Genomic DNA, 57,671 nt, shown 5'->3' with positions numbered 1-57,671 from the left:
TTGGCGCGCCCGGATTTGTCCTGCGCCGCCATCGAGATGACGTGATTGTTGGTGACGATGTAGCCGTTGCCGTCGATGACCACGCCGGAACCGAGGGCGCCGTTGTCGCCGACGGTCTCGCGGATCGAGACGACCGAGGGCAGCACCGCGTCGGCCACCTTGGCGACCTGGCTGTGCGGTTTGTCGGTGTTGCTCTCCTGCTGCAGCGCGATCTTGCGCGAGGTCAGCGCGCCGGTGTTCTCGGCGGTGAACCGGCCGACGAGACCGCCGAGCACGCCGATGATCAATGCGGCCACACCCAGGATCGCCAGGGCCTTGGGCGCGACCTTGCCGCCGAACAGCACCTCGCGGGCGCCGAGTTTGACGCCCGGCGGCAGCGGCTGCGGGGCGGGGGTGTGGATGGCGGGATCGCCGAGCCGGGCCGCGGCCGCGGGATCGCGCCACGGATCGACCGGGGCGCTCGGATCGGGCGTGTCGGCCCCGGCCTCGGGATCGCGCTGGAGGAGTTCGTCGGAACCCGGGGGCCGTCCGAAGGCCTCGGCGAGCACCGCGTCCGGCGGGCGATTGACCAATTCGGGAGCATCGTGGCGGGGCGCGGGCGCGGCCTGGGTATGCGATGCGAAAGATCCGGCCTGCCCCTCGGGGCGGCGGAAAGCGCGGGCGGTGTGTTTATCGATATCCGGGCGGTACACCGGGCGCGGCCCCAGCACGGGCGCGTCCGACGGCCTCAGGTTCCCCCTGGCCGCCGAATCCGATGAAGCGGACGGCGTCGATTCGGTGGTCACGTTCGCAAACTCTACTTGCGCCACCATCCCGTCCACCGCCTGCTCTCGAATCCCATTTCTCGATTCGAGGAGGAAGCGAAACGGAACGAATCCGCCCGCAGGCCGAGGAAACTCGCGCCACGCGACATATCGTCGGTGCTACTACCGGTGAGGTCGGCCAACGGAATTCGGCTCAGCGTGTCCTGCAGGTCCGTCGGCGCGGAAATCTGCATCTGTGCCGCCCGGCGCAATGCCACCCGGGCCTGCTGCTGCGCCTCGACCTCGGCGGCGCATTCGGGGCAGCGGGACAGATGTTCGGCCGCGCGCAGATAGGCGTTCATTCTCAGCTCGCCGTCGACATACGCGACGACGGCCTCATTGGCCAGGTGTTCGGTGGGGGCGAATCGACCCTCGCCGGTCATACGGATGCACACCCTTCCGACGGACTGCAGCTTCGCCGGGCACGGCCGCGGCGCTGCACCGCTGTTTACCCGACTTTCTCCTCAGCGGCGAACCGCTGCTGAGAACCATTATGCGCAAGGTATTCCCGCAACGCCTGACGGCCGCGGTGGATACGGCTGCGCACGGTACCCAACTTCACCCCGAGGGTAGCGCCGATCTCCTCGTAGGACAGACCCTCGATATCGCACAGCACGACGGCCGCGCGGAATTCCGGCGCCAGCGCGTCGAGCGCCCGCTGCAGGTCCGGATCCAGCCGGGCATCGTGATAGACCTGCTCGGGTCCGGGACCTTCGGACGGCACCCGGTCGTAGTCCTCGGGCAGCGCCTCCATCCGGATGCGGTTGCGCCGGCGAACCATGTCCAGGAACAGATTCGTGGTGATCCGGTGCAGCCAGCCCTCGAACGTGCCGGGCTGGTAGTTCTGCAACGAGCGGAAGACCCGGATGAACGTCTCCTGGGTGAGGTCCTCCGCGTCCTGCGGGTCACCCGTCAGGCGGTAGGCCAGCCGATACACCCGGTCGGCGTGCTCGCGGACCAGTTCGTCCCAGGAAGGCATCATGGTGCGGTCGCCGGTGGCGTCGAAGGCGGCGGTGCCGCTCAGCGCATCGTCGTCCGCGGCATCGACCGCTACGGCTTCGGTATCGTCGAAGTCGGCGCCGTTCAGGACGTCGGCCCCGGCTTCGGTACGGGCATCGACTTCGGTACGGACATCGCTACGAGCGGCACCGGGCAACTCGTAGTCGGCCGAGACGCCGATCGGCAGACTCGACTCGGGCAGGGTGGCGTACTCGCGCGCCGCATCGACCTTGTGGATGGGGTGACCTCCTACTCGGGACCGTGGCAGGCGCACGACGACTGGTGGTCGTCGCGTACCGGGTACAACCGCGAACCTGAGTCCGGTGTTCCCGGGCGCCGTCCGACGGTCGGCCGGCCCTTGCTTGGTCATTACTCTGGCGGTTCCCGATGTGCCGGTGGTATGGGGAGGCTGAGGGACACCTGAGAAAAACACCGGCCGTCGTCGCGCCCCCGGACTGCCACGCCGTTAGCCTCATATTCGTGAGCCACATCCCAGCGGCATCGGCCCTGCAGCGCAACCTCGCCTACGTGGAGGAATCCGTGGTCGAGGACGAGATCCTCATCGCGGCGCGGGAGCGGGCCACCGAACTGGGCGCCGCGCCGGTGCCGCCGTCGGTGGGAGCGCTGCTCAGCATGTACGCCCAGTTGCTCGGCGCGCGGGCGGTGGTCGAGGTCGGCACCGGCGCCGGCATCAGCGGCCTGTGGCTGCTCGACGGCATGCGCGAGGACGGCACGCTGACCACGATCGACTCCGAGCCGGAACATCAGCGCGCGGCCAAGGACGCCTTCCGCGCGGCCGATATCGCCCCCGCGCGCACCCGGCTGATCAACGGCCGTGCTCTGGACGTGCTGCCCCGGCTCGCCGACGGCGCCTACGACCTGGTGTTCATCGATGCGGCGCCGCTCGAACATCCGCAGTACGTCGAGCAGGCCGTACGTTTGCTGCGCGAGGGTGGGGCGGTGCTGATGTACAACGCGCTGCTGGGTGGGCGGGTGCCAGATCCGGCGCAGCGCGACGCCGCGACCCAGGCGGTGCGGGCGGCGACGCGGGCCGTGGCCGAGGATCCGGACCTGACCAGCGTGCTGATCCCGGTCGGCGACGGCCTGCTCTGCGCCTCGCGCGGCTGATCACCGCTCGCGATCACCCGGCGGCTCGATCCCGCCGGCCCGAAATTAACTCGCAGGACGCTGCCTACCTGCGCATTCGATCGCCGAAATTCACTGTGTGCCGAGTCTTGCGTGCGGATTGAACGAGTGTTTAGTATATTGAACATGTGTTTAAGGGAGCAGCCGTACCGGAAGGATCCGCCTCGGATCTGAGCACGCCCGCCCGGATCCGGGACGCGGCGATCGTCGTCTTCGGAGAAGAGGGATTCGGGGTCGGGGTGCGGGCCATCGCCAAGGCGGCGGGGGTTTCGCCCGGACTCGTCAATCACCACTTCGGTTCCAAGGACGGCCTGCGCGAGGCGTGTGACGAGCACGTACGTGCCGTCATTCGTACCGCGAAGACGGAATACGTCCAGCAGCCCTCGCCGACTTCGACCCTGAAGGCCCTCGCCGAGATCGAGGAGTTCGCGCCCTACACCGCATATCTGATGCGCAGCTTCCAGGCCGGCGGAACGCTGATGACCTCGCTGTTCGATCAGATGCGCGCGGATGTGGAGTCCTATCTCGAGGTTGGCATCGCGGCCGGCACGTTGCGCCGGCCCAGGGACGTATCGGCGACGGCGAATTATCTGGCGGTGCAGAACGGCGGGGGATTCTTCTTCTACCTGCAGCTCTACGCCGCCCGCCACGAAGGAAAGCTCGACTTTCGACAAGCGTTGCGCGAGTACGCCGACCAGATGGTGCTGCCGGCCATCGAGGCCAACACCCACGGCTTGTTCACCGATTCCTCGGTGCTCGACTCGTTGCTCGCCGAAATGTGAACCCATATCTCACAAGGAGATTCGATGTCATCGGCAATCGAGGTCCGGAAGCTGCACAAGCATTTCGGATCGGTACGCGCCCTGGACGGCCTCGACCTCGAGGTCGCCGAGGGCGAGGTGCACGGCTTCCTCGGGCCCAACGGGGCCGGCAAGTCGACCACCATCCGCATTCTGCTCGGCATCCTGGCACGCACCTCGGGGCAGGCGCGGGTGCTCGGGCGCGACCCGTGGACCGATGCGGTCGACCTGCACCGCGATATCGCCTACGTCCCCGGCGATGTCACGCTCTGGCCGTCGCTGTCGGGCGGGGAGACGATCGATCTGCTGGGGCGGATGCGCGGCGGAATCGATACCGGGCGCCGCGCCGAGATGATCGAGCGCTTCGAACTCGATCCGCGCAAGAAGGCCCGCACCTACTCCAAGGGCAACCGGCAGAAGGTCGCGCTCGTGTCCGCCTTCTCCTCGAACGCGCGCCTGCTGCTGCTCGACGAACCGACCTCGGGCCTGGATCCGTTGATGGAACAGGTTTTTCGCGACTGTGCCCGGGAGGCGGCCGAGCGTGGCGCCACCGTGCTGCTGTCGAGCCACATCCTCTCCGAGGTGGAGGCGCTGTGTGATCGGGTCACGATCATCCGCGCCGGCAAGACCGTGGAGAGCGGCACCCTGGCCGAGATGCGTCATCTCAGCCGCACGGCGATCACGGCCGAACTCGTCGGCGACCCGGGCGATATCGGCGCCATCGCGGGCGTCGAGGACGTCACGATCGAGGACCACACGCTGCGCTGCCAGGTCGACAGCGAACATCTCGGGGAACTGATCCGCGTGCTCGGCGACGCGGGCGTGCGCAGCCTGGTCAGTCAGCCGCCGACGCTGGAAGAGCTGTTCCTGCGCCACTATTCGCTCGACGGCGACGCGCCGGACGAAGCCCGCCGGTCCGCACACACTGCCGCGCGGGACGAGCAGGCATTGAGCGAGGCGACGAAATGACCACCGCCACCCTCGACCGCCCGCACCGCGGAGTTGTCGAATCCTTCACTCGCGCTGCGGATTTCACCGGCACCGGCCAGCTGCTGCGGCTGTACCTGCGGCGGGACCGGATCGTCCTGCCGCTGTGGGTGCTGTTGTTCTCGGCGCCACTGGGCAGCGTCTACTTCTCCAGCGTGAAGAATCTGTACTCGTCACCGGCGGATCTGCAGAATTTCGCGCACACCATCCTGTCCAGCCCGGCGCAGCTGGCGCTGTACGGCCCGATCTACAACACCAGTCTCGGTGCGGCCGGAGCGTGGAAACCGGGAGCGTTCTACACCCTGATCGGCATCGCCACCATCCTCACCGTCATCCGGCACACCCGTGCCGAGGAGGAGACCGGACGCGAGGAGCTACTCGCCTCGACCCGGATGGGCCGCTTCGCCGCCCTGACCGCCACGCTGGTGCTGACCTGTGCCGCCTGCGTGACGGTCGGAATCGTCGCGACGTTGAGCATCGCCTCGTCGGGAGTGCCGTTCGACGGCTCGCTGGCCTTCGGCGCGGCGCTGGCCGCTTCGGGCATCGTCTTCGCGGCGGTGGCCGCGGTCGCCGCGCAGCTGAGCGCGAGCGCGCGCCTGGCCCGCGGCATCGCCCTGGCGGTACTCGCGGTGACCTTCACCCTGCGCGCCATCGGTGACGCGCGCGCCGGAGACGGTCCTGCCGACATCCTGACCTGGTTGTCCCCGCAGGGCTGGTCGCTGCAGGTCCGTCCCTTCGCGGGAGATCGCTGGTGGGTGCTGCTGCTGCACGCGGTGACCACCGTGGTGTTGATCGCGGTCGCCTATACGCTGCTGCGGCGGCGCGACCTGGGGGCCGGACTGATCGCCGACCGGCCCGGTCCCCCCGCGGGATCGGCCCTGTTGAGCGGGCCGTTCGGGCTGGCCTGGCGGTTGCAGCGCGGCACCCTGGTGGCGTGGACGGTCGGGCTCGCGCTCTACGGTCTGATCATCGGCAGCGTGGTCCACGGCATCGGCGACGAGATCGGCTCCAGCCAGACCGTTCGCGACATCATCGCCCGGCTCGGCGGTTCGCAAGGGGTGGAACAGGCCTTCCTCAACACCGCCTTCTCGATGGTCGGACTGGGCGCGGCGGCCTTCTCGATCTCGGCCGCGCTGCGCATGTACGCGGAGGAGAGCGACGATCGCGCCGAAACCGTGCTCACCGGCGCCGTCGGCCGAATCCGCTGGGCCGCAAGTCATCTGATCTTCGCCTTCGGCGGTCCGGTGGTGGCGCTGTTCGTCTCCGGAGTGATCGGTGGCGTGGCCTACGGGATCGCCGCATCGGATGTGGGCGCCAAGTTCCCGGAGGCGCTCGGCGCGGCGATGATCCAGATTCCCGCGGTGTGGGTGTTCACCGCGATCACGGTGCTGCTGTTCGGGCTGCTGCCGCGCTGGACGCCGGTGGCGTGGGGAGTGTTCACCGCAGGCGTGGCGATCTATCTGCTCGGCTCGATCTCCGGTATGCCGCAATGGGTTCTGGACCTCAACCCCTACGGTCATCTGCCGAAACTGCCGGCGGAGGATTTCCGCGCGGTGCCGGTGATCGTGCTGCTGGTGCTCGCGGCGGTGATCACCGCGGTCGGACTCGTGGGCTGGCGCCGACGCGATCTGCGCTGACCGCAGGGTATTTCGCCGCTCGGTCGCTCCCGTTCCGGAGCGCCGGGCGGCCTTTCCCGTGGCCGGGATCACCCAGCAGCCGATACCATTGGCACAGTGGGTAATTCGGCGGTACCGGGAGGCGGGGAGTGTACGAGCGCGGAATCCTGATCGAGGTCGCGCCGCGCGGGTGGCTGGTCCTGGCACTCGTCAGCCTCGGCGCGGCGGTCTTCGTGGCACTGCTGGTGATGTTGCTGGTCAGTGACGACAAATTCGACGATCCGGCGAGATATCCCAGAGTGCCGCACGGCACCTGCGCACCGTTCTGCTACACACCGGAGAGTCCGGGTGTCACCGAACCGGCTCCGCCGCCGCAGTATCCGATGCCGGGCCGCTGAGGCGGCGTTTCGGCGTAGAAGTTGGCGGGTCAGACCCAGACGCCCTTGCCGACGGTGACCACGCCGCCGTTGCTCACCGCGAACCGCTCGCGGTCGCGGTCCAGATCGACGCCGATGATCTCGCCCTCGCCGACCATCACGTTCTTGTCGAGGATCGCGCGCCGCACGACCGCGCCGCGGCCGATCCGGACCCCGGGCATCAGCACACTGCCCTCCACGGTCGCCCCGTCCTCGATGAACACGTTCGAGCTCAGCACCGAATTGCGCACCGTCGCCGCGGACAGGATGCTGCCCGCCCCCACGATCGATTCCTGGGCCAGCCCGCCCTGCGCGAATTTCGCCGGCGCCAGATTCTCCGCCGTGCCGCGGATGGGCCAGTGCTTGTTGTAGAGATTGAAGATCGGATGCACCGAGACCAGGTCCATATGCGCCGCGTAGAAGGCGTCGATGGTGCCGACGTCGCGCCAGTAGCCGCGGTCGCGGTCGGTTGAGCCGGGAACGTCGTTGCGCGCGAAGTCGTAGACACCGGCCTGCCCCTGGGAGACCAGCGCCGGAATGATGTCGCCACCCATGTCGTGATCGGAATCGACATCGTCGGCATCGGCGCGAATCGCGTCGACCAGCACCTTGGTGGTGAAGACGTAATTGCCCATCGAGGCGAAGGTCATATTCGGATCGTCGGGGGTGCCGGGCGGATGGACCGGCTTCTCCAGAAATTGCGTGATGCGGCCCGATTCGTCGGAATCGATACAGCCGAAAGCACCCGCCTCACTGCGTGGCACCCGGATTCCGGCCACGGTCACCCCCGCACCGGAATCGATGTGGTGGGCGACCATTTGTTCCGGATCCATCCGATAGACGTGGTCGGCGCCGAACACCACGATGTAGTCGGGGTCCTCGTCGTAGATCAGATTCAGCGATTGCATGATCGCGTCGGCACTGCCGGTGTACCAGCGCGGTCCCAGCCGCTGCTGGGCCGGGACCGGAGTGATGTATTCGCCGCCGAACCCGGACAACCGCCAGGTCTGGGAGATGTGCCGGTCCAGAGAATGCGATTTGTACTGGGTCAGCACACAGATGCGCAGATAACCGGCGTTGACGAGATTGGAGAGGACGAAATCGATCAGGCGGTAGGCGCCCCCGAACGGGACCGCCGGCTTGGCGCGGTCCTTGGTGAGGGGAAAGAGTCGTTTGCCCTCACCACCGGCTAGCACTACTCCGAGTACGTGCGGCTGGCTCCTCACGGAATTCAACCTACCGTCCCAGGCCACGGCGTGTCCGATGCCGGTTCACTCCGGCGTGGCCGGGCAGGTGTGGTGAGGCGAGGGCGCACCGATTAGGTTGGACCGGTGAGTTTCGCGGATGGCGACCGCGAGCCGATATCGATTGCCGGCCCCGACCTGCTCCGGGTCGCGATGTTGACCCGCGAATATCCCCCCGAGGTGTACGGCGGGGCAGGCGTGCATGTGACCGAACTGGTCCCGCAATTGCGCCGGCTGTGCGAGGTGACCGTGCACTGTATGGGCGCCGACCGCGCCGACGCGGTGGTGCACCAGCCCGACCCGATGCTGTACGCGGCCAATTCCGCCCTGCAGATGATGTCGGCGCAGCTGCGGATGGCCGATGCCGTCGGCGCCGTCGACGTGGTCCACTCCCACACCTGGTACACCGGGCTGGGCGGGCATCTGGCGGCGAGCCTGTACGGCATCCCGCATGTGCTGACCGCGCATTCGCTGGAGCCACGCCGGCCGTGGAAGGCCGAACAGCTGGGCGGCGGCTACCGGTTGTCGTCGTGGTCGGAACGGACGGCGATGGAGAATGCCGATGCGGTGATCGCGGTCAGCGAGGGTATGCGCCGCGACGTCCTCGACGCCTACCCGACCGTCGACCCCGCGCGAGTACACGTCGTGCACAACGGGATCGACACCCGGGCCTGGTTTCCGGGCGGTCCGGTGCCCGAGGCCCGCGATGTGCTAGCGGAACTGGGAGTGCGCGACGATGCGCCGATCGCGGCGTTCGTCGGCCGCATCACCCGGCAGAAGGGAGTCGCTCACCTCCTCGCCGCGGCCCGCGACATCGATCCCGGGATTCAGCTGGTGCTCTGCGCCGGCGCCCCGGATACCCCACAGTTGGAGGCCGAGGCGGCCGCGGCGGTGCGCGAACTCGCCGCGACGCGCGGCGGGGTGTTCTGGGTCCGCGATATGTTGCCGACCGAGCAGGTCCGCCAGATCCTTTCCGCCGCAAGCGTTTTCATCTGCCCCTCCGTGTACGAGCCGCTCGGGATCGTGAATCTGGAGGCGATGGCCTGCGGCACCGCGGTGGTCGCCTCGGATGTCGGCGGAATTCCGGAGGTGGTCGTCGACGGGCAGACCGGGCGGCTGGCCCATTACGACCCGCAGGCGCCCCGCGACTTCGAACGAGACCTCGCCGACCTGGTCAACGACCTCGCCGGTGACGCCGAGACCGCGGCGCGATTCGGGGCGGCCGGGCGGGCGCGCGCGACGGCCGAATTCAGCTGGGCGAAGGTCGCCGCCCGCACCACCGATCTCTACGACCGCATCCGCAAGGGCTGACGGCCGGGCAGGCACCGGTCGGCGGGCCGCAGTGCCCACGAGGTGACGGTCAGCAGGGTCATGGCGCTCAGCACCGCCACTTCCGCGCGCGCGTAGCCGGTGATCAGATGCGACGCGATGGCACCCGTGTAGACGAAAAACGTTCCGGCATAAGCCCATTCCTTGCACAGTGGGAGCCGGGGAGCGGCCAGCACGATCGCGGCCGGGAGCTTCCACGCGCCGAGCAACACCAGGAAATAGCGCGGATATCCGAGATGAGTGACCACATCGGTCACGAACGGGATGCGGGCGAGATCCCAGACGCCACCCACCCCGGCCTCGGCGACGATGGCGACGGTCGCGACCCGATAACCGACGGTGCGGTAACGGCCGACGGGCGCCGGTTCGCGGCGGAAGAAGCGTCCCGTGGGGCGGGTCGACGTGGCCGTACGGACCGGCTGAGAGCGGGAAAGACTGCGCATGGCTGCCTCCTGGCTGATTATGGTGAGTTGTCGCACTTGATATGGCCGCACTTGATATGGCGTAGCGCGTGGCGAGGATGTGACCGGCGTGAGCGAGCGCGAACAGGCCCTGCAACGGCTGCACGACCAGCGGCCGCGACTGCGGGCGCTCGCACACCACATCCTCGGCTCGGCGGTCGATGCGGAGGACGCCGTTCAGGAGACCTGGCTGCGCGTGCATCGCAGCCCGCCCCGCGCGGTCGGCGATATCGATGCCTGGCTCACCACGGCCGTGGCGCATACCTGCCTGGATCTATTGCGCGCCAAGCGGTCTCGGCCGGAGTATCCGAGCGGTACCCAGCTGCCGGACCCGCTGCTCGTGGCTGATCACCGCTCGGGACCGGAAGAGCAAGCGCTGCTGACGGATTCGGTGAGCCTGGCGATGCAGAGGGTGCTGTCACAGCTGGACCCGGCCGAACGTGTCGCCTTCGTCCTGCACGACATCTTCGCGGTGCCGTTCGATCACATCGCCGCCCTGTTGGATCGAACCCCCGCCGCCGCACGGCAATCGGCGAGCCGCGCGCGGCGTCGGTTGCGGGCCGCGCCGATGCCCGAAGGGGATCTGGGTGACCAGCGCGCGGTGGTGGACGCGTTCTTCGCGGCCGCCCGTGGTGGCGACTTCGAGGCTCTGGTGGCGCAGTTGGCCCCGGAGATCGTGCTGCGCGCCGACGCCGGTGCGGGAGGCGGCTGGGAGATCCACGGCCCGCGGGACACGGCCGGTCGTGCACTGCTGTTCGCCCGGCCCTCCTCGGATGTGCGGCCGGTGCTGGTGAACGGCGCCGCCGGTGCGCTGATCAGGTTCGACGGACAGCCCGGGGTGCTGATCGCCTTCACGGTGACGAACGGACGCATCGCGGAGATCTACGTCTATGCCGACCGGGAGCGGGTGGCGGCTTTCTTCCGGTGAGGGCATGTGGGTCGCCGATGGGCCGCTGTTTCCGGAAGTCAGCCGCTGACCACCGTAGCTAGCGGGTGGTCGATCACACTGTCGGCCGACCGGTCGGACATCCGGTGGATCTCGTCGGCGAGAACGATCAGCGCTGGTAGACCGTGACCGTGACCGAGGCGGTGACCGGCATCGTCTCCGGGAGGGCGGCGATCAGATCGCTGCGGGATTCGGCGGCGTGGTGCGCGGACGGGCCCATACCGACCACATTCGCGATCGACGTGTGGTCCAGGGTCATGTCGTACTCCACCGTGACGCTTCCGGTGCAACGGAAATCGGCGGACAGGGCGTCGGTCAGGCGCGCGTCCTTGTCCGTCTGCACGCCCACCATGCCGAGCGGAGCGATGAGTTCGCCCAGGTGGCGTGAGGTGGGGGTGACCACGACGAAGGTGCCGCCGGGGCGCAGCACCCGCGCGACCTCGGCCGGGTTGCGCGGCGCGAAGACACACAGCACCCGGTCCAGCGCGTGGTCCCGGATCGGCAGCCCACGCCACACGTCGGCGAGTATCGAGGCCGCACGCGAATGGGCGCGAGCGGCCCGGCGCGCCGCCGGTTTCGAGACGTCGAGTGCGATGCCGTGCGCGGCGGGCGCCGCCTGGAGCCCGGCCGCCAGGTAGTAGCCGGTGCCGGCGCCGATTTCGAGAATCGTGCCGGTCGGCGCGCCGTCCGCCACGGCCTCGGCCGTCGCGCGCGCGATCGGGTCGAAATGGCCCGCGCTCTGGAACCGGGCCCGGGCGTCCAGCATGTCCGCGGTATCGCCGGTCATCTTGGTCGCGGCGCCGGTCAGCAGGCTGACGTAGCCCTGTTTGGCGAGATCGAAGCTGTGGCCGGACTCGCACACCAGGCGCCGATCCCGGAGCACGACGCCCGCCCGGCATTCGGGGCAGGCCACCGCGGATGCGATCGCCGCCAGGGGCGTGGCGTGGACTGTGGGCGTCCTCGGCGTGCGGCCGGGGATCGCTTCGCGCGCCTCGTGGTCCGGACCGTTCATGTGATCCAGCGGGCGGATACGGCCGCCCGGTCGGGGTAGCCGCCGCGACGGGCGCAGATCCGGCCGGTGACCCGGCCGGATCTGCGCGCGCGGGTTCGCGCCGGCAATTTCATCACCGGTGTATTTCGTTGGGTCGAGCGGCTAGCTGGTCACCGCGGTGAGCTCTTTACCGAGAGCTGCCGCTTCCTCCGGCGTGAGCTCGACGACCAAACGCCCGCCACCCTCGAGTGGAACCCGCATGACGATTCCACGCCCTTCCTTGGTTGCCTCGAGGGGACCGTCCCCGGTGCGGGGCTTCATGGCCGCCATCCTCTGCTCCCTCCAGATCCGCGCGGTCTGCTGCGCACTTCTCGGAACTAATGTGTTGTCACCAACAGGCAGCCGCCGGACACGACAGGCATGTCCGGTGGGCTGCACCACGCCTATTCTTCCTTATCAGCGAACCGGCCGGGTACCTGAGTTCGAAAACCGACCGGCGTGGCGCGTGATCAACGCCGCAGATCGACCCAGCAATCGGCCAGATGGTCATCGACCATTCCGGTCGCCTGCATCAATGCGTAGGCCGTGGTCGGCCCCACGAACCGGAACCCGCGCTTCTTGAGTTCTCTTGCGAGAGCTACGGATTCGGGTGTGACGGCGGGCACGTCGGACAGCGCGCGCGGACGCGGGCGAACCGGCGGCGCGAACGACCAGAGCAGCTCGTCCAGCCCAGGGCTCAGGTCCCGCGCAACCCGGGCATTGGCGACACACGCGAGGATTTTGGCGCGATTGCGCACGATGCCTGGATCGGCCAGCAGCCGTTCCACGTCGTCGTCCCCGAATTCGGCCACCCGGTCGATGGTGAATCCGGCGAACGCCGCCCGGAACGCCGGCCGCTTGCGCAGGATCGTGATCCACGACAGCCCCGACTGGAATGCCTCGAGGCACATCCGCTCGAACAGCGCGTCGTCCCCGTGCAGCGGCCGGCCCCACTCGGTGTCGTGATAATCCCGGTAGAGCTGCGACGACTGCGACCAGCCGCACCGCACCTTCCCGTCGTCCACTACCGCCGCGACGCTCATCGAAGTCCTCCGGCGGATGCGGGGGGATCGCCCGGCAACGGCGGTGGCGCCCACCCCGTCGCGGATGCCTCCGTCGCCGGGACGAATCCGGTGTTCTGTTCCGGTCCCGGGGCGGCGATGTAACCGGTGGTTCCGGCCGCTTTCGGTTCGGTCGTGGGCTCCGAGCCGGGCCGGTGTTCGGGCGCCGAACCGGTCGGCGCCACGGCGTCACCCCCTGCAGCAGTCTGCGGGGTGGTCCCGTGCTGGACCGATCCCGGAGCCGGTACCGCGGCCTGCGCGGTGGCATCGGTCGGTGAAGTGACGCCACTGGGCGGTGAAACGACACTGCCGAGAGTGTTGTGGGTCTGGCCGATCCTGCCCGGCTCACCGACGGTGGACTCGGTGGGCGTGGCAGTGCCGGGGCCCGGGACGGTCGGGGTGGTGCCGGTGGCCGGTGCGTATCCGCTCGCCGAATAGCCGGCCACCGGGAAGGTGGTGCCGGTCGGCGTCCCCGGCCCGATGGGGAGGTTGCCGAAACCTCCGCTGATGGCGACGCCGGGCCCGGCGGTGAGGCCCGCTTCGGGAGTGAGGCCCGCCCCGGAAGCGAAGCCCGGCCCGGGACCGAAACCGGTGCCGAAGCCATCGACCGGACCGATGGACGTCGGACCGGTCGGTCCACCGAGGGCCGGGTTACCTGAATCGGCCAGACCGCCGAGAGCGGTGTTGTCCGGACCCGCCGGAGCGCCGAACGCGGGGTTACCCGGACCGGCCGACGCCGGCCCGCCCAGGCCGTTGAGAGTCGCGCCGGTGGGACCGCCCAAGGGAGCGCCGCCGACAGTCGGGGTGCTCGGTCCAGCCGAAGCCGGCCCACCGAGGCTGGTGGGACTCATGCCGCCGGGACCGCCGAAGGGGGCGCCGAGCGCCGGGGTGCCCGGTCCGGCCGAAGTCGGCCCGACTATGCCGTGGGGAGTCGCGCTGCCGGGACCGGCGAAGGGGGCGGCGCCGAAGAAGGTTCCGGTGCTGAAGTTGGTGGTCGTGCCGTTGGCGGCGGCCGGGGGAGTGTCCGTGGGCGGCAGCGTGCTTCCCGTATTCGGTTGCGCCGCTGAGGTTTCCGGTTCTCCGGCGGCGGACGGAGTGGCGACGCGGTTGCGCTCGAGCTGGAGTTCCAGCTCGTCGATCCGTGCGGCCAATCGGCTCAGCGCCCAGTCGACCTCGCCCGCCTTGTACCCCCGGAAGACCTGCTGGAATCGCAACGCGCGCACATCCGAGCCGCGAATCCCCGCGGCGGGCAGCACCGTCACCGTCGTGCCCTCCGGCAGCGGACCCAATTCCTCCCCGCGCCCGAACACCGCACTGGCCACCAGGAACAGCAACGCGGCCACCAAGCCGACGATGAGCACGTACAACAGCAGCGTGAGCATAGGTCGAGCTTAGGTGGCGACACCGACAGCGAGCCCGGCAGCTGTGGCGAGTCGGTGTGATCAACTTCGAGGAATCGCTGTTCGTCGCGCAGCACGTGGTCGGGCGCGGCCAGTGCGTCCGCGGCCGCCTCGATCGTCTCGACCTGCGCCCGATCGAGGTGAATCATCGCCGAGCGGACCGCGGGCCCCCAGATCCCGCACCGCCGCGCTCACATTGCTGTGCCGCATGCGCAGTCGACGGGCCGATTCGGTCCCCGTGGTGCCCGGGGTGGTGAGCACGTGCATTGGGGTGAGGACACGGCCCGGCCGATGGCGGTGATGATGGGTTCGCAACCCGCTGAGCGAGTGCGGTGGCGGGCTCGCCTACAGGTGCCGGGTGGTGTCGATGCCCAGCGACATGCCCGCCAGCCCGCGGCGGCGCACCGCCAACTTGTCGGCGATGCCCTGAAGCGCTTGTGCCGCAGGGTTTTCCGGGTCGCTCAGGACGATCGGGGTGCCTTCGTCGCCGGCCTCGCGCAGTTCCTGGGTGATCGGGATCTGGCCGAGCATCGGCACCTCGGCGCCGACCGCGCGGGTGAGCCGGTCGGCGACGGCCTGGCCGCCGCCCGAACCGTAGAGCTCCATGCGGGAACCGTCGGGCAGATCCAGCCACGACATGTTCTCTACGACACCGGCGATGCGCTGCCGAGTCTGCAGGGCGATGGCGCCGGCCCGTTCGGCGACCTCGGCGGCGGCCGGCTGCGGCGTGGTCACGACCAGGATCTCCGCGTTCGGAATGAGCTGGGCGATGGAGATCGCGACGTCACCGGTGCCGGGCGGCAGGTCCAGCAGCAGCACGTCCAGGTCACCCCAGAACACGTCGGCCAGGAACTGCTGCAGCGCGCGGTGCAGCATCGGGCCGCGCCACACCACCGGGGTATTGCCCTGGGTGAACATGGCGATCGAGATGACCTTCACGTCGTGCGCGACCGGCGGCATGATCATCCGCTCCACCTGGGTGGGCCGCTGGTCGGTGCCGAGCATGCGCGGTACGGAATGGCCGTAGATGTCGGCGTCCAGCACGCCGACCGACAGACCGCGCGCGGCGAGCGCGGCCGCGAGATTGACGGTGACGCTCGACTTTCCGACGCCGCCCTTACCGGAGGCGACCGCGTACACGCGGGTCAGCGACCCCGGCTGGGCGAACGGGATCACCGGGTCGGCGGAGTCGCCGCGCAGCTGCTTGCGCAGTTCGGTGCGCTGCTCGTCGCTCATCACATCGAGGTCGACGGTCACGGCACCGACGCCGGCCACATCGGCCACCGCCTTGGTGACCATCTCGGTGAGCTTGGTGCGCAGCGGGCAGGCCGCGGTCGTCAGATAGATCTCGACGTGGACACTGCTGTCGTCGCGGACCGAGACGCTCTTGACCATGCCGAGTTCGGTGATCGGCTTGCGGATCTCCGGGTCGTCCACCTTCGCGAGCGCGCCCCGCACATCCGTTTCCGTAACCACTGGCATAGCGCTGAGTCTAGCGACCGTGGCGACGGAGCCGTTCGGGGCAGCCTGGCCGGCTACCGTCCGGCTCAGATTCGCGGCAGCTGGCTGGGCTTGGGCGCCACACCCGTCCGGTACGCGACCTCCCACGCCATCACGTTGGCGACGTAGGCCATCGAGTTGTTGTAACGCATGATCGCCTTGGACTGCTGCGACAGATCCGACATGTCCAGTCCGCCCGAGCAGAGGTAGTTGCCGGCGGTCAGGGCGGCGTCGAACAGGTTCTGCGGATCGGCGATGCCGTCGCCGTCGCCGTCCCCGGCGTATTTGCGCCACGTCTCGGGCAGGAACTGCATCGGGCCGACCGCGCGGGTGAAACCGTGCATACCGCCGTCGAGATCGTCACCGGTCGCGTGCACGACGTTGTTGCCTGCCAGGCTCCCGTCGAGGACGGGCCCGTAGATCGGATCGAGCGCGACGCCCTTGGAATCGGCCTTGCCGTAGGCGTGGTGCGACTCGACCTGTCCGATACCGGCCAGCACCGACCACGGCATATGGCAATCCGGCTGCTCCTGGGCCAGAACGCGTTCCGCGTTCTGGTAGGCCGCGTAGGCGATGCCCGGCAGACCGTTGGGCCCCGGCGGCAGATCCGCGGCGACCCGGCCTTCCGGCTGCGCAACGGTTTTCACGATCGGCGGGCCGGGATGCTTTGCGGCGCGCATCATTTCGTCCGGCGCGGCCTGCTGGTCCACGGCCTGCTGAGCATCCGGGGTGTGTTGCGGCAGCGCCACAGCGGTGAATTCGCCGGTGTTGACCTCGGCGGCGGAGGCGCCGACAGCCACGAGTCCCGCGGGGACGAGGCCGGTCAGAGCGATAACGGATCCGCGCCGGACAGGGGTGGCCGGCTGCTTACGGTGACGTCCCACGATGTGGTGACCCTCCAATGCTCGCTGTGAGCTTTTCGTGACACAACGAGATCAGATTACCGCATCCGAGACCTTTTCGTTACTGCTTCGTGACCGCCTGTCCCGTTTACGCCGAAACCCCCGCCTCAGCGGGGGTTTCGGGTCGAACGAAGGTGTCGGGCGACTACTACGGCGCCGGCGGCGGACCCGGCAGGACCGGCAGCGGGACGACGATTCCGAACGGCAGCGTGATCCCCGGCTGCTGTGTCGGGCTCGGCGGCGCGGCGGGTGCGGGCGCCGCCGCCTCCGGGCCGGGTTCCGGTGTCTTGGACGGCGTTTGCGACTGCTGCTCGGGTGCGGCCGGTGCCGGTGCGCCGTTCGGCTGTGCGGGTGCGCCGGGCTGGGTGCCGGGCGCGGGCTGGCCCTGCGGTTGCGTACACGCCGGTGCGGCCGGCTTCGGTGCGTTCGGATCGGCCGGGGCCGCATTCGGATTCGCGGGCGCGTTCGGATCGGCGGGCTTGCCCTCGGCGGCCTGCGGATCGACCGGGCGCACCGGGTCACCCGCCGCCCAGCGCTGGGTCTGGGCGGGTGCGGCCGGTCGGGCGGGTTGCCCGGGTTGCGGCATCGGCGCCGGCACCGCGGCTGGATCGCACGGATTCGGCTTCGGCGGCGGGCAGAAGATGCCGCACGGAATCGGCGGCAGGCCGGGGATATTGATCATCACCTGCGTCGGCTGCTGCGGCGTGGGCACGGTGGTGGTGGCCTGCGACGGCGGCTCGGTGGTGGTCGGAATGCTGCCGTTCGCGGCGAGGATGTCCGGACCCGCGGGCGGGACCTGCATCGTGCCCGGCGGAATCAGATCGGGCGAGATCTGCACCTGGGTCGGGGCGCCACCGGTCTTGTAGGCGTTGGCCCAGCTCAGCACGTTGGCCGCATAGGCCGTCGAGTTGTTGTAGCGCAGGACCGAGCGCAGTTCCTGCTGCGGGTCACGCAGATTCAGCCCGCCCGAGCACAGGTACTTGCCGGCGGCCAGCGACGCGTCGAAGACGTTGTTCGGATCCGCGACACCGTCGCCGTTACCGTCGGACGCGTACAGCGACCAGGTGCCGGGCAGGAATTGCATCGGACCGACCGCCCGCACGAAATTGCCGTCTGCGGCCTTGATGACCTCGTTACCCGGCAGTGTGCCGTCCAGCGAGGGTCCGTAGATGGTGCCGATGGTCGTGCCCGCGGCGTCGGTGCGGCCGTGCCCGGCGTGATTGGACTCGATCCGCCCGATCCCGGCGAGCAGGCTCCAGCTCAGACCGCAGTTCGGCTCCGAGGACTGCAGTGTCAGTTCGGCATTGCGATATGCGGCGAGCACGATCTCCGGAATACCGAAGGCTCCGCTACCACCCGGCAACGCGATGTCCTGCAGCGGAACGGTACCGCCGAACAACGGCGCCCCATCCGCGGGCGCCGTCATAGCTCTGAGTTTGCGAGGAGGTTCGGGAGCGGCGGGTACCAGCCCCACCGCCTCGGCGTCGGAGTTGCCGGCGTCGGTGGGGGAGCTCGCTGCCGCCAGGCGCGCCTCGGTCGTCTTCGGCGCACTGGTCCGCGCGGTCGTGTGCGCCGCCGAACCCGTAGCCATCAAACCCGCAACCACCAGCGCCGATACGGTAATCGGTCCAGATATTCGCATCGGCACAACCAATCCCCTCGTAGTCGTTGAGCGACCTGATACGCGCGGGGCCGCGACGGACAACGTGATCCAGGTTACCTGCCAGTCAGCACGTTGTTATCGATAATTGCGGTCAGCCGCCATCTATTTGAGGCGAAATCGGTACTCGACCCCTCTTCCTATCGGTACTTTTCTTGGACTTCGCGGTCTCGACAGCATCTTCGTCGTCCAGCGGCGCGTGTAGTTGGAGCCGCGCCAGAGCGTCTTTGATGTCTTCGAGTTCGCGGCGCAGATAGTCGCGAGTGGCGACCTCGCCCACCGCGATCCGCAGCGCCGCCAGCTCGCGGGCCAGGAATTCGGTGTCGGCCTTGGTCTGTGCCGCGCGGCGGCGATCCTCCTCGAGAGATACCTTGTCGCGGTTGTCTTGCCGGTTCTGGGCCAGCAGGATCAGGGGTGCGGCGTAGGCGGCCTGGGTGGAGAAGGCCAGGTTCAGCAGGATGAACGGATACGGATCCCACTGCAGGCTCACCGCGAAGACATTGAGCGCGATCCACACCACGACCACGACCGTCTGCAACAGCAGATAACGGCCGGTCCCGAGGAATCGGGCCACCGTCTCGCTGCCCCGCGCCACCGCCTCGGCGTCGATCTCGAAGCGGAACCGCGATTCGACCGGCGTCTCCAAGCGGGCCCGGGCGACCGGCTTGTCCGTGCGGGCCGCGCGTTCGCTGCGCTCAGTCATGCTTTCGCCCTTCCGGCCGTCGCGTTACCGGCGTCCGCCGCGCGCCCCGCCGTTGCGATCGCATGGATCGTGCTCGCCGGTTCGGAGGCGTCCTCGTCCTGTTCGCGCCAGTCCTCGGGCAGCAGGTGGTCCAGCACGTCGTCGACGCTCACCGCGCCGAGCAGGTGGTTCTCCTCGTCCACCACCGGTCCGCAGACCAGGTTGTAGGTCGCGAAGTAGCGGGTGACCGCCGTCAGCGCGGCATCGGGATGCAACTGGGTCAGGTCGCTGTCGACCAGCCCGCCCACCATGGTCGCGGGCGGTTCGCGCAGCAGCGCCTGGGTGTGGACACAGCCCAGATAGCGGCCGGTCGGCGTCGCTGTCGGCGGGCGGACCACGAACACCATCGACGCCAGCGCCGGAGTCAGGTCCGGGTCGCGGATGCGGGCCAGCGCCTCCGCGACGGTCGCCGCGGGGGTGAGCACTACGGGGCGGGGCGTCATCATGCCGCCCGCGGTGTAGGGCGAATATTCGAGCAGGCGCCGCACCGGCTCGGATTCCTCGGGATCCATCAGTGCCAGCAGCGCCTCGGCCTCACCCGTCGGCAGTTCGCCGAGCAGGTCGGCGGCGTCGTCGGGGTCCATCGCCTCGAGCAGATCGGCCGCGCGTTCGACGCCCAGATTCTGCAGAACGTCGACCTGGTCGTTCTCCGGAAGTTCCTGCACCACGTCGGCGAGACGTTCGTCGTCGAGGGCCCGGGCCAATTCGATCCGGCGCTTCTCGGGCAGTTCGCGCAGCAGATGCGCCACATCGGCCGGGCGCAGGCCCTCGAACTGGCCGAGCAACTGGGTGACGTCCTGACCGGGCAGATTCAATTCGTGCTGGGTCAGCCCGCGCACATCCGACCACTCGACCACGTGCACCTCGCGGCGCCGGCCCAGGCGCCGATGCCCGCGCACCGCCACCCGTGAGAGCACCCAGTCGCGGGTGCGGCTCTGTTCGATGCCCAGGTCGACGACGAAGACGTCCACCCCTTCGAGGTCCGGTAGTTCGGGATCGACCACGCGCACCTTGGAGTCGAGTACCTGCGCCAACGCCAGCATTTCGCCGGGCCGCTGTTCGAAGCGGCGCAGGCTCACGGTGCCGGTGTTGAGGTTGACCGAGTTCGGCTCGATCGCGTTGACCCGGAGCATCGGGACGAAAATACGTTTGCGCGTGGGTAATTCGACCAGTAGTCCCAGCACCCGGGGTTGCTGGCGGTCGTAGCGGATGGAGATCACCACGTCCCGCAGACGGCCGATAGACTCGCCGTCCGGACCCAGTACCACCAGGCCCGCCAGCCTGGCGGCGAAAACTTTCGTTGCTGCCATAAGTGCAAGGCTATGTGGTGCAGCCCCGCGAGACGATTCAGGAGCCGCCCATGTCAACGCGTCGTTCGGTGCTCGCCGTACCCGGCAGTAATCTTCGGATGATCGACAAGGCCAAGGGTTTGCCCGCCGACGAGATCTTTCTCGATCTCGAGGATGCGGTCGCCCCGCCCGCCAAGGCCGCCGCACGCGCCAATATCGTCGCCGCGCTGAACTCGCCCGGCTGGGGCAAGCAGATCAAGGTCGTGCGGGTCAACGACTGGACCACCGAGTGGACCTACGCCGACGTCATCTCGGTGGTCGAGGGTGCCGGTCGGGATCTGGACGCGATTCTGCTGCCGAAGGTCCTCGACGGCGCCCAGGTGCGCGCGCTCGATCTGCTGCTGACCCAGCTGGAGAAGGCCAACGGCCTCGAGGCCGGGCGCATCGGCATCGAACCCCAGATCGAGAACGCGCAGGGGCTGCGCAACATCGACGAGATCGCCACCGCCAGTCCGCGCGTGCAGACCCTGGTCTTCGGTCCCGCCGACTTCATGGCCAGTATCAATATGCGCACTCTGGTGGTCGGTGAACAGCCCGAGGGCTACGAACCCGGCGATGCCTACCACCACATTCTGATGACCATCCTGCTCGCCGCCCGGGCGCACGGCCTGCAGGCCATCGATGGCCCCTATCTGCAGATCCGCGACCTCGACGGCTTCCGCCGCGCCGCATCCCGCACCGCTGCCCTCGGATTCGACGGCAAATGGGTGCTGCACCCCACCCAGGTCGAGGCGTGCAACGAGATCTTCAGCCCTCGCCAGGCCGACTACGACCGCGCCGAGGAGATCCTGGACGCCTACGCCTACCACACCTCGACCGCCGGCGGCGCCCGCGGCGCGGTGATGCTCGGCGACGAGATGATCGACGAGGCCAGCGCGAAGATGGCCCAGGTCGTCGCGGAGAAGGGGCGGGCCGCCGCCATGACGCGCACCACGAGTTTCGTACCGCCGCAGGCGTAACGACAATTCACAATCGACCGCCCCGTTACTCGTGAAACCTCTTGAACGGCGGGCGAATCCGGCGAGCGGTGGCTCCGCCGCCCTTAGGCTCTGCGCAGCCGAGCGTTGAGGAGTGTGGCTTGTCCGAGGCAATCGTGGACCAGGCAACCGTGGACCAGGCGACCACAGGCGAGGCGACCGCGGATGCGTCGGCATACACGCGGTCGCTGGTGGGATATGCCTACCGTGCCGAGGACTACTACGAGGTCGGTCGGGAGAAGATCCGCGAGTACGCCCGCGCCGTGCAGGATTACGGCTCGGTGCACTGGCGGGAGGCCGACGCGGCGGCGTACGGCTACGGCGCGGTGGTCGCACCGCCCACCTTCCTGTCGATTCCCGCGATGCTGGCCAATCGCCGGCTGTTCGAACGCGTCATCACCGGCTACGACGTGTACGTGCAGACCGATCAGGTCTTCGAGTTCCATCGGCCGGTGGTCTCCGGCGACCGCCTCGTGAGCGATGTCGAGGTCAGCGCGGTGCGCACCATCGCCGGGAAGGATCTGATCACCGTCACCAACACCTTCATCGATCAGTTCGACGAGGTCGTCCATGCGATGCACACGACCGCGGTCGGAGTCACCGGCGAGGACATCGACTCGGGTATCGCGGGCGCGATCGAACGGGTGATCATGCACGGCGTCGGTGCGCCGTCGGCCGCGCCGGGTCTGTCCGAGGCGGAGTTGCTGGACGCCGCCGTCGCCCCGCACCGCGACCACCGCTTCTCGGAGGTGTCGCGAACACGAGTGCCGCACACCGCTGTCCGGTTCGACGACGTCGCCGTCGGCGACGAACTCCCGTCTCGCACCGCGCGAATCACACGCGGTGATCTGGTGAACTACGCGGGCGTCTCGGGTGACGCCAACCCCATCCACTGGCACGACGGCGTCGCCACGCTCGCGGGCCTGCCCGACGTCATCGCGCACGGCATGCTCACCATGGGGCTCGGCGCGGGCTTCGTCACCGGATGGCTCGGCGACCCCGGGGCGCTGATCAGATACGCGGTGCGGCTGTCGAACTACACGATCGTGGATGCCCGGTCCGCCGGCGTCGTCGAATTCACCGGCCGGATCAAATCCCTCGATCCGCACGCGCGCACCGCCGTCGTGGTGGTCGTCGCGAAGTCGGCGGGCCGCAAGATATTCGGACTGGCCACCGCCGAGGTCCGCTTGGCGTGACGCGGGGCCGCTCGGCTCGTCCGGGTCGATGAGCGCTGCCCACCTGCTGTGATCCTGGCAGTGTGATGTCCGATTTGATGCTCCTCGGCGGTAAAATCGGACACGCGGGGCGGCCGCCGGGTCGCCGCATCCAGCCACAGCGGCGATATCGACCTAGGATCGTGGAGTTATGACCAATCCGTTGGGTAGTCCGAATCGCAATCGGCCCGGCTTGCCGACGCCGCCGTCGGGGTGGCCGGTCGCCTCCTATCCGACCTACGCCGAGGCGCAGCGGGCGGTCGACTATCTGGCCGACAACCAGTTCCCGGTGGAGAACATGACCATCGTGGGTGTCGATCTGATGCAGGTCGAACGCGTGCTGGGCCGGCTCACCTGGGGCAAAGTCATTGGCGGCGGCATGGTTTCGGGCGCCTGGCTGGGCCTGTTCCTGGGGTTGCTGCTGAGCCTGTTCACCACCGGTGGCGTGATCGGGCCGCTGGTGGTCGGCCTGGTCGGCGGCGTCATCTTCGGGCTCATCTCGGCGGTGATCCCGTACGCCGCCACCCGCGGCACCCGCGACTTCGCCTCCACCATGCAGTTGGTCGCCGGACGCTACGACGTGCTGTGCGATCCGAAGGTCGCCGAGCAGGCGCGGGATATGCTGGCGCGCCTGGCGCTGTAGGGCTCTGGCACGCTCTAGGGCTATGGAACTCGATCAGGTGCGGTCCGCGATACTGACGCATTTCGGCATTCCCCGGACGGGGCCGGGATTCGACGACACGCGCTTCGACTCCGCGTCGGTGACCTTCCTCGGCCTGGAACCGATCGACATCCTGCGCATCCCCGACGGGGAGTTCGTGCACTACGTCACCCTCGGTGGCTCCCGGCATCCGATGACCGATTCCGCGGCGGCCCTGGCCGATCCCGTGCGCGGCCCGCGCGCCGAATTGGTGCTGACGCTGCGCGGCGGCGCCGGTGCCCAGGCGGGGCTGCCGCGCGGCCTCGGTGTGCTGATCGCCGCTCCGTCGGTGGAAGGCGTTGTGCTGCAACCGGATGCGCTGCTCGACCTGGGAGAGCCGCTGTGGCACAACGCTCCCTTCACCGCGGTGCTGCTGGGCGAGGCGGATATCGATGAGGTCCCCCTGCCGGAGCCGGCCGATCCGGTGCGATTCCTGTCGGTCGCGCCGATCACCGCCACCGAGGCGGCGTGGGTCCGAGTGCGCGGGGCCGCGGCGCTGCGGGACGCGTGGGCCGAAGCGGGGATCGACATCCGGGATCCGCACCGGGCCGCCGCGAATCTGTAGTCCTCACAACCACTTGTTGCGCCGCAGCGCGACGAACAGCGCACCGCAGATGACCAGGATCACCACCCACACCATCCCGTAGCCGTAGGTCCACGACAGCTCCGGCATATGGGTGAAATTCATGCCGTAGATTCCGGCGATCATGGTGGGCACCGCGGCCATCGCGGCCCAAGCCGAGATCTTGCGCATATCGGTGTTCTGCTGGACGCTGACCTTCGCCAGCGCCGCGTTGATCAGCGCGCTGAGCGCCTCGTCGAAATCGCTGATCCGTTCGGCGACCGCGGTGTGGTGGTCGGCGACGTCACGCAGATAGCGGCGGATCTCCTTCGGCATCGGCAGCTCCGAACTGCGGCTGAGCACCTGTAGCGGCAGCGCCAGCGGGTTGACCGCCCGGCGCAACTCCACCACCTCGCGCTTGAGCTGATAGATGGCCTCGATGGTGAGCCGGCTGCGCGGGGTGAAGACCTCTTCCTCCATCCCCTCCACATCGTCTTCGACCGACTGGGTCACCAGCAGATACGTATCCACCACGTGGTCGGCGACGGCGTGCAGGACCGCCCCGGGCCCCAGCGCCAGGCGTTCGGGATGCTTCTCCATCTCCTCGCGGACCACCTTCAGTGCGGTGTGCTCGCCGTGACGGACGGTGACCACGAAATTCGCGCCCACGAAGATCATGATCTCGCCGGTCTGCACGATCTCGCTGACCGAATTGGGGTCGTGTTCCAGATATTTCACCGTGCGCAGCACGAGGAACAGCGTGTCGTCGTAGCGTTCCAGTTTGGGGCGCTGGTGCGCGTGCACGGCATCTTCGACCGCGAGTTCGTGCAGGCCGAAAATCTCGGCGACCTCGGCCATCTGATCCGCGTCCGGAGCGTGCATACCCACCCAGACGAAGCCGTCGCCGCGCTCGCGTACCTGCGCCAGCGCGTCCGCCGGGGTCACATGCCCGGACTGCCGGTGGCCGTCGACATAGACGCCGCAGTCGACTATCGCGCGGGCGGTGGGAACCGGGATCCGGGGCAGCTGCGGCCCGCGCCGCGACCTCCCGGAGCCACGGAACGGGGGAAACGGCGGTATCGAGGGCACGTCCCGGATGCTAGTTGGGCAAGATGGAACGCGTGCGCATCGACCTCCACACCCATTCGACCGCCTCCGACGGCACCGACACTCCCGGCGAGCTGATGCGCGCGGCCGCCGCCGCGGGGCTGGATGTGGTGGCGATCACCGATCACGACACCACCTCCGGGTGGGACGAGGCGGTCGCCGCGCTGCCGGCGGGGCTGCGGTTGGTGCGCGGGATGGAGATGTCCTGCGTCGGACTAGGAGAGGACGGCTGGCCGGTGCCGGTGCATCTGCTGGCCTACCTGTTCGATCCGGCCGATGCCGCCTTCGCCGCCGAACGCGAACGGTTGCGCACCGAACGGGTGTCGCGGGTGCGCGCGATGGCCGATCTCATGGTGGCCGACGGCCTGCCGATCGATCCGGACGCGGTCCTCGCGGCCGCGGGCCCGGCGGCGGGACGACCCCATCTGGCGCGAGCGCTGGTCGAGGCCGGTGTGGTCCCGACGGTCGGCGCGGCCTTCGACGATCTGCTCGCGCCCCGCGGCCGCTACTACGTCGAGAAGGCCGACACCCCGTTGCGGCAGGCGGTGGACATGGTCGCGGCGGCCGGCGGCGTGACCGTGGTCGCGCACGCGCGTGCCCGCACCCGCGGGCGGCTACTGGCGCTCGACGACATCCGCGATCTGGCCGGGCACGGGCTGGGTGGACTCGAGATCGATCACCCCGATCACAATCCGGCCGACCGGGCCGTGCTGCGCGAGCTGGCACGCGAACTGGACCTCATCGGCACCGGATCCTCGGACTATCACGGCGCCGACAAACCCGTCGGTCTGGGTGAATGCACCACGGACGCAGAGCAATTCGAGCGTCTGGTCGAGAAGGCGAGCGGGGTCGCGGTGATCGCCTCGTGAGAGTCGTGCGGGCGCTCAGCGGAACCGTGGCCGCCGGACTGGTGGTGCTCGCCGCGGTCGTCGTCGTCGCGGCGGTCCTCGGGGTGCGGCGCGGATTTCCGGGACCGGGCGCGAGCAGTGTCGCCTGGCATATCGGAATGGCGGTGCTGGCACTCGGCGCGCAAATTTTTTCCGACCGACGTCGGGGAATTCCGGCGTTTTTCGGATCGCTGGTCGTCTTTGTGGCGGCGGGTTACCTATTGGTTACGCAATGGTGGAATTAGTCTTCGCGTAACAGTTGCGGCCGGATGAATTGTGGCCGAATATTTTCCTTTGTGAGCGTGCGTAGCCGGTCCACTATTCGCGCGGAATCCGAGATCGCGGCGGAGGCGTCCGCCGATGTGCTGGTGGTGGGCGGCGGTCCGGCGGGCGCTTGGGCGGCGTTGACGGCGGCGACGGCCGGAGCGCGGGTGATCCTCGTCGACAAGGGCCGTTCCGGGGAATGTGGCCCGACATCGAAAGGTGTTGTCGCACTGTGGGATATCCCACCGGGGCCGGATCGGGAGCGGGCGCTGGTGCGTAGTCTGTCGCACGGCGGCGACCTCGGCGACCCCGAGTGGATGGACCGGGTGCTCGGCGAAACGCATCACCGCATCGCCCATCTGCTGCGCTGGGGATATCGGCAGACCGGAGACGGGCTCGCGACGCGCGTCCATCTCGAGGGCCGGCGGTATCTGGCGGCGCTGCGGCGCACGCTGTTCCGGTTGGGTGTGCAGGTCGTCGACCACCATCCGGCGCTGTATCTGCTGGTCGACGGCGACGGTGTGGTGTGCGGGGCCGGTGGGCTGGCCGGCGACGACCACTACCGCGGCTGGACGATCCGCGCGGGTGCGGTGGTGCTCGCGACGGGTGGCTGCGCATTCCTGGCCGGCGGCGCCGGAACCGATGTCGACACCGGTGAGGGGCTGCTGATGGCGGTGGAGGCGGGCACCGAACTGTCGGGGATGGAGTTCTCCGGCGCGTACGGACTCGCCACGATGAGCGATCTGCGCGAGCCCCGGTTCGCGAACCTGTACGACGAATCGGGGGCTCGCATCGACGGTGACGACTTCACCGCCCGGTCGGCGGCCCTCGCCGCGCTGGCGCAGGGACAGGCGGTCTACGCCGACATTCCGCCGGCGCCCGCGGTCCGGTACGGCCCGGCGTCGGTGGCGCCCGCGGGAACCACGGCGGTGTCCGCGAGCGGTGCCGGTTCCGTCGGGACATCGATCGATCCGCGGTCCGGCCGGGTGCGGTTGCGTCCGGTCCTGCAAGGTACCGTGCGTGGTTCGGGCGGGGTGCGGCTGATCGGATTCGATTGCGCCACAACGGTTCCCGGACTGTATGCCGCAGGCGACGTGGCCTCGCGGGAACCGATCACCGGCGCCGTCGGCGGCTTCGACGGGCACGGCGGCGGGTGGGCGATCTCGTCCGGGATGTGGGCCGGATCGGGCGCGGCGCGGTTCGCGCGCCGCCGCGGCCGGATCGGGGACGCACGGCCGGTTCCGGGGGCCGGGCTGAATCAGCACCTCGGCGCCGATGCGCGCACCGACATCGATCCTCGTGCGGTGATCGGGCTGGTACAGGAACATACGCTGCCGCTGCGGCGCAGCTACTGGCGCAGTGCGGGCAGCCTGCGCGACAGCATCGCCGAACTCGACGCGATGTGGCCGGTCACCGAATACGGACTCGGCGGCACCGGCGCCGACCAGGTTCTGGCCCGGCAGGCCGCGGCACTGCTGGCGGTGGCCCGCTGGACGAAATACAGCGCCCTGGCCCGCACCGAAACCCGGGGCCTGCATCGGCGTACCGATCATCCCGGCCCGGCCCGCGACTGGCGCCGCCGCCTGCTCACCGGCGGCGTGAACGAGATCTGGGTGCGCCCGGCCTGACGTGCCGGATGGGCGCCATGAGCTCACACCGGCGTTCCGGGTCCCGGTGGGACTGTTCACCGCTGCTTCCCAGCACGGGCGAGTTTCCCCTTACGCGCAGGTAATTCGGCGGCCCTACCCTCGGAAGATGGCAGTAGACACCCGGCCTCGGGCCGGCCCCGCATCCGAGCGGATCGCGCCCCGGTCGAGGAGCGATTTTGCAACTCCCTGTTCCTACTGGCAGAATGTTGCGGATTCCCGGCCGACGCCACCGCCCGGTCCGGGACGGTTGGTGACCTTCGGTTCGTGACGCACGGCTCCGATCCGCGGATCACCCCATAGCCTTGCCCGGACCACCCGTCCGGTTCTCGCTCGACGGATCGTGCGCGGCCAGATCGCAAAGAAGCCCAGATCGCAAACACGCGATGCGATGTAATCACCGAACGGTTTTGCGCGACCGCGTGAACGCCCGGTCGGCGCACATCGTTCGAATTCCGAAGACCTTTTTATACGAAAACCCGGCGGTAACCGTGAGCCGGTTCAGCCCGGACCGAGCAGGAGTGAAATCGTGTCATCTGTGACTGACGCACCGAATGCCACTACAGCGAGCCGTGAAACCGATACGACCGATCTGTCCGCTATCACGCACGAGGAAATTTTCGCCGGCCATCTCGGTGGCAAGCTTTCGGTGGAATTGTCCTCACCGCTGGAGACCCAGCGGGATCTGTCCATCGCGTATACGCCGGGCGTCGCGCAGGTGAGTCGCGCCATCCACAAGGACGAGGCGCTGGCCAAGCGCTACACGTGGACCGACCGGCTGGTGGTCGTGGTGAGCGACGGCACCGCGGTGCTCGGCCTCGGTGATATCGGTCCGCGGGCATCGCTGCCGGTCATGGAGGGCAAGGCCGCGCTGTTCAAGAAGTTCGCCGGACTGGACTCGATTCCGATCGTGCTCGACACCAAGGATGTCGACGAGATCGTGGAGACCCTGGTGCGCCTGCGGCCGAGCTTCGGTGCGGTGAACCTGGAGGACATCTCCGCCCCGCGCTGCTTCGAGATCGAGAAGCGCGTCATCGAGGCGCTGGACTGCCCGGTCATGCACGACGACCAGCACGGCACCGCCATCGTGGTGCTGGCCGCGCTCAACGGTGCCGCCAAGGTGCAGGGCCGCGATATCGCCGACCTGAAGGTGGTCGTCTCCGGCGCCGGCGCCGCGGGTGTGGCCTGCTCGAACATCCTGCTGGCCGCGGGAGTGTCGGATGTGGTCGTGCTCGACTCGAAGGGCATCGTCAGCCGGGACCGCGCGGACCTCAACGAGGTGAAGGCCGACCTGGCCGCGCGCACCAACCCGCGTGGCATCACCGGCGGTGCGGCCGAGGCGCTGGCCGGTGCGGATGTGTTCCTGGGCCTGTCGGCCGGGACCATCGCCGAGGAATTGATCGCCTCGATGGCGCCGGAGTCGATCGTGTTCGCCATGTCGAATCCGGACCCGGAGATCCACCCGGAGGTCGCGCACCGCTACGCCGCCATCGTGGCGACCGGCCGCAGCGACTTCCCGAACCAGATCAACAACGTGCTCGCCTTCCCGGGCGTGTTCAAGGGCGCGCTGGATGCCGGTGCGCGCCGGATCACCGAGGGTATGAAGGTCGCGGCCGCCAACGCCATCTTCGGTGTCGTGGCCGACGAGCTCTCGGTCGACAAGATCATCCCCAGCCCGCTCGACCCGCGGGTCGCGCCGGCGGTCGCTGAGGCCGTGGCCGCCGCCGCGCGTGCGGAAGGTGTTGCGTAACAAAGGTTTCGAACACGGCGAGGGCGCCCCGGGAACTCCCGGGGCGCCCTCGCCGTATTCGGATGCCGATGCGCGGCCGCTACTTCTCGTGGCAGGACTTGCGGTAGTCGATCAGCGGCTGCCGCACCCCGCGGAAATCCTTCAGCTCCTGCTGGTGGCCCTGGCGGTAGGCCTGCATCTCGGCCTTGCGCTGTTCCTTCGGCAGCCCCTTCACCTTGGCCAGTTCGGCGGCCAGATCCGGGTGGCTCGCCAGGAATGCGGCGACCTGCGGAGCGGTCTGGGCCTGAACCTGGGCGCGAGCCTGCGGGCTGCACTGCCCGGCGTCGGCCGAGGCGACGCCGGGCACGGCGACGGCCAGGGCGGCGATTCCGGCGGTGCCGGCCAGCAGGGCGGCGACAGTGCGCTTCATACCGGTAACTCCATTCGTGACGGGATGATGTCGGATCCGAATCTGCGCGCCGAATCTGAAAGGACCCTGAAAACGCCGAGTGGGCATACGCGATCTTCAGCCGATCCTCAGGCGGGGGACGGGCCGCCCGTCCGGCGATCCGGGACCGGCGTTCCGGGCGGGCCGCGTCAGCACGAACACCCCGACGCTCCCTGCGGCGGCTCCGCGCAGCGCAGGGTCGCCGCCGTGGGCGCGGGCGATACCGCGTGCGACGGCCGGCCCCGTCCGGCCCCGTCGCGACGGCGGTCCCGGCTCGCATCCGGGCTTCGGAAAGGAGGACGGCCGTCGGCGCTCAATGCGCGGCTGTGGTGACCGGCGGGGCCGGCGGAAGCGTCAATACGAATACCGCGCCGGCGGTTCCGGGTGGCGGCTCCACGCAGCGCAGGTCGCCGCCGTGCGCTCTGGCGATACCGCGGGCGATGGCCAGCCCCATCCCGGCCCCGTCGCGACGGCGGTCCCGGCTCGTATCCAACCGGACCAAGCGCCCGAAGATGTGTTCGCGCTGGGCGGCCGGTACACCGGGACCGGTGTCGGCGACGCGGATCTCGGCTCGGCCTTCGCCGGTTCCGGTGCCCTGTAAGGCGTTCGGGTTCGGCGTGTCCGCGTCCGATCGGGTGGTGCCCGTGTCGGGGGCGGGACCCGCCTGGTCGGCAGGTGTCGCTGGGATCGGCATCGGCTCGGTGGGCATCGAGCCGGCGGTGTCGCCGACCGTTCCCACGGTGAGGGAGACCGCGCCGCCAGGTGCAGTGGCCTCGCATGCATTGGCGAGCAGGTTCACCAGGATCTGGCCCACGCGTTCGGGGTCGGCGACGACGAGCACCGTGTGGCCGGTGAGCCGGAAGGCGATATCGGGGTGCAGGATTCGCATGCGGTCGACCTGGGCGTGCGCGAGCTCGTACAGGTCGGCCGATTGCCGATACAGCGTGAGCCCGGCGTCGATGCGGGCCATGTCGAGCAGGTCCTCGACCAGGCGCCCGGCGCGCTGGGCTTCGCGGACCAGCAGCAGATACATGCGTTCGCGATCTTCGGGCCCGGTGTCGGCGGGTTGGTGCAGGACCGCTTCGGCCATGGCCTTGATCCCCGCGATCGGGGTGCGCAACTCGTGCGCGGCGTCGCCGACGAAGGCGCGCATCTGCTGTTCGGAGGCCCGTGCCCGGGCCTCGGCGCCCTCCAGGGCGTCCAGCATCTCGTCGAAAGCACTTGCCGTGCGGCCCAATTCGGTATCCGTGCGAGTGGGGGAGAGGCGGCGGCCGCGGCCACCGCGCGCGATCTCGCGGGCCAGCCGGGTCATCGAATCCAAGGGCGCCAGCGCGTGGCGCAATCCCACCCACAGCGCGGCCGTGATCGCGACGATGGCGGTGGCGGTCACCCCTATCAGGACGAGGCCGAGTCGTGACCGCAGCGCGGTCAACAGCGGGGTGTCGACCTGCAGCGTGAGCCGGGCGCGGTCCACTGTGCCGCCACCGCCGAGGGTGACGGTTCTGGTCCGGGGGCTGCCGTCTCCGGCATGCCGGGGCGAGAGGCTGCCGTAGACACTGCCGTCGGCCAGGACCAGCCGGGCTCGTACCGAGCGATTGTCGACGCGGGCGATCAACTCCGCGGGCGGGGTGTTCTGCTGCGCGAGTTGCCGGGCCAGCTGGACCCGATCGGTGAGTACCGTATTCGCGCTGCGCGCCACCACGATCCCGAACAGACTGTGTACAGCCAGCGCCACCACGATCAGGGCGAGCCCGGAAATGACCGCGGCGGTGAGGGTTACCCGGCGCCGCAGCGAAATCGTCGGCAGTGCACGCGTTCCGGGTTCCACTGCCGGGGGCGCGGAAGCGTGGTTCCGGGCCGGTGCGGGTCCGAGCGTGTTCGACTCTCCGGAGTGGTCCGGAGTGCCGGGTGGGGTGGGCGCGGTGTGCGCCGGGTCGCCGCTCATCGCGGATTCGCCCGTAACGCGTAGCCCATGCCGCGCACCGTGTGCAGCAGGCGCGGGCCGTGTTCCTCCAGTTTGCGGCGCACCGCGCTGACGTAGACCTCGACCAGATTCGGGTCGTAGTCCTCGTAACCCCAGACCGCGGTCAGGATTTGGGTTTTCGTGACGACACGGTCGCGGTGGGCGGCGAGGTAGGCGAGGAGTTTGAATTCGGTGGCGGTGAGGCTGACCGGTTCGCTGCCGCGCAGCACCACGCCGGAATCGGTCTCCAGCACCAGATCGGCGATGGTGATGCGGCTGTGCATACGTCCCATCCGCCGCAGCAGCGCCTCGATCCGTGCTATCAGTTCGGCCAGGTCGAACGGTTTCACCACGTAGTCGTCGGATCCGGAACGCAGTCCGCGCACCCGGTCCTCCACACCGTCGCGCGCGGTCAGCATCACCACACCGGCGCCGCTGCGGGCGCGCACCACCTCGAGCAGGCCGAAACCGTCGCGACCCGGCAGCATCACGTCGAGGACGACGACATCGGGACGAAACCGCTCCAGATCGGATTCCAGCCGGTCACCGTGTTCGCGGGTGAGGACCTCGTGTCCGGCGGCGTGCACGGCCGCCGCGACCGCCGTGCGAATGGCGTCGGCGTCTTCGATCAGGAGAATGCGTCCCGGCTGCACCCGCACATTATTCGTCGCACTGGCTGAGACCTCGCTGAATACTGCTCGAGAGTCCGGTGCGCGCACTCCCGCGAGAGCCGCTACTTGTCGGTGGGCGGAGGGAGAATGATCGGTATCGGAATAGCGGAACAGGTTGGTGCACTTGGGAATTCGTCGATTCATCGAACGGGTGGCGGGGCGTCGGACTACCGGCGACGGCACATCGGAAAAGCGGCAGCGGAGCAGGCGAGCGGCACGCGAAATCGCCTCGCTGCGCCGCGCGAACGAACGTTCGCGACCGCGGGAGGGCAACCCGTACGGGGAGGCGGGCACATCGGGAATCGCGGGATGACTCCGACTCGGCGCGATCGGCCGGACGGGTGCGGATCGGCGGCGCGGACGCGACCCACCTACGATTCCTGTGCCGGGGCGCCCCTCGGCCGCCGGATGTGGTTGTCGCTGACTATCGGGAGTGGGTGTCGCCGGATGGGATTGGCCGGATCGGTGCGAGTGACGGCCCGGGTGCTTGTCGCCGTCACCGTCGCCACGGTGGCGGCGGCATGTGCCAACGGTGACGGCGAGTCGACGATCACCGTCGGCGCCGGTGATTCGGCGCAGTCGGAGGTCATTGCCGAAATCTATGCCCAGGCGCTCGCACGCACCGGCACACGGACGACGGTGAAAAAGCATCTCGGACAGCGCGCGGACTATCTGGCGGCGCTGGACGCCGACACGATCACGCTGGTCGGCGACACCAGTGGTGATCTTCTGACCGCCTTCGACTCCTCGTCCTCGGCGACCGCGCCGGATCGGGCGACGGCCGCGACCGTCGCAGAGCATCACGAGCCCGGCCCACCGGTCGACATGACCGCGGGGACGCCGATGACGTTCGAGGCGCGCCATATCGGCTCGGTCGCAGACGATCTGAGCCGGGCCGTTCCGGAGGGTCTGGCGGTGTCCGATTTCGCCGACGCCACCGATCTGCGGCCGCAGCTCGCACTCGGCGCCGCCGCGGCCGCGCGCTATCCGGCGAATGCCGCCGACCTCGCCAAGCATTGCGGTGAGCTGACCGTGGGCATCGCCGGCGGGCGCGAACTCGACCCGCTCCGGACACCGCCGGACCCGCAGCGCGACGTAGTGACTCCGCTGCGCACGGTCTACGGCTGCGATATCACCCACCACGTCGACTTTCCCGGTGACGGCGAACTGCGCAAGGCATTGCGTGACGGAACCGTCGACGCGGGCGTGTTCACCTCGGCCGTCGCACTGCTGCCGGGCGGCCCCGGTGATACGGCCATCGGCACCGACCCGGCCGTCGTCACCGATCCGGCGTACGCCTTCCGCGCCCAGAACATCGTCCCGCTGCTGCGTCAGGGTGCGTTGGACCAGCGGCAGATCAAGAAACTCAACTACGTAGCCGGGGAGCTCACCACGGCCGACCTCGCGACCATGGTCCGTCGCGTCCGTGACGAACACGCCTCGGCGGCCGGCCTCGCCCGGATCTGGCTCGACGAACACGCCCTCTGAGCACCCCGTTCGTCCGCCGTTTCCGCCCGTCGACCATGATCAGGTTCGATACGGATTCGGGCGTACAGTGCGAATAGATCACCTGAGCGGGGGTCCGCATGGTCCTGGTCATCGCGTTGGGAGTGCTGGCCGCATTCTTGTTCGCCGCGGCCGGTTATCTGCAACAGCGCGCGGCGCGCACCGTGGTCGCCGAACAACCCCGGGCGGCCCGGGTCTTCGGTATGACCACACTCATGCAGCGCCTGCTGCGCAGTGGCACCTGGCTGCGCGGCTGGATCACCAATCTCGCGGGTTTCTTCACCCAGGCGGTCGCGCTGCATCTGGGCTCGGTGGCCGCCGTGCAGCCGCTGATGTCGACTCAGCTGCTGTTCGCGGTCCCGCTCGAGGCGTTCGGACGCCGGCGTCGCCCGCGTGGCCGTGACATCTGGTTCGCGCTGCTGGTCTGCGCCGGCCTGGGCGTGCTGTTCGGCGTCGGCGGCGTGGCGCCACTCTCGGGAGATCCCGATCGCGGCCGGGTGCTGCTGGCCACCTTCTCCGCCGCGGGTCTGGTGGCACTGCTGGCCCTGATCAGCATCCGCTGCCCGATCTGGGTGGCCGCGAACCTCGTGGCGGTGGCCGCCGGTGTCTGTTTCGCGATGAGCGCCGTCTTCATGAAGTTGACCACCGAGGATCTGGTCTATCGCGGCATCCCCGCCACCGCCACCGACTGGCCCGGCTATCTGCTCGCCGTCTCCACGCTCAGCGGGCTGGTGCTGGAACAGACCGCCTTCGCCGCGGGCCCGCTGCCCTGGGCGATCGCGGCCATGAGCGTGACGAATCCGATCGTCAGCTACGTGGTCGGCGTACTGGCGTTCAAGGTCGAGGTGCCGCATACTCCCGGGGCGCTGGCCGGAGTCGCGGTCGCCGGGGCGCTGATCGCGGCCGGTATCGGCGGACTCGCGCATTCGCCGCTGGCCCGCGCCTTCTACGCCGGTAACAAGGAGATAACCGACGAATCGCCCAGCCTGATGTCGTAAAAGCTTGCGACGCCTGTGTTATGACGGTTGTGTGGGCAATCCGTCGCGTCCGGTGCTGTGGCGGGACTGTGCGGCCGGGCTCGCGGTATTCGGGCTGTACCTGGCGGTCGATGCCCTGCACACCCCGGACCGCCGCGAACTGGCCGACCGCAACGCGCACCGCATCTTCGATCTCGAACAGTGGCTCGCGATCGACTTCGAGCGCCCGCTCAACCGCTGGCTGGAGTCACAGGCGCTGCTCGCGACCCTGGCCAACTACGAATACGCCTTCACCTACATCGTCAGTGCGTTCGCGCTGCTGTTCTGGCTGTATTTTCGCCGCCGCGCCGAATACGCCCGCGCCCGCGACTCGTTCCTGCTGCTGAACATCCTGGCCATCGCGTGTTTCGCGCTCTTCCCGGTCACCCCGCCGCGACTGCTGCCCGAACTGGGCTTCACCGATACCGTCGTCGCCGGCCACACCTGGGGGTCCTGGGGTTCGTCATTGGTGTCGGGGGCGAATCAGCTCGCGGCGGTTCCCTCGCTGCACGTCGGCTGGGCGCTGTGGGTGAGTGTGGTGCTTGCCCGGGTCTCCGGCGGGTGGATCGTGCAGGTGCTCAGCGCACTGCACGTCGGGCTGACCACCTACGTGATCGTCGCGACCGCCAACCACTTCGTCCTCGACGCGGTGATCGCGGTGGCCTTCGTCGCGGCGAGCATCCAGCTGGTCGACCGCTGGTACGCGCGACCACCGGTGGTGCCGCCCGCCGACGCGTTCTTCCTGCACATCGAGAAGACCGGCATTCCGCAGCAGGTGGGCGGCATGGTCGTGTTCCGGCCGCGGGCCGACGGCGGGACCGATCTCGCCGCGGTCCGGAAACTGGTCCAGGGCGAGCTGGCACATCTGCCGCGCTTCCGGCAGCGTCTGGACCAGCCGGGACGGTGGCGCCGGGCACGCTGGGTGGACAGTCCGGTCGACTGGGACTGGCACGTCACCGAGCGCACGATTCCCGGCACCGATCCGGACGCCCTCGGCGAACCGGATGGCCGAGCGGCGGGGTCCGGGGCGGCCTTCAGCGCCGTCCTCACCACCAGTGTCGCCGTCGGCCCGGCAGCGGGCAACGGGGAGTCCGCGGCGGTGGAATCACATGGTGTGGTGTCGGCCGAAGCGACCATGGCACCGGGCGTGGTGGCGCGGCGGGTGGACGGAATCAGCCGGGTGGTCACGGATCTCGCCGCCGAGGTGCTGCCCAAGGATCGGCCGTTGTGGCGACTCGTCCTGGTGCGCGACCCGGAGGCGGGCGCGATCGGCGTGGTCCTGCTGTTGCACCACGTGGTCGCCGACGGTATCGGCACGGTGGTGCAGGCCCTGCGCCTGCTGCGACCGACCATCGATCTGCCGGTGGCCGAGCGAAAGCCGCCGAGCTGGGGGACCACCGTCGCCGGTACCGCGGCCGGACTGGCGCAGTTGGCCGCCGATGCCCAGCCGAAGGGAACGCTGCCCGACGACTGTGTGCGCCGCGTATTCACCGTCTGTTCGCTGGACCTGGAAACCGTTCGGGCCGTGGCTCGTTCGCATCGCGTCCGGGTGACCGACGTACTGCTGAGCGTCACCGTCACGGCGCTGCAGCGTCTTCGCCCCGATCTGGGGGAGCGGTTGGGCGGGCAGATCCGGGTGGCGGTGCCGTTGATGGTGCGCGACCCGACGTCGGGGGCGGAGGGCAATTCGACCGCCGCCGTGATGATCGACATTCCGCTGACGGCGGCGACCCCGGCACAGCGTCTTTCCGAGATCCGCACCCGCAGCGACCGGCTGCATTCCGGAACCCGCGCGCTCGCCTCGCATTTCGTGATGGATCGAGTGCTCAGGCTGTTCCCGGAACCGGCCGTCGGGGCCTTCGCGCGGTCGGTGTACGGCGGGCGGTTCTTCCACGCCATCGTCTCCAACATGGCCGGTCCCGAACTGGCGATGACCTTCGCGAATATGCCGATCACCCGGGTGTTTCCGATCCTGCCGTCGGCCCCGGGAGTTCCGCTGGTCGCCGGGGTGCTGAGCTGGAACGGCGAATTGGGGATCGGGCTCTCGGTGGATCCGGCGCTGCTCGACGCGCGGGCGGTCGCCGCCGAGTTGCCCGATGTCCTGGCCGAACTCGCCGATACCACGTTCGTGTCCGATAAGCGTCCGTAGCCGGGTTCCGGCGAGTAGTCTTCGAGCGAGTTGATCACCGAGCCTACCGTCACCGAGGGAGGCCGCCTCATGTTCGATCGCGGGTTAGTGGCGAAAATGCTTGCGGCATGCGCACTTACCGCGCTGGTGACCGCCGCTGCCGCCTGCGGCAGCGATGACTCCGGCGGCAAATCCACCGAATCGTCGAGTAGCGGCACGCCGACGGTGACCCAGGCGGTGACCCGGAACTTCGAGCGCTTCTTCGACGGATCCACCTCCGCCGACCAGAAGGTCGCGCTGCTGGAGAACGGGCCCGCGTTCGCCGCCGCGATCAAGGCACAGGCCGATTCGCCGATGGCGAAATCCGCCTCGGCCAAGGTCACCAATGTCGCCAGCACCAGCACCGACCACGCCGACGTCACCTTCGACGTGCTGTTCAACGGCACGCCGGCGCTGGCCGGTCAGCAGGGCGGCGCGGTACAGATCGAGGGCACCTGGAAGGTGACGGCCGCGACCTTCTGCGCGCTGCTCACGCTGGAGGGCGCGGCCCCGCCGGTCTGCGGCGCGGCCGCGGGGACGCCGGGTGCGACGCCGAGCCCGGGTGCGACGCCCGCGGCGCCGGGCGGACCCACCATTCTTCCCGCGCCGACCAGTTGAGGTCGCGATGACGTCGTCGGACCGCCGCGGTGCCCGATCGCGGTGGCCGCTGCGTCACGCCGCCTCGAACGCATCGCATACCGTTGCGGCGCAACCGGTATCGTCCGGCACGAAGCGTCCCTATGTAGCGCTCGCGGTGGTCACGGCCATCCTGTTCGTCACCTTCCTCGACACCACGATCGTCAGCGTGGTCCTCGGCGATATCCAGTCCGACGTCCACGCCGGTGTGGTGTCGCTGCAATGGGTGGTGAACGCCTACACCCTGGTGTTCGCGAGTCTGATGCTCACCGCCGGCACCCTCGGCGACCGGTGGGGCCGCAAACGCGTCATGGTCGGCGGGCTGGTGGTGTTCGCTGTCGGCTCGGTGTTGTCCGCGGTGGCCGGAAGTGTGTCGATCCTGATCGCCGGGCGGGCGGTGATGGGCGTGGGTGCGGCGGCCTCCGAACCGGGCACGCTGTCGGTGATCCGGCACATCTTCCCCGATCGCGGCGCCCGCGCGAAGGCGCTGGGCGCGTGGGCAGCGGTCTCCGGGTTGGCGCTGGCGCTGGGGCCGGTGATCGGCGGGCTGCTGGTCGGGGCGTTCGGCTGGCGCTCGATCTTCTGGTTCAACCTGATCGTCGGCGTGCTCGTGCTGGCGGCGGCGCTGAAATTCGTGCCGGAAAGCGCCGATCCGCAACCGGGTCCGGTCGATTGGGCCGGATTCGTCCTGGGCGCAACGTTTCTCGGCTGCGTGATCTACGCGGCCATCTCCGGTGAGCAGGTGGGCTACTCGGCCGCCTCGGTGATCACGCTGTTCGTGATCGGCGCGATCGCGTTCGTCGCCTTCCTGGTGGTCGAGTCGCGCGCGGCCAATCCGATGTTCGACTTCCACTACCTGGAGCGCCCGCTGGTGCGCAGTGCGCTGGTGGTGGCGTTCGCGGTCTACTTCGGAATCTTCTCGATCTTCTTCTTCACCGCGCTGTATCTGCAAGAGGTGCTGGACTATTCGGGGTGGCGAACCGCCGCGGTGTTCGGCCCGATGGCCGTCGCGATCATCGCCGGTTCGCTGATCTCCGGATTCTGGGTGGCGTTGCGCGGCTCCCGCACGCCGATGATCGCCGGGTGTGTGCTCGGTGCCGCGGGAATCTTGCTGACGCGCCAGTTCCTCGGTGTCACAGTCGAATTCACGCCGCTGGCGCTGGCCCTGATGCTGGCCGGCCTCGGTTTCGGTATCGCGGTGGTGCCGCTGACCTCGGCCGTGCTGTCCGGCGTTCCGGCCGAACATTCCGGTATGGCGGCCGCCGCCACCAACACCATGCGCCAGGTCGGGGCGGTGGTGGGGGTGGCCGTACTGGGTTCGCTGGTCAATTCCTTCCTGAATTCGGACCTGCGGGATCGGTTGCGGCAGATCGGTGTGCCGGCGAATTTCCAGGCCATCGTCATCGACGCCATCGAGACCGGCAACGTCCCGGCCGGCGGTGACGCGGCGGCCTCGGCCGCCTACGGACCGATCGTGAACCGGGTCATCCACGCCACCTACGAGGCCTTCCATCGTGGACTCGAGGTGGCGCTGCTGGTGTCGGCGATCATGATTCTGATCGCCGCCGTGGTCACCGCGCTCTGGCTACCGCGGCGCGGCGATCGCGCCGGATACGTGCACGAGGACTGAGATCGGGGGGCAGCACGCTGCCGCGGTCACGCGGGCAGTACGGTGCCGTCGGCCGAACCGGCCAGCCATTCGGTGAGCACGGGGTGCATGGCGAGTGCGGGCAGTGCGCCGACCAGGGTGTCGATCAACTGGGTACGGCTGATCTGCTCCTCCCGCAACCAGATCAGGGTCGTCTCCTCGACGAACGCGATCCAGCCGCGGAACACCAGGCGAAGTCGCGGCAGTTCGGGATCGTCGGCGGCCAGCGGTGTCTCGGCGAGGATGCGGTCGACCATGGCATCGCGGGTGGCGTCGGCCAGCGCCATCAGTTCGGGGCTGCCGCTGGCGGGGCCGCGGAGCAGGCCCTGATAGGAGATCCGGTTCTCGCTGACGTACTCGACGTAACGTTCGACTGCGTCGCGCAGCATGCTGAACAGATCGAGGCTGCGGTCGGGCATGGTGCGAGCGAGTAGTTCCTCGTTGGCGCGGCGCACGATGGCGCGCTGGAAATCCTGTTTCGACGCGAAGTAGTGGAAGAGCAGGCCGCGGGAGATGCCCGCCTGCCGGGCGATCTCCCCGATGGAGATGTCCTCCAGCGTGCGGTCGCGCAGCATTTTCACGCCCAGGGACACCAGCTGTTCGCGCCGTTCGCCCGGGCTCAGCCGCACCCGTTTGGTGCCGGGACCGTTGTCACTCACGGTTGCCATCCTACTGAACGGTAGTCAATACTGTTGACTCCTGCTCAATAGGATCGTAGGGTTGGATACATGAGTCGTAGGGTTACAGACAACGGCCGTAGCGACGCGCTCGGAGGCGGTAGCTTGCGTGACCACGGAGAGCGCCGCGAAGGCCGTGATGAGCGGAGCCGCAGTGTAGCGGGGGCGCGTCATGTGCATACGTTGATCGTCGGCAGTGGATTCTCGGGCCTGGGCCTGGCCATCCGTTTGAGCCAGCAGGGTCGCGACGACTACCTGGTACTCGAGCGCGGCAACGATGTCGGCGGTACCTGGCGCGACAACACCTACCCCGGCGCCGCCTGCGATGTGCCGTCGCAGCTGTACTCCTACTCGTTCGCGCTCAATCCGAACTGGTCGCGCTCGTTCTCCAAGCAGCCGGAGATCCAGTCCTACATCCGGGGCGTGGCCGATCGTCACGGCGTGCGGGACAAGCACATCTTCGACTGCGAGATGACCGGCGCCCGGTGGAACGAGGAGCAGGCCCGCTGGGAGGTGCAGACCAGCCAGGGTGCGTTCACCGCCGACATCCTGGTTTCCGCCGTCGGCGCGCTGTGCGAGCCGAACCTTCCGGATATCAAGGGCATCAACGGTTTCCAGGGCCGCATCTTCCACTCCGCGCGCTGGGATCACGACGCTGATCTGACCGGCAAGCGGGTCGCGGTGATCGGCACCGGCGCCTCGGCCATCCAGATCGTGCCGTCGATCGCGCCGAAGGTGGCCCATCTCGACGTCTACCAGCGCACCGCCCCGTGGCTGCTGCCGCGGATCGACCGCCCGTACACCCTGCCCGAGCGGCTGGCCTTCAAATACGTTCCGGGCGTGCAGAAGTTGTCGCGTGCCGCCATCTACGCCGCCCGCGAAACGCAGGTCGTCGGTCTGGCGAAGTTCCCGCCGGCCATGCTCGCGCTGGAAGGTCTCGCCCGGCTGAAGCTGCGGCTCGAGGTTCCGGACGCGCAGTTGCGCGAGAAGGTCACGCCGAACTTCCGCATCGGCTGCAAGCGCATGCTGATCTCCAACGAGTACTACCCGGCGCTCGGGCGCGACAATGTCGATGTGGTCACCGACGGCATCCGCGAGATCCGCGCGAATTCGATCGTCACCGCCGACGGCACCGAACGCGAGATCGACGCCCTCATCGTGGCGACCGGATTCCACGTCACCGATTCGCCGGTGTACGAGACGATCGCCGGCCGCGACGGGCGCACGCTCACCGAGCTGTTCGACGAGATCGGGCAGCAGGGCTACAAGGGCGCCGCGATCCACAACTTCCCGAACATGTTCTTCCTGCTCGGCCCGAACGTCGGCCTGGGCCACACCTCGATGGTGTACATGATCGAATCGCAGATCAACTACATCGCCGACGCGATCACCACCTTCGACCAGCGCGGCCTGCGTACGGTCGAGGTGCGAAAAGATGTGCAGGACACCTACAACCGCGACCTGCAGAACCGCATGTCCAACAGCGTCTGGCTCAACGGTGGTTGTGCCAGCTGGTATCTGGACAAGCACGGCAACAACACCACGCTGTGGCCCGATTTCACCTTCCGCTTCCGCAAGCTGACCGAGAAATTCGACGTCGCGGCATACGACACGACCCGATCGGCCGACGGGGCCGACCGCCCCGATCTGAAAGTGGTAGCAGCACAGTGAGCAATGACGCTTATTTCACCGGCAAGGTATGTGTGATCACGGGCGCCGGCTCGGGTATCGGCCGCGCGCTGGCCGAGAATCTGGCCCGCCGGGGTGCGAAACTCGCACTCTCCGACATCGATACCGAAGGACTGGCCGAAACCGTCCGCCGCGTCGAGGCGCTGGGTGCGCAGGTGAAGTCCGACCGGCTCAACGTGGCCGAGCGCGAAGCGGTGCTGCTCTACGCCGACGAGGTGAAGAAGCACTTCGGCGTGGTGCACCAGATCTACAACAACGCCGGTATCGCCTTCCACGGCGAGGTGGTCGACTCCCAGTTCAAAGACATCGAGCGCATCATGGATGTCGATTTCTGGGGCGTCGTCAACGGCACCAAGGCGTTCCTGCCCGCCATCATCGAATCCGGTGACGGCCACGTGATCAACGTGTCCAGTCTGTTCGGCCTGATCGCGGTGCCGGGCCAGAGTGCTTACAACGCGGCCAAATTCGCGGTGCGCGGCTTCACCGAATCGCTGCGCCAGGAGATGCTGGCGCGCAAGCATCCGGTCAAGGTCACCTGTGTCCATCCCGGCGGTATCAAGACCGCGGTGGCGCGCAACGCCACCTACGCCGAGGGGATCGACGCTCAGAAGTTCTCCTCGTTCTTCGACAAGCAGCTCGCCCTGCACACCCCGGAGATGGCCGCGCAGACCATCACCGAGGCCGTGCGCAAGGGTCACGGCCGCGTGCTGATCGGCTGGGAGGCCAAGGCGCTCGATCTGTTCGTGCGCACCACCGCGTCCTACTACCAGCGCATCGCGAACGTCGTCAACAGCCGGTTCCTGCCCTGATTCGCCGCGGGAATTCACTGTGATGCCTGGTTTTTCGAAATCCGTGGCCCTGCCGCTGCCCGTCGCGCGGGCCGTCCTCGGGCCGATGTTCCGGTTCGCCATGCACAGCCGGCTGCCGTGGGCGGCGCAGCGCCACCTGCTCGACGCCGGTTCGGTGCTGCAGACGCTGCCCGGCGGTACCCGGGTGCATCGGATGCGGCTCGGCGGCCGTCCCGCCGAGCGGGTGACCGCCGGCGTCGCCGCCGGCCCGGGTGCGGTGCTGTACCTGCACGGTGGTGGATACACCATCGGGTCGCCGGCCACCCATCGGTCGCTGGCGGCGCATCTGTCGCGCGACATCGGTTGTCCCGTCTACGTTCCGGACTACCGGCTGGCGCCGGAACATCCGTATCCGGCCGCGCTCGACGACGCCGAGGCGGCCTTCCTGGAGCTGGTGTCCACCGGGCTCGCACCGCAGCAGATCGCGGTCGCGGGCGACTCCGCCGGCGGCGGACTGTCGCTCGCGCTGGCGTTGCGCCTGCGTGACCGGCACGGAATGCGGCCCGCCGCACTGGGTTTGATCGCCCCGTGGGCCGACCCGAACGAATTGCCGGCCCGCGAGCGCGACCTGGTGGTCAACAAGGCGTGGTCGCGGTTGTGCGCCGCCGCCTATCTGGGCGACGGTGATCCGCTCGATCCGGGCTACGCGCCGCTGCTCGGCTCGCTGGGCGGGCTGCCCGCGACCTACGTCCAGGTCGACGAGGGCGAGTTGCTGCATTCGCAGTGCGTGCGCCTGGCGGCCGCGCTGCGGGCAGCCCAGGTGCCGGTTCAGTTCTCGGTGACTCGCGGGCTCTGGCACGTCTCGCAGCTGCAGGCGTCGCTGGTGGCGCCGGCCGCGCTCGCCGCGCGGGAACTGGCAGGATTCCTCGGTCAATCGCTGCAACCAGCGCAAACCGGATCCATAGGATAGAAGCCGTAGGACAGGTTCCGCCCGGCCGCATCCGCGTCGAAATTCTCGACCGGACGGCCGGGCGGAGCCTGCCGTTGCGGCTGGCGTAAATTACTGGCGAGTAGACCACGTGGAAGGGCACCGATGCGAGAGTTCGAAGTCCCGGCTACCTACACCATCCCCGAAGACGCCAATATGTCCGATGGCGCCTTCCGGCACGCCGAGCGCACGCCCGGCCTGGTGGTGTTCAACAGGCCGGACGGCAAGGGCGGTTGGACAGATGTCACCGCCGCGGAGTTCGCGAAAGACGTCACCGCGGTGGCCAAGGGACTGATCGCCTCCGGCATCGAACTCGGCGACCGGGTCGCCATCCTGGCCTCCACCCGGTACGAGTGGGTCGTGCTGGACTTCGCCATCTGGGCGGCCGGCGGCTGCACCGTCGCGATCTTCGACAGCTCCTCCGCCGAGCAGGCGCGCTGGATCCTGTCGGATTCGGGCACCAAGCTGATCGTGGTCGAGAACGCCCGGCACCGGGCCACCATCGCCGAGATCGAGGACGGCCTGCCCGAACTGGGCGAGCCGCTGGTGATCGACGACGGTGCGATCGACACCCTGGTCGCCCGGGGCAAGGATCTCGGTGACGAGGCCGTGCACGAGCGGCGCAAGCAGGTCAAGGCGGCCTCGCCGGCCTCGCTGATCTACACCTCCGGCACCACCGGCCGGCCCAAGGGCGTCATGCTCTCGCATGCCAACCTCTACGCCGAATCGGCCGCCGACCGTGCCGCGATGCCGCAGTTCCTCAAGCCCGGTCATCGCTCGCTGCTGTTCCTGCCGCTGGCCCACGTCTTCGCCCGCGCGGTCGCGCTGGCGGCCTTCGACGCCGGGGTCACCGTCGCGCACACGGCCGACTGGTCGACGCTGGTCGAGCAGTTCGGCGAGTACAAGCCGGACTTCATCCTCTCGGTGCCGCGCGTGTTCGAGAAGGTGTTCAACGGCGCGAAGCAGAAGGCGCACGACGGCGGCAAGGGCAAGATCTTCGATCTGGCCGCCGACACCGCCGTGGAGTACAGCCAGGCGCTCGACAACGGCGGCCCGGGTCTCGTGCTCAAGGTCAAGCACACCGTGTTCGACAAGCTGGTCTACGGCAAGCTGCGCGAGGCCATGGGTGGGCGCTGCAAGTCCGCCGTCTCCGGCGGCGGGCCCCTCGGCGCGCGGCTGGGTCATTTCTTCCGCGGCATCGGCGTCACGATCTACGAGGGCTACGGCCTGACCGAGAGCACCGCCGCTGTTTCGGTGAACACCCCCGAACACCTGAAGGTCGGCTCGGTGGGCCGCCCGCTCGGCGGTCACGCCGCGAAGGTGGCCGAGGACGGCGAGCTGCTGCTGCGCGGCCCGGTCGTGTTCGCCGGCTACTGGAACAACCCGACCGCCACCGAGGACGCCTTCGACGACGGCTGGTTCAAGACCGGCGACCTCGGCGCCATCGACGAGCAGGGCTTCATCACGATCACCGGTCGCAAGAAGGAAATCATCGTCACGGCCGGCGGCAAGAACGTCTCCCCGGCGATGCTCGAGGACTCCCTGCGCTCGCATCCGCTGATCAGCCAGGTCATGGTGGTCGGTGACGGCAAGCCGTTCGTCGGCGCGCTGATCACCCTCGACCCGGAGGCGCTGCCGGGCTGGAAGACCCGCAACAACGTGCCCGACGACACCCCGATCGAGAAGCTGATCGAGCTGCCCGAACTGACCGCCGAGATCGACAAGGCGGTCAAGGACACCAACAAGCTGGTCTCCCATGCCGAGGCGATCAAGAAGACCCGCATCCTGCCGGTCGACTGGACCGAGGAGAGCGGTGAGCTGACGCCGAAGATGTCGCTCAAGCGCAATGTGGTGATGAAGAACTACGCGACCGAGGTCGAGGCCATCTACGGCTGAGCCCGCTCGTCCGCCCGAACGGCCCGTCTTCTTCCGGAAGGCGGGCCGTTCGCGTTCGTGACGTGCGACGATATGCGCGATCGACCCCGATGAATTCTCCCGGCTGTCGCCGTCTCATCTGTGGGGCAGTGGCCGCCGGCCGCGGGCCCGTATCCATTCCGGAGGAGGCAATCGTGAAGTCGGCTACCGCATATCTGATGTTCGACGGTGAGGCCGAGGAGGCATTCACCTTCTATCAGTCGATTCTGGGCGGGGAACTGCAGATGGTCCGCTATCGCGATATGGGTGACGGCGGTGGCGGGAGCCTGCCCGAGGAGGTGGGCAAGCGCATCGCCAACGCCGCGTTGACCTGGCGCGAGGATCAGCTGCTGATGGGCTCGGACTGTCCGCCCGAGCAGCAGCTCAACCGCGACAACGTCCCGTTCAGCGTCTGCCTGGATGTGGACGACGAGGCCGAGGCCGGACGGATCTTCACCGGGCTGTCCGCGGGCGGACAGGTCACCATGCCGCTGGGCAAGACGGAGTGGGCACAGCAGTTCGGCATGGTCACCGACAAATACTCGGTGCCGTGGATGATCAATCTGTACGGCGGAGAATAGGTTTCGCCCCCACGCCGTCTCCCCGCCGCGTCACCCGCCGCAGGGGTGGCGCCGGTGGTACAGAGCTAGCTGTAGGGGCTGGGTTCGTTGGCGCGCGCCCACGCCTTTTCGGCCTCGCTGCCGGCGTCCGGCGGGAACAGCCCGTCGATCATCCACAGGTCGCGCGGGGATTCGTAGGTGTGGAATTCCCAGTGCAATCCGCGCGCGGCGGTGTAGGGCTCCATGATCGAGTTGAGCCGCTGCGTCGACCGCTTGCGCAGCTGCGGGTCGTCCAGATGGCGGGCGAGATGTTCCACGACGATTCGCACGGTGGTGTTCGACGGTTTCCCACCGACGAAGAACGACGTCTCCTCGACCTCCTCGAACAACACGACGACGTAGAACGCCGGCAGGCCGAATCCGGTGTACAGGGCGGTGACATCCCGTGCGAAATCTGCTTTGTCCTGGTCGGAGTAAGTGTTCGCGGGATGGTGGACGTGCCACAGCGGCATGGCGATATTCCTTCGAAAGATGGTGGGCGAGAACGGATTCAGCGGGGGATGGCGAGCGCGAGGCCCTCGACGGGACCGGACAGTGCCGCCTTCACCCCGCGCGTGACGTCGTCGACCAGTACTTCGGTATCGCCGCGCAGCACACCGTCGAAGACGGCCTCGGCCACCGCGCTCGGCGCGAGCTTGTCGCCCGGCAGACGCCGCACCATCTCGGTATCGGCGAATCCGAGATGGACGCCGACCACCTGCGTGTGCTGTGCGGCCAGCTCCAGCCGCAGTGAATTGGTCAGCGACCACAGTGCCGCCTTGGACGCACCGTAGGCCGCCGCGCCCGCGGCCCACGACAGCACCGAATGGATGTCGATCAGGACGCCGCCGCCGTTGTCCGCCAGAATCGGCGCGAACGCCTGGGCCACCCGCAGCGGGCCGAAGACGTTGGTGTCGAACGTGGTGACGATATCGGCCATGTCGGCGGTCAGCAGCGGTGCCGGGAGGAGGACGCCGGCATTGTTCACGACGATCTCGACGTCGCGGGCCCGGCGTGCCGCGTCGGCCACCGAATCGGCGTCGGTGACGTCCAGGGCGAGGGGCTCGACGCGGGCGTCGGCGGCGGACTTCGGGGCGCGGGCGGTGGTGTAGACCTTGGCCGCGCCGCGCCTGAGCAGCTCGTCGGTGAAGGCCTTGCCGAGCCCTCGTTGCCCGCCGGTCACCAGTGCGACCGCGCCTTCGATTCCGGCCATCTCTCGTCCTTTCGGATCGTTCGGGGCGACTGCTCACCCTCTGGGTAACGATCTCGTTAGTTAGATGACAGCACAGCTGGCTGGGTAACGCAAGCGTTAGGTAACATGGGGCCGTGTCGATGATGTTCGAGCCGCGGCTGAGCGACCGGGACGCCTGGTCGATCGGTGACCGATGTTCGGCCGGCCGGGTGCTCGAGTTGCTCAGCACCCGGACGGTATTCCTTATCGTCCGCGAATGCTTCTACGGCACAACCCGATTCGAGGACTTCACGACGCGGATCGGCACCTCCGCGCCGGCGGTGTCGCGAGCGCTCAAACAGCTCGAATCGGCGGGCATCGTGGAACGGGTGCCGTATCGGGAACCCGGCCGGCGCGAACGCGCGGAATACCGCCTGACCGCGGCCGGTGAGGATCTGCTGCCGGTATTCCTGTCGCTGATCCAGTGGGGCGACAAACATCTGCAGGACGGAAAGCCGCCGCTGTCGTTCGTCGACCGGGAATCCGGGGCGGCGGTCGGGGTGCGAGTCACGCCTGAGCCCGTACCGGACACGAAGGCCGATGAGATCGAGATCCGGCTGAACTCGTCGGGGCGGGAGCGACCCGCGCCGGTCGCGGACTGAGAGGGCCTTCGGCCGATACGCGGACCCCGCCGCATCCTTGCTGGGATGTCGGCGGGGCCGGATGTCGTCGGTGCCGGGTCAGCCCACGGGCCCCTGGGCGAGCGACGCCTGACCGGACTCGCTCTGTCCCGAGCGGTCCACCCAGGTGAGCGTGACGGTGTCGCCGGGGTGATGCTGATCCATCGAGTTGGTCATGGTGGTCGCCGAATCGATGTTGTGACCGTCCAGTCCGGTGATCACATCGCCCGGAGCCAGGCCCGCGGCCTGTGCCGGACCGTCGCTCACGATATTGCGGACCAGTGCGCCGGAACCGTTGGCATCGCTCATCGTGATACCGAGGAACGCGGAGTCGCCGATGTGCACGCGGTCCGAACTCTTGCCCGCCTGGATCTGCGCGGCGATCGTCTTCGCCTTGTCGATCGGAATCGCGAAGCCCTGACCACCGCTCGCGCCGAGCTGGAAACCCTGGGACGCGGCGGTATTCACGCCGACCACCTGGCCGGAGGTGTTGATCAACGGGCCACCCGAATCACCCGGCTGGATGTTCGCGGCCACCTGGATGAGACCGGTCAACTGCTCGGCGGCGCCGGCCGATTCGTCACTGGCGGTGATGGAACGGTCCAGTGCGGTGACGCGTCCCGCGGCGGCGGTCGGGGAGCCGGTGCCGCCCGCGTTGCCGACACCCACGATGGCATCGCCGACCTTCACCTGGTCCGAATCGCCGAGCGGCGCTGTCTGCAACCCGGAGGCGCCCTGCAACTTCACCACGGCCAGATCGTCCTGCCGGTCGAATCCGGCGACGCTGCCGCTGTAGCTGCGGCCGTTGCCGAGGTCGGTGACCGAGATGTCGGTCGCGCCCTCCACGACATGGTTGTTGGTGAGGATCGTGCCGTCGGAGCCCAGCACGATGCCGGTTCCGGCGCCCGCGCCGTTCTGCATGCCGAGCTCGGTGTTGATCACGACGATGCCCGGTACCACCGCGTTCGCCGCCTGCTCCAGCGCCGTGGACTGCGGTTGCGAATCGACCGGCTGCACCACCGAACCCTGGCCGTGGCCGAACGGGGCCGCCTGGTTGGGGCCGTGCGCATCGATGCGGGATCCGACCAGGGCGATCGCGAGCGCCACCGCCGCGACCAGGGCCGCCACCGCGCCGAAGGTCAGGCCGTGCCGAGGCGTGCGTCCGCGCGGCGAGTACTGCGGGTAGGGCTGACCCGGATACTGCCCCGGGTACGGCGGCTGATTCGGATAGCCGTGCGGGCCGTATGCCCCCGACCGTGGTTCGTACGGTCCGGGCTGGTGCGGCCGATTGCCCTCGTTCGGATACACGCTCATCACGTCCTGTTCGGTCACATCCTGTGTCTCGGCTCGGACCCGGCCCCGACGCGTTCGGATCCTCCATCAATTAAGCGCGCGATTCCTGAGAAGCGGCTGGGTGCTTGCCGTGGAACCGCCGACATGGGCTGGATCACGTCCGGCTCGAGTTCTGACGAATCTGTGACGCTGTGGCCGATGAGTTCGTTCGGACGGGTTCACCGGGGGGAATCCGCAGTACGCTCGCCGTTATGGCCGGATCCGGACTGCGCGCGGCCTGCGGAATCGTGTCCGCGGGGCTGGCGCTGGGCGTCGCGGAATTGGTGTCGGTCCCGGTGGGAGCGGGGAGCGCGCCGTTGGCGGCGATCGGGGCGACGGTGGTCGACCACACGCCCGACGGGGTGCGGGAATGGGCGATCGACACCTTCGGCACGAACGACAAGATGATGCTGTACCTGCTGATGGGTGTGGTGGCGCTGATCGTCGCGGCGCTCGTCGGGGTGATCGAGCGAACCGCGCGGCCGATCGGGTCGGCGGTGCTCGGGCTGTTCGGGATCGGGGCGGCATGGGCCGCGCTCGAACGCCCGGCGGCCAACTGGACCTGGGCGTTGCCGTCGGTCGTCGGGATGGCGCTGGCGATTGTGGCGCTGCGGTGGTTGATTCGGCGCTACGAAGCGGCCGGTACGCCGGCGATGGCGCGGGGTGGTGCCGGTGGCGGAGCAGCGGCGCCCGGTCCGTCGAAAGCTGCTGTGGCGCAAGATGATCGGACGCACGCGGCGGAAATTCGAATCGAAGGCGGAGCCGCCGGTTCCCCCTCAGCCGGTGGTGCCGGTGGTGTCAGGAGCGCTGCGGCCGGTACGGGTGGGGACGGGAGCGCAGGGGCAGGTGTGGAGACGGGTGCGGACGACCCGCTCGCGGGCGGTGATCGCCCCGACGGGATGCCAGGGCGCTCCCATGGAGACGATGCGCCCCTGAGTGCGCGCGGAGCTGCCTGGCCTCGGGCGGTGAAAACCGATGGAGCGCAGTTCGATCGGCGGCACGTGATGCGCGGGATCGCCGGAGTGGGAATACTGGCGGTCGCGGCGGGGATCGCCGGGCGTGTGCTCGGGGCGAGCGCGCGCAGTGTGGCGGGGGAGCGGGCCGCGGTGGTGCTGCCGCCGCCGAATGTGCCGGTGCCGCCGGTGGATCCGGCCGCCGATCTGCGGATACCGGGACTGGCGCCGTACCTCACCTCGAATTCCGACTTCTACCGGATCGACACCGCGCTGACCGTTCCGCAGGTCAGCAAGGAGACGTGGTCACTGCGGATCCATGGCATGGTGGACCGCGAAATCCGGCTCGACTACGCCGATCTGGCGCGCAGGCCGTCGGTGGAACGCTTGGTGACGCTGACCTGCGTATCGAATCCGATCGGCGGCGATCTGATCGGCAATGCGAGCTGGCTGGGCTATCGGCTCGACGAATTGATCGCCGAGGCGGGCCCGCATCCCGACGCCGATATGGTCTTGTCCCGCAGTGCCGACGGCTTCACCGCCGGAAGCCCGCTCGCCGCGCTCACCGACGGGCGCGACGCGCTGCTGGCGGTCGGCATGAACGGTGAGCCGCTGCCCGTCGAGCACGGATATCCGGCCCGGTTGGTCGTGCCCGGCCTCTACGGTTACGTCTCGGCCACCAAATGGGTCACCGAACTCGAGATCACGAGATTCGATCGCGCTCAGGCCTATTGGACGCGACGCGGCTGGTCCGAACGCGGGCCGATCAAAACCGGCACCCGCATCGACACCCCGCGCGGCGCCGTCCGGGCCGGGAAGGTGACGATCGCCGGTGTGGCCTGGGCGCAACACCGCGGCATCGACGCCGTCGAGGTCCAGATCGACAACGGACCATGGCAACCCGCCCGCCTGGCCGCCGAACCGTCGGTCGACACGTGGCGGCAGTGGAGTTACGACTGGGACGCCACCGCGGGAACCCATACGGTCCGCGCCCGCGCCACCGACGGCACCGGCACGGTTCAGACCGCGGAGGTCGCCGACGTTATTCCGGACGGGGCGAGCGGCTACCCCTCGCGGACGATCCGAGTCGGGTAGATGCGCGACCTGCGTCGGCGCGGCCGAGCGGGGGATACGAGGCCCGGCGCCGATCGGTTACGCGCACCGCAGCGAATACGGCGAGGTCCGCGTGGTGTACTGCCACGCGGACCTCGCCGTATTCGCTGCGCGCACCCTGTTCGGCGCGCCGACCGGGCTCAGCCGGGGATGCCGGCCTTCTCCGGTTCGGAACCCGCCTCGGCCTCCTGCTGTTTCTTCGCCGAGCTGCCGACGAACAAGGCCGAAGCCACCACACCGATCAGCAGGATCGCGCCGGGCAGGATCATCGCCTGCCCCAGGGCCGTGCTGAACTTGTCGAGGATCTGCTCGGGAATATGGCCCATTCCGGTGCCGCCGCCCTCGCCGAACTGTCCGCTGCCCAGACCCTGCGCGGACATGCGGGCCGAGACCAGCGCGCTGATCGCGGCGCTACCGAGTACCGAACCGACCTGCCGGGTGGTGTTGTAGACACCCGCGCCGGCGCCGGCCTGGTGGATCGGAAGGTTGCGGGTGGCGGTCGACGCCAGCGGCGCCCAGATGCAGGAGTTCGACAGTCCGGCGATGCCCGCGACCACCAGGAACAGCACGATCGAGCTGTCCGGCTTCATCAGTGCCGCGAAGCCGAAGACGGTCAGGGCGAACACCCCGAATCCGAGGGTGGGCAGAATGCGCGGCGGCATCCGGTCGGAGATCTTGCCGATGAACGGCGCGGTCAGACCGGTGACGATCGCCATCGGCGCGAAGACCAGCGCGGCGCGGGTAGGGGTGTATTCGCGCACGGCCTCCAGGTAGAAGTACGCCGGCACCATCAGCGAGGTGACCGCGGCGCCCATCGCGGCGATCGCGACGCTCGACATCGAGAAGTTGCGGTCGCGGAACAGGCTCAGCGGAACCAGCGGCTCGTCCTTGTTGCGCGCCTGGTTCACCACGAACAGACCCAGGACCACCAGTCCGGCGATGATCATCGTCCAGATCCAGACGTCCCAGTCCCGGGTGTTGCCCTCCTGAATGCCGAAGACCAGCAGGAACATGCCGACACCGCTGAGCACCACGCCCACGAAGTCGAACTTGTGCTGGTGGGTCTCCAGATTCGGCACCAGCCACATCGCCAGCGCGAACGCGACCACGCCGATCGGCACGTTGATGTAGAAGATCCAGTTCCAGCCCTGCCAGTCGACCAGCACGCCGCCGAGGATCGGGCCGACCAGTGTCGCGAGGCCGGCGACGCCGCCCCACAGCCCCATCGCCGCGCCGCGCTTGTCCGGCGGGAAGGTGCGGGTGATGACGGCCATGGTCTGCGGCGTCATCAGCGCCGCGCCCAGGCCCTGCACCGCGCGAGCCGCGATCAGCATCTCCACATTGGCCGATACCGCGCACCACAGCGAGGCCAGGGTGAAGACCGCGAGACCGGCCAGGTAGATGTTCTTCGGGCCGAAACGGTCACCGAGGCGGCCGGTGACCAGCAGCGGCACCGCGTAGGTGAGCAGATAGGCGCTGGTCACCCAGATGACTTTGTTGATGTCGGTATGCAGGTCCTGCATGATCGCCGGATTGGCCACCGCCACGATGGTCATATCCAGCAGGATCATGAAGAACCCGACGACCAGCGCGGTGAGCGCCAGCCACGGATTTCTTTGCGATGTCATAGATTTCGTTCCTGTTCCCGGCATCGATCGACTACGACGACCGATGGGTGGTTCGTATGAAGGTCTCGGGGCGCGCCACGTACCTGCGCCCGATCAGTGCTCGGCAGTGGTCGCACCGCCTTTCCGCAGCTCGGCGAGTACGTCGTCGGTCAGGGCCGCACCCCAGTCATGGCCGAGGTCACCGGTCTTCTCGGGGCAACGGGTTCCGCCCTCGTCGAATTCCAGCCACGGCAGCGAACCGTCGCGCAACTCCTCGATGAGACCGCGCAGCCACGTGACTTCGTGCCGCGCCAGTCCCACCAGATAGTCGATGACCATCCAGTACCGCCGGGGTACCTCGCGGGAGCGCGCCCATTCCCGGATGGCGTCGAGTTCGGTGATGTCGTTGTCCAGCCAGCCGATACGTTCGATGATCAGGGCGATCACCTCGTCGACCGGAAGGTTGTGTGCCTCCGCCAGGCCGATGGGGAAGATCGGATACTCACGAATCGGCTGACGGACGATATCGGCGATGCGGGTGCGCAGCGCCGCGGTACCGGCTTCGGTGATGCGGTAGGTGGTGCGTTCCGGCCGGTTGCCCGAACGCTCGGTACCCTCCGCCTGGACCAGTCCTTGTTCGGCCAGCCGGGTCACCGTGTGATAGAGCGAGCCGGGGCGAATCTTGAGCAGATTGTCCTTCCGGCGCTTGAGCAGCAGTTGATACATCTCGTACGGATGCATGCGGTCTTCTTCCAGCAGCGCCAGTACCGAGATCGCCAATGGCGTCAACGTGGCACCCGGCTGCTTGGACATCGGTCTCGACTCCCTTCGTCACTGCCGCCGCACACTACGCGGACGGCCCGACATGCTCCGGCTCAAATATTCCACGCCGAATATACGACGTGGAAGTGGGTCGGCACAAGATGGTTCCACTCATGACGACGATCGAACGAGCCCGGATGTGACACGAGAACGGCGCCCGAAACGGCGAACGCCGGACCGAACCGCTCCGCAGAGCGATCCGGCCCGGCGTCCGGGCGATACGACCTATTCGGTGGGGGCGAACGCCTCGTCGACGATCTCCTGCTGCTCCACCGCGTGCACCTTGGACGAACCCGAGGACGGGGCCGACATGGCACGGCGGGAGATACGGCGCAGCTTGTTGAACCGGTCCGGCAGGATCTCCGGCAGGTTCAACCCGAAGAACGGCCAGGCGCCCTGGTTGGCCGGCTCCTCCTGGACCCACGCCAGATCCGTGGCGTTGGGGTAGGTCGCGAGCTTCTCGTTGAGCCGGTAGGACGGGATCGGGTACAGCTGTTCGATGCGCACGATCGCGACGTCGTCACGGTTCTTCTTGGCCTTCTCGGCGACCAGCTCGTAGTAGAGCTTGCCGCTGGTCAGCAGGATCCGCTTGACCTTCGACCGGTCGCCGTCGCCGCTCTCGTAGGTCGGCTCCTCGAGCACCGAGCGGAACTTCGCGTCGGTGAAGTCCTCGACGTTGGAGACGACGGCCTTGTTGCGCAGCATCGACTTCGGGGTGAAGACGATCAGCGGACGGCGGATGCCGTCGAGCGCGTGCCGGCGCAGCAGGTGGAAGTAGTTCGACGGAGTGGAAGGCACCGCCACCGTCATCGAACCCTCGGCGCACAGCTGCAGGAACCGCTCGATGCGGCCGGAGGTGTGGTCGGGACCCTGACCCTCGTGACCGTGCGGCAGCAGCAACACGACCTCCGAGAGCTGACCCCACTTGGCCTCACCGGAGGAGATGAACTCGTCGATGATCGACTGCGCGCCGTTGACGAAGTCACCGAACTGCGCCTCCCAGAGGACCAGCGCGTCCGGGTTGCCCAGCGAGTAGCCGTATTCGAAACCGACGGCCGCGAACTCGCTCAGCGCCGAGTCGTGCACCGCGAACCAGCCCGGATTCTCGCTGCCGATGTTGTGCAGCGGGGTGTACTCGGCACCGGACTTGCGGTCGATGATCACCGAATGCCGCTGGGTGAACGTGCCGCGCCGGGAGTCCTGACCGGTCAAGCGCACCGCGCGGCCCTCATCGATCAGGGTGCCGAAGGCCAGCAGCTCGGCGAAGGCCCAGTCGATCTTGCCCTCGTAGGCCATCTCGCGACGGCGCTCCAGCACCGGTTTCACGCGCGGATGCACGCTGAAGCCGTCCGGCACACCCAGGAAGGCGTCGCCGATGCGCTGCAGTACCGACTTGTCGACCGCGGTGACGACGGTGCCCGGCACGGTCTGCTCCTCCTCGACCGATTCGCTCGGCTCCGGCGGATACTTCTCCAGCTCGCGGACCTCGTTGAACACCCGCTCCAGCTGGCCCTGGTAGTCGCGCAGGGCGTCCTCGGCCTCTTTCATCGAGATGTCGCCGCGGCCGATCAGGGCCTCGGTGTAGGACTTGCGGACGCTGCGCTTGGTGTCGATGACGTCGTACATGTACGGCTGGGTCATCGACGGGTCGTCGCCCTCGTTGTGGCCGCGACGGCGGTAGCAGATGAGGTCGATGACCACATCCTTGTGGAACTTCTCGCGGAAGTCGGTCGCCAGGCGCGCCACCCAGGTGCAGGCCTCGGGATCGTCGCCGTTGACGTGGAAGATCGGCGCGCCGATCGACTTGGCGATATCGGTCGAGTACTCGGTGGAGCGGCTGTTCTCCGGTGCGGTGGTGAAGCCGATCTGGTTGTTCACCACGATGTGCACCGTGCCGCCGACGCGGTAGCCGCGCAGGCCCGACATGTTCAGCGTCTCGGCGACCACACCCTGGCCGGCGAAGGCCGCGTCACCGTGCAGCATCAGCGGCACGACCGAGAAGGTGCGCGCCTCCTCGCCCTTGGTGACCAGGTCTTCCTTGGTGAGCAGATCCTGCTTCGCGCGGACCAGGCCCTCCAGCACCGGGTCGACCGCCTCGAGGTGCGACGGGTTGGCCGTCAGCGAGACCTCGATGTCGTTGTCGCCGAACATCTGGATGTAGGTGCCGTGTGCGCCGAGGTGGTACTTCACATCGCCCGAGCCGTGGGTGGCGGCCGGGTTCATGTTGCCCTCGAACTCGGTGAAGATCTGCGAGTACGGCTTGCCGACGATATTGGCCAGCACGTTCAGGCGGCCGCGGTGCGGCATGCCGATGACGACCTCGTCGAGCCCGTGCTCGGCGCACTGGTCGATGACGGCGTCCATCATCGGGATGGTCGACTCGGCGCCCTCCAGTGAGAAGCGCTTCTGGCCGACGTACTTGGTCTGCAGGAAGGTCTCGAACGCCTCGGCCGCGTTCAGCCGCGACAGGATGTACTTCTGCTGGGCGACGGTCGGCTTCTCGTGCTTCTGCTCGACCCGGTCCTGAATCCATTGCAGCTGTTCGGTTTCCAGGATGTGGGTGTACTCGACGCCGACGTGGCGGCAGTACGCGTCGCGCAGCACCGAGAGCACGTCGCGCAGCTTCATCCGCTCCTGGCCGTGGAAGCCCGCGACGTTGAATTCGCGGTCGAGGTCCCACAGGGTCAGTCCGTGCTGGGTGACGTCGAGGTCGGGGTGGCTGCGGAACTTGTCCTTCACCAGCCGCAGCGGGTCGGTGTCGGCCATCAGGTGGCCGCGACTGCGATACGCCGCGATCAGCTCCTGGACACGCACGCTCTTGTCGACGCCGCGCTCTTTGATGTCCTTGCGCCAGCGCACCGGCTCGTAGGGCACACCCATGCCGTGGAAGATCTCGTCGAAGAATTCGTCGGAGATCAGCAGGTTGTGGATGGTGCGCAGGAAATCACCCGACTCCGCGCCCTGGATGATGCGGTGGTCGTAGGTGGAGGTCAGCGTCATCAGCTTGCCGATACCGATCTCGGCGAGCTGCTGATCGCTCATGCCCTGGAATTCGGCCGGGTACTCCATGGCGCCCGCGCCGATGATCGCGCCCTGGCCGGGCATCAGCCGCGGCACCGAGTGGTTGGTGCCGATGGTTCCCGGGTTGGTCAGCGAGATGGTGACCCCGGTGAAGTCCTCGGTGGTGAGCTTGCCGTCGCGCGCCCGGCGCACGATGTCCTCGTAGGCGCTGTGGAACTGCGCGAACGACATCGTCTCGGTGTTCTTGATCGCCGCGACGACCAGGGTGCGGCTGCCGTCCTTGCCCGGTAGGTCGATCGCCAGGCCGAGGTTGGTGTGCGCGGGGGTGACCGAGTTCGGCTTGCCGTCGACCTCGGCGAAATGGCGGTTCATGTTCGGGAACGCCTTGACCGCTTGGACGATCGCGTAGCCGAGCAGATGGGTGAACGAGATCTTGCCACCGCGGGTACGGGCCAGATGGTTGTTGATGACCAGACGGTTGTCGATCATCAGCTTCGCCGGAATGGCGCGCACGCTGGTCGCGGTCGGGATGGTCAGCGACGACGACATGTTCTTGACGATCGCCGCGGCCGGGCCGCGCAGCACCTTCGACTCGTCGGCGGCCGGTTCGGCCGGAGCGGTCTTGGTGGGGGCGGCGTTGGAGGTCGGCGCCGGAGTGGTGCTGGCCTGCGGCTTGCTGCCGCGAGCCTGCGGCGGGGCGGCGGCGGCCGATGCGGCGGCGGTGGCCTTCGGTGCGGCCGGAGCCGTGGCGGCGGGTGCTGTCTCTTATACACATCTGACGCCGC

At 68.6% G+C, this 57,671-nt stretch carries 50 protein-coding genes and 2 pseudogenes (1 of these 52 running past the window's edge); 27 read left to right on the top strand and 25 right to left on the bottom strand.

Annotated elements, in window-relative coordinates; all coding sequences use genetic code 11:
- From C8258_RS23535 to sigE, 3 genes are all read right to left on the bottom strand, one after another.
- Positions 1–812: the 5' portion of a S1C family serine protease gene (locus C8258_RS23535; protein WP_106957093.1), read on the bottom strand. The gene continues 763 nt to the left of window position 1, outside the view; the window shows 812 of its 1,575 coding nt (coding positions 1–812); it begins with the start codon at positions 810–812; its stop codon lies off the left edge, out of view.
- Positions 797–1,186, bottom strand: coding sequence for a hypothetical protein (locus tag C8258_RS23530; protein ID WP_036504793.1), 390 nt, complete (start codon positions 1,184–1,186; stop codon positions 797–799). The genes C8258_RS23535 and C8258_RS23530 overlap by 16 nt, the downstream gene beginning before the upstream one ends.
- A gap of 65 nt (positions 1,187–1,251) precedes the next feature.
- Positions 1,252–1,890: an RNA polymerase sigma factor SigE gene (gene sigE, locus C8258_RS23525; RefSeq protein ID WP_036504827.1), complete on the bottom strand. Its 639-nt coding sequence runs from the start codon at positions 1,888–1,890 to the stop codon at positions 1,252–1,254.
- 401 nt (positions 1,891–2,291) lie between these two features.
- Here sigE and C8258_RS23520 point away from each other — a divergent pair, with 401 nt between their 5' ends.
- From C8258_RS23520 to C8258_RS23500, 5 genes are all read left to right on the top strand, one after another.
- Complete coding sequence (locus tag C8258_RS23520) at positions 2,292–2,930, top strand: O-methyltransferase (RefSeq protein ID WP_086006960.1); 639 nt, start codon at positions 2,292–2,294, stop codon at positions 2,928–2,930.
- Between the two features lie 146 nt (positions 2,931–3,076).
- Entirely contained in the window at positions 3,077–3,730 is a 654-nt protein-coding gene (locus tag C8258_RS23515; RefSeq protein WP_106957033.1) for a TetR/AcrR family transcriptional regulator, read from the top strand.
- Between the two features lie 24 nt (positions 3,731–3,754).
- A complete protein-coding gene (locus C8258_RS23510) occupies positions 3,755–4,717 on the top strand; it encodes an ABC transporter ATP-binding protein (protein ID WP_106957032.1) in 963 nt (320 codons plus the stop codon).
- A complete protein-coding gene (locus C8258_RS23505) occupies positions 4,714–6,372 on the top strand; it encodes an ABC transporter permease (RefSeq protein ID WP_106957031.1) in 1,659 nt (552 codons plus the stop codon). The genes C8258_RS23510 and C8258_RS23505 overlap by 4 nt, the downstream gene beginning before the upstream one ends.
- Before the next feature lie 128 nt (positions 6,373–6,500).
- Entirely contained in the window at positions 6,501–6,749 is a 249-nt protein-coding gene (locus C8258_RS23500; protein WP_036504790.1) for a hypothetical protein, read from the top strand.
- A 29-nt stretch (positions 6,750–6,778) separates the two neighbouring features.
- Here C8258_RS23500 and glgC read toward each other — a convergent pair whose 3' ends face one another.
- On the bottom strand, positions 6,779–7,993 hold the full coding sequence (glgC, locus tag C8258_RS23495; RefSeq protein ID WP_106957030.1) for a glucose-1-phosphate adenylyltransferase: 1,215 nt from the start codon (positions 7,991–7,993) through the stop codon (positions 6,779–6,781).
- Between the two features lie 171 nt (positions 7,994–8,164).
- On the opposite strand from glgC, the gene glgA reads away from it, so the two are divergent.
- Positions 8,165–9,322 (top strand): glycogen synthase, encoded by a 1,158-nt coding sequence (gene glgA, locus C8258_RS23490; protein ID WP_106957091.1) that lies wholly within the window; start codon positions 8,165–8,167, stop codon positions 9,320–9,322.
- On the opposite strand, the gene C8258_RS23485 is transcribed toward glgA, so the two are convergent.
- Positions 9,298–9,783, bottom strand: coding sequence for a DoxX family protein (locus C8258_RS23485; protein ID WP_084506976.1), 486 nt, complete (start codon positions 9,781–9,783; stop codon positions 9,298–9,300). The genes glgA and C8258_RS23485 overlap by 25 nt on opposite strands.
- Positions 9,784–9,871: 88 nt before the next feature.
- Between C8258_RS23485 and C8258_RS23480 the strand changes: the two genes are divergently transcribed.
- Positions 9,872–10,729 carry a sigma-70 family RNA polymerase sigma factor gene (locus C8258_RS23480; protein ID WP_106957090.1) on the top strand — a complete coding sequence of 286 codons (858 nt, stop codon included), beginning with the start codon at positions 9,872–9,874 and terminating at the stop codon, positions 10,727–10,729.
- Between the two features lie 127 nt (positions 10,730–10,856).
- Here the strand turns inward: C8258_RS23480 and C8258_RS23475 are convergent, their stop codons facing one another.
- The 9 genes and pseudogenes from C8258_RS23475 to C8258_RS23435 form a co-directional block, all read right to left on the bottom strand.
- Positions 10,857–11,759 (bottom strand): putative RNA methyltransferase, encoded by a 903-nt coding sequence (locus tag C8258_RS23475; RefSeq protein ID WP_106957029.1) that lies wholly within the window; start codon positions 11,757–11,759, stop codon positions 10,857–10,859.
- Between the two features lie 141 nt (positions 11,760–11,900).
- Entirely contained in the window at positions 11,901–12,068 is a 168-nt protein-coding gene (locus C8258_RS23470; RefSeq protein ID WP_064902036.1) for a DUF3117 domain-containing protein, read from the bottom strand.
- A 179-nt stretch (positions 12,069–12,247) separates the two neighbouring features.
- Entirely contained in the window at positions 12,248–12,820 is a 573-nt protein-coding gene (locus tag C8258_RS23465; RefSeq protein WP_106957028.1) for a DNA-3-methyladenine glycosylase I, read from the bottom strand.
- Between the two features lie 1,058 nt (positions 12,821–13,878).
- A pseudogene (locus tag C8258_RS23460) lies at positions 13,879–14,220 on the bottom strand (DivIVA domain-containing protein); the annotation flags it as partial.
- Positions 14,221–14,583: 363 nt separating this feature from the next.
- A complete protein-coding gene (locus tag C8258_RS23455; RefSeq protein ID WP_036504784.1) occupies positions 14,584–15,720 on the bottom strand; it encodes an Mrp/NBP35 family ATP-binding protein in 1,137 nt (378 codons plus the stop codon).
- Positions 15,721–15,785: 65 nt separating this feature from the next.
- Positions 15,786–16,622 carry a lytic transglycosylase domain-containing protein gene (locus C8258_RS23450; protein ID WP_036504813.1) on the bottom strand — a complete coding sequence of 279 codons (837 nt, stop codon included), beginning with the start codon at positions 16,620–16,622 and terminating at the stop codon, positions 15,786–15,788.
- A gap of 166 nt (positions 16,623–16,788) precedes the next feature.
- The gene (locus tag C8258_RS23445) at positions 16,789–18,231 is read right to left on the bottom strand and encodes a lytic transglycosylase domain-containing protein (protein WP_233225297.1); all 1,443 of its coding nucleotides are present in this window, start codon (positions 18,229–18,231) and stop codon (positions 16,789–16,791) included.
- Between the two features lie 163 nt (positions 18,232–18,394).
- On the bottom strand, positions 18,395–19,003 hold the full coding sequence (locus tag C8258_RS23440) for a DUF1003 domain-containing protein (RefSeq protein ID WP_106957026.1): 609 nt from the start codon (positions 19,001–19,003) through the stop codon (positions 18,395–18,397).
- Positions 19,000–20,352, bottom strand: a complete 1,353-nt coding sequence (locus C8258_RS23435) for a magnesium transporter MgtE N-terminal domain-containing protein (RefSeq protein ID WP_106957025.1) — start codon at positions 20,350–20,352, stop codon at positions 19,000–19,002. Before C8258_RS23435 ends, C8258_RS23440 begins: the two co-directional genes overlap by 4 nt.
- Before the next feature lie 50 nt (positions 20,353–20,402).
- On the opposite strand from C8258_RS23435, the gene C8258_RS23430 reads away from it, so the two are divergent.
- From C8258_RS23430 to C8258_RS23415, 4 genes are all read left to right on the top strand, one after another.
- Positions 20,403–21,350 carry a CoA ester lyase gene (locus C8258_RS23430; RefSeq protein WP_106957089.1) on the top strand — a complete coding sequence of 316 codons (948 nt, stop codon included), beginning with the start codon at positions 20,403–20,405 and terminating at the stop codon, positions 21,348–21,350.
- Positions 21,351–21,499: 149 nt separating this feature from the next.
- Positions 21,500–22,564 carry a fused (3R)-hydroxyacyl-ACP dehydratase subunits HadA/HadB gene (locus C8258_RS23425; protein ID WP_106957024.1) on the top strand — a complete coding sequence of 355 codons (1,065 nt, stop codon included), beginning with the start codon at positions 21,500–21,502 and terminating at the stop codon, positions 22,562–22,564.
- 169 nt (positions 22,565–22,733) lie between these two features.
- Positions 22,734–23,225 carry a general stress protein gene (locus tag C8258_RS23420; protein ID WP_039780463.1) on the top strand — a complete coding sequence of 164 codons (492 nt, stop codon included), beginning with the start codon at positions 22,734–22,736 and terminating at the stop codon, positions 23,223–23,225.
- Positions 23,226–23,247: 22 nt separating this feature from the next.
- The gene (locus C8258_RS23415) at positions 23,248–23,847 is read left to right on the top strand and encodes a suppressor of fused domain protein (protein WP_106957023.1); all 600 of its coding nucleotides are present in this window, start codon (positions 23,248–23,250) and stop codon (positions 23,845–23,847) included.
- A 3-nt stretch (positions 23,848–23,850) separates the two neighbouring features.
- Here C8258_RS23415 and C8258_RS23410 read toward each other — a convergent pair whose 3' ends face one another.
- Positions 23,851–24,933, bottom strand: coding sequence for a magnesium and cobalt transport protein CorA (locus C8258_RS23410; RefSeq protein WP_036504713.1), 1,083 nt, complete (start codon positions 24,931–24,933; stop codon positions 23,851–23,853).
- Between the two features lie 32 nt (positions 24,934–24,965).
- Here C8258_RS23410 and C8258_RS23405 point away from each other — a divergent pair, with 32 nt between their 5' ends.
- The 4 genes from C8258_RS23405 to C8258_RS23390 all read left to right on the top strand — a co-directional run bounded on the left by C8258_RS23405 (position 24,966) and on the right by C8258_RS23390 (position 29,498).
- A complete protein-coding gene (locus C8258_RS23405) occupies positions 24,966–25,820 on the top strand; it encodes a PHP domain-containing protein (protein WP_106957088.1) in 855 nt (284 codons plus the stop codon).
- 26 nt (positions 25,821–25,846) lie between these two features.
- Positions 25,847–26,083 (top strand): hypothetical protein, encoded by a 237-nt coding sequence (locus C8258_RS23400; protein WP_233225278.1) that lies wholly within the window; start codon positions 25,847–25,849, stop codon positions 26,081–26,083.
- Between the two features lie 51 nt (positions 26,084–26,134).
- Positions 26,135–27,730, top strand: coding sequence for an FAD-binding protein (locus tag C8258_RS23395; RefSeq protein WP_369974808.1), 1,596 nt, complete (start codon positions 26,135–26,137; stop codon positions 27,728–27,730).
- A gap of 547 nt (positions 27,731–28,277) precedes the next feature.
- Positions 28,278–29,498: an NADP-dependent malic enzyme gene (locus C8258_RS23390; protein WP_369974807.1), complete on the top strand. Its 1,221-nt coding sequence runs from the start codon at positions 28,278–28,280 to the stop codon at positions 29,496–29,498.
- 79 nt (positions 29,499–29,577) lie between these two features.
- Here C8258_RS23390 and C8258_RS23385 read toward each other — a convergent pair whose 3' ends face one another.
- From C8258_RS23385 to C8258_RS23375, 3 genes are all read right to left on the bottom strand, one after another.
- Entirely contained in the window at positions 29,578–29,907 is a 330-nt protein-coding gene (locus C8258_RS23385) for a hemophore-related protein (protein WP_158271301.1), read from the bottom strand.
- A gap of 331 nt (positions 29,908–30,238) precedes the next feature.
- The gene (locus C8258_RS23380) at positions 30,239–31,870 is read right to left on the bottom strand and encodes a cell wall metabolism sensor histidine kinase WalK (protein WP_106957020.1); all 1,632 of its coding nucleotides are present in this window, start codon (positions 31,868–31,870) and stop codon (positions 30,239–30,241) included.
- Entirely contained in the window at positions 31,867–32,541 is a 675-nt protein-coding gene (locus C8258_RS23375) for a response regulator transcription factor (RefSeq protein ID WP_233225277.1), read from the bottom strand. The genes C8258_RS23380 and C8258_RS23375 overlap by 4 nt, the downstream gene beginning before the upstream one ends.
- Positions 32,542–33,006: 465 nt before the next feature.
- Between C8258_RS23375 and C8258_RS23370 the strand changes: the two genes are divergently transcribed.
- The 5 genes from C8258_RS23370 (at position 33,007) to C8258_RS23350 (ending at position 39,514) form a co-directional block, all read left to right on the top strand.
- Positions 33,007–34,047 carry a glycine betaine ABC transporter substrate-binding protein gene (locus C8258_RS23370; RefSeq protein WP_106957018.1) on the top strand — a complete coding sequence of 347 codons (1,041 nt, stop codon included), beginning with the start codon at positions 33,007–33,009 and terminating at the stop codon, positions 34,045–34,047.
- Between the two features lie 98 nt (positions 34,048–34,145).
- Positions 34,146–35,063: a DMT family transporter gene (locus C8258_RS23365; protein ID WP_106957017.1), complete on the top strand. Its 918-nt coding sequence runs from the start codon at positions 34,146–34,148 to the stop codon at positions 35,061–35,063.
- A 31-nt stretch (positions 35,064–35,094) separates the two neighbouring features.
- Complete coding sequence (locus tag C8258_RS23360; RefSeq protein ID WP_158271300.1) at positions 35,095–37,230, top strand: phosphatase PAP2 family protein; 2,136 nt, start codon at positions 35,095–35,097, stop codon at positions 37,228–37,230.
- Positions 37,231–37,299: 69 nt separating this feature from the next.
- Positions 37,300–37,866, top strand: a complete 567-nt coding sequence (locus tag C8258_RS23355) for a hypothetical protein (protein WP_146161313.1) — start codon at positions 37,300–37,302, stop codon at positions 37,864–37,866.
- 7 nt (positions 37,867–37,873) lie between these two features.
- Positions 37,874–39,514: an MFS transporter gene (locus C8258_RS23350; RefSeq protein ID WP_106957014.1), complete on the top strand. Its 1,641-nt coding sequence runs from the start codon at positions 37,874–37,876 to the stop codon at positions 39,512–39,514.
- A 26-nt stretch (positions 39,515–39,540) separates the two neighbouring features.
- Here C8258_RS23350 and C8258_RS23345 read toward each other — a convergent pair whose 3' ends face one another.
- Complete coding sequence (locus C8258_RS23345; protein ID WP_106957013.1) at positions 39,541–40,200, bottom strand: TetR/AcrR family transcriptional regulator; 660 nt, start codon at positions 40,198–40,200, stop codon at positions 39,541–39,543.
- Positions 40,201–40,260: 60 nt separating this feature from the next.
- Between C8258_RS23345 and C8258_RS23340 the strand changes: the two genes are divergently transcribed.
- The 5 genes from C8258_RS23340 to C8258_RS23320 all read left to right on the top strand — a co-directional run bounded on the left by C8258_RS23340 (position 40,261) and on the right by C8258_RS23320 (position 46,169).
- Positions 40,261–41,880 carry an NAD(P)/FAD-dependent oxidoreductase gene (locus C8258_RS23340; RefSeq protein WP_106957012.1) on the top strand — a complete coding sequence of 540 codons (1,620 nt, stop codon included), beginning with the start codon at positions 40,261–40,263 and terminating at the stop codon, positions 41,878–41,880.
- Complete coding sequence (locus C8258_RS23335) at positions 41,877–42,707, top strand: SDR family oxidoreductase (RefSeq protein WP_036504721.1); 831 nt, start codon at positions 41,877–41,879, stop codon at positions 42,705–42,707. The genes C8258_RS23340 and C8258_RS23335 overlap by 4 nt, the downstream gene beginning before the upstream one ends.
- Positions 42,708–42,729: 22 nt before the next feature.
- A complete protein-coding gene (locus tag C8258_RS23330; protein WP_106957011.1) occupies positions 42,730–43,656 on the top strand; it encodes an alpha/beta hydrolase in 927 nt (308 codons plus the stop codon).
- A gap of 123 nt (positions 43,657–43,779) precedes the next feature.
- Positions 43,780–45,570, top strand: coding sequence for a long-chain fatty acid--CoA ligase (locus C8258_RS23325; RefSeq protein ID WP_106957010.1), 1,791 nt, complete (start codon positions 43,780–43,782; stop codon positions 45,568–45,570).
- 173 nt (positions 45,571–45,743) lie between these two features.
- Positions 45,744–46,169 carry a VOC family protein gene (locus tag C8258_RS23320; RefSeq protein ID WP_199195824.1) on the top strand — a complete coding sequence of 142 codons (426 nt, stop codon included), beginning with the start codon at positions 45,744–45,746 and terminating at the stop codon, positions 46,167–46,169.
- 65 nt (positions 46,170–46,234) lie between these two features.
- Here C8258_RS23320 and C8258_RS23315 read toward each other — a convergent pair whose 3' ends face one another.
- On the bottom strand, positions 46,235–46,660 hold the full coding sequence (locus C8258_RS23315; protein ID WP_106957008.1) for a tautomerase family protein: 426 nt from the start codon (positions 46,658–46,660) through the stop codon (positions 46,235–46,237).
- 38 nt (positions 46,661–46,698) lie between these two features.
- The gene (locus C8258_RS23310; RefSeq protein WP_106957007.1) at positions 46,699–47,400 is read right to left on the bottom strand and encodes an SDR family oxidoreductase; all 702 of its coding nucleotides are present in this window, start codon (positions 47,398–47,400) and stop codon (positions 46,699–46,701) included.
- Positions 47,401–47,519: 119 nt separating this feature from the next.
- On the opposite strand from C8258_RS23310, the gene C8258_RS23305 reads away from it, so the two are divergent.
- Positions 47,520–48,020 carry a helix-turn-helix domain-containing protein gene (locus C8258_RS23305; protein WP_106957086.1) on the top strand — a complete coding sequence of 167 codons (501 nt, stop codon included), beginning with the start codon at positions 47,520–47,522 and terminating at the stop codon, positions 48,018–48,020.
- 78 nt (positions 48,021–48,098) lie between these two features.
- On the opposite strand, the gene C8258_RS23300 is transcribed toward C8258_RS23305, so the two are convergent.
- Positions 48,099–49,370 carry a S1C family serine protease gene (locus tag C8258_RS23300; RefSeq protein ID WP_304598384.1) on the bottom strand — a complete coding sequence of 424 codons (1,272 nt, stop codon included), beginning with the start codon at positions 49,368–49,370 and terminating at the stop codon, positions 48,099–48,101.
- Positions 49,371–49,582: 212 nt separating this feature from the next.
- On the opposite strand from C8258_RS23300, the gene C8258_RS23295 reads away from it, so the two are divergent.
- Positions 49,583–51,418, top strand: coding sequence for a molybdopterin-dependent oxidoreductase (locus tag C8258_RS23295; RefSeq protein ID WP_106957006.1), 1,836 nt, complete (start codon positions 49,583–49,585; stop codon positions 51,416–51,418).
- 158 nt (positions 51,419–51,576) lie between these two features.
- Here the strand turns inward: C8258_RS23295 and C8258_RS23290 are convergent, their stop codons facing one another.
- The 3 genes and pseudogenes from C8258_RS23290 to C8258_RS23280 all read right to left on the bottom strand — a co-directional run.
- Positions 51,577–53,064: a DHA2 family efflux MFS transporter permease subunit gene (locus C8258_RS23290; protein ID WP_106957005.1), complete on the bottom strand. Its 1,488-nt coding sequence runs from the start codon at positions 53,062–53,064 to the stop codon at positions 51,577–51,579.
- Between the two features lie 93 nt (positions 53,065–53,157).
- Positions 53,158–53,856 (bottom strand): PadR family transcriptional regulator, encoded by a 699-nt coding sequence (locus tag C8258_RS23285; RefSeq protein ID WP_106957004.1) that lies wholly within the window; start codon positions 53,854–53,856, stop codon positions 53,158–53,160.
- 234 nt (positions 53,857–54,090) lie between these two features.
- Positions 54,091–57,642 (bottom strand): annotated as a pseudogene (locus tag C8258_RS23280) (multifunctional oxoglutarate decarboxylase/oxoglutarate dehydrogenase thiamine pyrophosphate-binding subunit/dihydrolipoyllysine-residue succinyltransferase subunit); the annotation flags it as partial.
- Between the last annotated feature and the right edge of the window lie 29 nt (positions 57,643–57,671).

It is taken from the genome of Nocardia sp. MDA0666, from assembly GCF_003023875.1.
GTDB classification, from domain to species: domain Bacteria; phylum Actinomycetota; class Actinomycetes; order Mycobacteriales; family Mycobacteriaceae; genus Nocardia; species Nocardia aobensis.
This window is presented reverse-complemented; position numbering and strand designations above follow the sequence as displayed.

Bases quoted from the DNA above. Each gene is read 5' to 3' on its own strand.
- C8258_RS23380 (WP_106957020.1), bottom strand. From the start codon at position 31,870: ATGAGCGGCGACCCGGCGCACACCGCGCCCACCCCACCCGGCACTCCG.
- C8258_RS23315 (WP_106957008.1), bottom strand. From the start codon at position 46,660: ATGCCGCTGTGGCACGTCCACCATCCCGCGAACACTTACTCCGACCAG.
- C8258_RS23510 (WP_106957032.1), top strand. From the start codon at position 3,755: ATGTCATCGGCAATCGAGGTCCGGAAGCTGCACAAGCATTTCGGATCG.
- C8258_RS23345 (WP_106957013.1), bottom strand. From the start codon at position 40,200: ATGGCAACCGTGAGTGACAACGGTCCCGGCACCAAACGGGTGCGGCTG.
- C8258_RS23420 (WP_039780463.1), top strand. From the start codon at position 22,734: ATGACCAATCCGTTGGGTAGTCCGAATCGCAATCGGCCCGGCTTGCCG.
- C8258_RS23505 (WP_106957031.1), top strand. From the start codon at position 4,714: ATGACCACCGCCACCCTCGACCGCCCGCACCGCGGAGTTGTCGAATCC.
- C8258_RS23530 (WP_036504793.1), bottom strand. From the start codon at position 1,186: ATGACCGGCGAGGGTCGATTCGCCCCCACCGAACACCTGGCCAATGAG.
- C8258_RS23365 (WP_106957017.1), top strand. From the start codon at position 34,146: ATGGTCCTGGTCATCGCGTTGGGAGTGCTGGCCGCATTCTTGTTCGCC.
- C8258_RS23340 (WP_106957012.1), top strand. From the start codon at position 40,261: ATGAGTCGTAGGGTTACAGACAACGGCCGTAGCGACGCGCTCGGAGGC.
- glgA (WP_106957091.1), top strand. From the start codon at position 8,165: ATGTTGACCCGCGAATATCCCCCCGAGGTGTACGGCGGGGCAGGCGTG.
- C8258_RS23290 (WP_106957005.1), bottom strand. From the start codon at position 53,064: ATGACATCGCAAAGAAATCCGTGGCTGGCGCTCACCGCGCTGGTCGTC.
- C8258_RS23285 (WP_106957004.1), bottom strand. From the start codon at position 53,856: ATGTCCAAGCAGCCGGGTGCCACGTTGACGCCATTGGCGATCTCGGTA.
- C8258_RS23350 (WP_106957014.1), top strand. From the start codon at position 37,874: ATGACGTCGTCGGACCGCCGCGGTGCCCGATCGCGGTGGCCGCTGCGT.
- C8258_RS23435 (WP_106957025.1), bottom strand. From the start codon at position 20,352: ATGGCAGCAACGAAAGTTTTCGCCGCCAGGCTGGCGGGCCTGGTGGTA.
- C8258_RS23330 (WP_106957011.1), top strand. From the start codon at position 42,730: ATGCCTGGTTTTTCGAAATCCGTGGCCCTGCCGCTGCCCGTCGCGCGG.
- C8258_RS23470 (WP_064902036.1), bottom strand. From the start codon at position 12,068: ATGGCGGCCATGAAGCCCCGCACCGGGGACGGTCCCCTCGAGGCAACC.
- C8258_RS23385 (WP_158271301.1), bottom strand. From the start codon at position 29,907: ATGAAGCGCACTGTCGCCGCCCTGCTGGCCGGCACCGCCGGAATCGCC.
- C8258_RS23310 (WP_106957007.1), bottom strand. From the start codon at position 47,400: ATGGCCGGAATCGAAGGCGCGGTCGCACTGGTGACCGGCGGGCAACGA.
- C8258_RS23415 (WP_106957023.1), top strand. From the start codon at position 23,248: ATGGAACTCGATCAGGTGCGGTCCGCGATACTGACGCATTTCGGCATT.
- C8258_RS23445 (WP_233225297.1), bottom strand. From the start codon at position 18,231: ATGGCTACGGGTTCGGCGGCGCACACGACCGCGCGGACCAGTGCGCCG.
- C8258_RS23440 (WP_106957026.1), bottom strand. From the start codon at position 19,003: ATGACTGAGCGCAGCGAACGCGCGGCCCGCACGGACAAGCCGGTCGCC.
- C8258_RS23295 (WP_106957006.1), top strand. From the start codon at position 49,583: ATGGCCGGATCCGGACTGCGCGCGGCCTGCGGAATCGTGTCCGCGGGG.
- C8258_RS23475 (WP_106957029.1), bottom strand. From the start codon at position 11,759: ATGAACGGTCCGGACCACGAGGCGCGCGAAGCGATCCCCGGCCGCACG.
- C8258_RS23430 (WP_106957089.1), top strand. From the start codon at position 20,403: ATGTCAACGCGTCGTTCGGTGCTCGCCGTACCCGGCAGTAATCTTCGG.
- C8258_RS23355 (WP_146161313.1), top strand. From the start codon at position 37,300: ATGTTCGATCGCGGGTTAGTGGCGAAAATGCTTGCGGCATGCGCACTT.
- C8258_RS23370 (WP_106957018.1), top strand. From the start codon at position 33,007: ATGGGATTGGCCGGATCGGTGCGAGTGACGGCCCGGGTGCTTGTCGCC.
- C8258_RS23325 (WP_106957010.1), top strand. From the start codon at position 43,780: ATGCGAGAGTTCGAAGTCCCGGCTACCTACACCATCCCCGAAGACGCC.
- C8258_RS23485 (WP_084506976.1), bottom strand. From the start codon at position 9,783: ATGCGCAGTCTTTCCCGCTCTCAGCCGGTCCGTACGGCCACGTCGACC.
- C8258_RS23455 (WP_036504784.1), bottom strand. From the start codon at position 15,720: ATGCCAGTGGTTACGGAAACGGATGTGCGGGGCGCGCTCGCGAAGGTG.
- C8258_RS23305 (WP_106957086.1), top strand. From the start codon at position 47,520: ATGATGTTCGAGCCGCGGCTGAGCGACCGGGACGCCTGGTCGATCGGT.
- C8258_RS23465 (WP_106957028.1), bottom strand. From the start codon at position 12,820: ATGAGCGTCGCGGCGGTAGTGGACGACGGGAAGGTGCGGTGCGGCTGG.